This is a genomic window from Oleiagrimonas soli (genome assembly GCF_000761445.1).
GTDB lineage: Bacteria > Pseudomonadota > Gammaproteobacteria > Xanthomonadales > Rhodanobacteraceae > Oleiagrimonas > Oleiagrimonas soli.
The window spans coordinates 226,449-284,119 of sequence record NZ_KN196470.1 but is presented as its reverse complement, the minus strand read 5'-3'; the positions used below and the strand labels follow the sequence as shown (position 1 = coordinate 284,119).

Sequence of the window (57,671 nt, the reverse complement as noted above, 5' to 3'; positions counted from 1 at the left end):
TGGCCAGACATACCCATCCTCTGACAACACCTCACTCTTAAGGTTATTCCTCGAATCATGGACATATGACCACATCGTCAAACCATTAGTCTCCGTTGCTACGTTACTGCGCGCATCATATGTATAAGCTTGCGCATTCGTCGCATCCGGATAGCTCACAGCCATAAGACGGTTCAACGCATCGTACGATCGTGTAATCTTGCTGCTGCTATCAACTTGATCTCTACCACAACCCGTACCCGTTATATTCTGACCAGAAGCACTCCAAACAATATTATCTGCCGCATCATAATCAGTGACTGTGCTACCGCTTTCTGGCTCGAGCAGTCGGCATAGTCGCTGATAATCATCATAGAACCAGTATTTTGTAACTGAACTGCCGCCTCCAGACTGCGTTATTGATACCGGATTTCCGTAAATATTCCGGACAATTGTCTGCAGTACATTTTCAGGAGCATTTATTGCTACCGGCCAATCCGTACTTGGTTCCCCATATGTCATGTATGACACTGTTGTAACATTTTGATTCGGATCTGTAATTTGAGTTTGAAAACCTGGTAAATATTTTGTAGTAGTTTTAACAAGGACGCCTTGCTCTGAATCCTGTGTCACTGATGTCGTACGCCCCAAGGCATCATATTCCGAATGCGTACCAAGTGCATCTGGAACTTTTGTCGTATCTGCCCATGTATCGGTAACCGTCGAGTCCAGTGATCTTTGTGGATATGATGAAAACGCAACCCTGCCCAAATTGTCATACCGTATAACCCTCTGACTTATCGATGCAGCTTTATTGTTAGAATCATACGTTTGCTTTATGACCGGTCTCCATAATCCGTCGAAAATCGACTCAGAGACTTCGTCACCCGTAACTATGCGCTGGCGCCACATGCCTGCCGGCAGCCCATATCCGGCAGGTGCATCCGGCGAAAAGGTTATACTAGTGTCATTCCACGACCCTCCGCATACGCCTGCCGTTGTTTTTGATGGGTATTTTATTAAATTTATGCGCCCAAGAGCATCATAGCTATAGCATGTCTTATTTCCCGCAGCATCGGTAACCGAGGTTACATCACCCAAAACACTAACCTCGGCATTAACCACAGTGCCCGATGGTTGATCTTGCGTAGGAGGGAATTCAATTCTCGTAGCAACACCGTGTTCATAGTTTTTGTAATAGGTCACATGCCCTAAACCGTCTACTGCCGACGCCAACGTCCCATCAGCGCTATATGTATAACTCTCCTTGAGTTCACCGTATTGATATTTTGCGATCGGGAGAGCCGTACTGGCATCATAATCTACTCGCGACACCTCAATACCGTTCAACGTTACGCGCTTGGTCTGACCAAGCACCCATGAAGACAGGTTATCTTCATAATCAATGGTTTTAGTACGGCTATATGTCTGCGCATGCACAGGACAAGACAGGCATGTGCACACAACTATAATTGTGAAAGCAATTTTTATGCACACAAAACTCTCCCCCGATATCACACCCAAAAGTCTTTCGCCCGCAACGCTTGAATGAATTACTGACTACTTTCAGTCACTTTTGTCGGCCGCACAAAACTATCGAAGCAATAAACTTCCGCCGTTGGGCAGCCCGTATCTACATCCACCTCAAATGATCTGCTCTGCTGAGTGATAATCTTTTGTATCAGCGGCGTATTCTTCAAGACAAACCCACCCCCCCACCCATAATTTCTACTCATTCCACCACCGCCCCATTGATTAAAATTTTGCCCTGAGGCCGACTCCAGATATTGATATGTTGTCGCACGCACTATATTTGACCCATCAATAATACTTTCGCTAAGCAGCTGCCCGAAATTGCTTGCGTGATCAGAACCATAGACATAGTCAGTCTCGATCCCTGATGGGCCGATCTCGACCGTTTTGGATTGATACGGGGCAGTCCACCCGGGATAGTATTTAAAAGTCCAATCTAAAGACGCAGCACCGGGTATAGATAATGTTTTTTCAACCAGCGATGCCGTCTGGTAGTCGCTCGGATCTGTTATAATCGGAGTGCTCGTTGCAGGCCAACCTCCACCAGCAACCCACATGTAGCACCCAGCCTCTGCTTGCCGTGTACCATGTAAAATCCGCCTGAACTTGAATGTGCCAATAGTGCCCGATGGATGCTTTATGGTAACTATGTTTGTGTCGTAAGCGCCCGGGGAAACATCTGTGGTCAAAGTGCCTATGTTTATGTGGCACCCGGCCCAGACATCATGCGAATTGTATTTCGTCACTTGATACAAGTTGGAACCATAGCTGTAGCTCCAACGACTCCCGTCCGGCAAAATGACATCCCACTGATATGTTCCAGTATCACTTACATACTGCCATTGACGGGATCCTGCTGTAATTTTCGATACATTATTGGCCCCATATGTTAGATCAATCTCTCCACCATCACTTGATTGTATCTTCTGCAAATGCTCTGCGATATTCGGATCGAAAGTATATGTTAGTGTATTGCCAAACCTATCCGTAACTTTGGTGGCAAAAATAAAAACCTGCACCCTAGGCACCGCGTAATTCGTATGACAGTACTGCTGCTGCTGCCCATCGTTCAGCGCATCAAGCGTCGGCAAAACATCCGCCGCCTGCCCGCAACTATCATCAACAATTGATGTGGTCGGCCGAGTCGCCATCCAGTCAAACGTATATACCGTTCCATTCGGTAATGTTACCGTAAAACCTTCCCCCGCCCCTTTTTTAAGCGTTGCGACGCAGCCAACCATCCAATTGTTTTTGGTTTTGTAATAATACGTATGCCCACCAATGGTCTGCGGAGTCCCTGCCACGAGCCGGAGCATCTCCTGCATACCCGAACCCGGAATATTTATATATATGCCACTAAAGTAGCTCTCTGGCTGGTAATATACCCGATAAAAATCCCCCACTCCTACAGCAGCGGGAGGGCCGGCCCCACCTTCCGTACAACGCGCCTGCGTTCCCGCATATGCCCCATCTGATGCGGGTCCTATCCAACCACGCTGCGCATCAAATGTCCCGACCATGTAAGGAATATCTGCATCCCAAGGTCCTGGAAAAATAGAGTTGCTATAAGAGGTTACGCCACCCATTTGATCTTGAAATGTAGAGTCAACACGAAACGTCCTGCCTATCGAAAGCGGCAAACCACTGTTCGTCGGTATGGAAACATCTGTGACCGTAAAGGTTGTCGACCCATCCTGCATATTGGTCGAGTCGCCCATGAGACTTGGACCAAGTGGCTTTATGCTTCGCGCATTTCTGATTCGATGCGTATACCCATCTTTCGCAGATTGCGCGCAAACGGGGGTAGCTATCATTGCCACCATAGCGAACGGCAACATAGAGCACACGAAGTGTTTAATTGCCGCGATCAAATATTTGCGCCACATGAATACATACTTTTCTTGCCACCTGGGGTCGACATCGCGAGCTTCACTCAGGACAGCCACATTCACATAGTCACTCATCCCCCCCCCTCCCCTTGAGACCTTTCAAAGGTTTCCACCACGATAAGTACACAAGCTGAGGTTGCTGTCAAGGCATTTCGAGCATCTTTATTTGAATATTGCGAAATGCCCGCACAAACAATGATCCTAGAAGCCCCCGCCCTATCGCTTGATCACAAATGCATGCTTTTAACAAGGCATCGAAGGATGTCCCGCACAGGTTCATTACCTATGCCAACACTTGCTGCACTCATGTCGCGTATTGAGAAGTTAGTTCTCTATACGCAATCTACGTCGGTGCACTACGGGACAACCTCGGATCGAACTAGCGCGCCATGTGGCTCTTTGCCACTTAGAGCATGTCCGCACAACTTATAGAGCGAGCAAGAATCGGTTTGGCGACAGCTTCTGCACACGGAAGTTGCGGCAAAAGTGGGGTCTCAACTGCTTTCCTACGACGCAGTTATGCGGTTGTCTGCACCGCTGACGAGCCTGCCGATGCGTTGCCGGCTGGTTGGCATTGCGAGTTTGTCGGGCCCCGGACGCGAACATTGTGCATAGCCACCGGGAAATGCGAACTCGAATCACGCGCGGTTTCGCGATGTCAGTCGCGACGAAACAATGGGTGCGATCAGTTTAACCGAGCAAGATCGCTCCGCCTGCGAGCAGCGAATGCGCCACGCGCCGCGCGACGAATTTGCTACCGTAGCGGCGTTGCGGATGGATGCCCCCTTCGCCCTGCCGGAATCCGTTGCATGACCGAACCCGTCACCACCCACCAGGCCGAAGACGATCCGCGCAACGCGGACATCCTGATCTACGTCAACGGTCGCATCGTGCCCAAGGCCGAGGCCGTGGTCAGCGTCTACGACAGCGGTTTCCTGATGGGCGACGGCGTGTGGGAAGGCCTGCGTCTGTATCACGGGCGCTGGGCGTTTCTCGACGATCATCTGGACCGCCTGTTCGAGAGCGCGAAGGCGCTCGATCTGGACATCGGCATGGATCGCGAGGGCGTGGTCGCCGCGCTGGAATCCCTGCGCGAAGCCAACGGCATGCACGACGACGTGCACGCGCGGCTGATGGTCACGCGCGGGGTGAAGACGCATCCGTTCCAGCATCCGTCGCTGTCGCGCTCGGGGCCGACGATGGTGATCCTGATGGAGCATTCGCGGCCGTCGATTCCACGGCCGGTGCGGCTGGCGACGGTGCCGCATGTGCGCGGCCTGCCGATGACGCAGGACCCCAAGCTCAACACGCACTCCAAGCTCAACTGCATCCTCGCCTGCATCGCCGCCGAGAAGGCCGGCGCGGACGAGGCGCTGATGCTGGACGTGCACGGCTTCGTCAACACCACCAACGCCTGCAACTTCTTCATCGTGCGCAAGGGCGAGGTGTGGACCTCGACCGGCGACTACTGCATGAACGGCGTGACCCGCGCCAAGGTCATCGAGCTGTGCCGCGAGCACGGCATCCCCGTGCACCAGCGCAACTACTCGCTGGTGGACGCCTACGGCGCCGACGAGGCCTTCCTCACCGGCACCTTCGGCGCGCAGACGCCGGTCGGCGCCATCGACGGCCGCCCCATCGGCAACGGCGGCATGGGTCCGGTGACCGAACGCATCCGCGCGCTGTACAAGGAACGCATCGCCCGGGAGTGCGGCGCATGAGAATCGCCATGTGGTCGGGCCCGCGCAATCTGTCCACCGCGCTGATGTACAGCTTCGGCGCGCGCGAGGACTGCGCGGTCTGGGACGAGCCGTTCTACGCCGCCTATCTGAAGGCGACCGGCCTCGATCATCCGATGCGCGATGCGGTCATCGCCGCGGGCGAAACCGACCCGTCGAAGGTGGCGGCGGCCTGCGAAGGGCCGATTCCGGACGGTCGACCGCTGCACTACCAGAAGCACATGACGCTGCACATGATCGACGGCTTTCCGCGCTACTTCATGCGCGCCTGCGAGAACGTGTTCCTGATCCGTCATCCGGCGCGCGTGATCGCCAGTTACGTGCGCAAGCGCGAGGCGCCGACCCTGGACGATCTCGGCTTCGTGCAGCAAGTCCGACTGTTCGACGAGGAAGCCGACCGCCTCGGCCGCGCGCCGCGGGTCGTCGACAGCGCCGACATCCGCGCCCGCCCGCGCGAAACGCTGACCGCCCTGTGCGAAGCGCTCGGCATCCGCTTCAGCGAACGCATGCTGCACTGGCCCGCCGGCGGCCATCCCGCCGACGGCGTGTGGGCGTCGCACTGGTACGGCGCGGTGCACCGCTCCACCGGCTTCGACGAACCGGAAGGACCGCTGCCCGAACACGACGGCGACAGCGCGCGCCTGACCGAAGCCGCCCTGCCGCATTACGAGAAACTGCGCGCCTACGCGCTCTGAGTTTCGCGGCCGTACGCGTGCCGTAGGAAGCAAAGGTGGCGCGCGCCCTGCGGATCGGCGGTGTCCAACAGCATGCAACGCGCCCCGGACGGCGGGGGCAACGCGACGACCCGATCGCCGCATCCGCCCTCTTTCTGCCACGGTGGCCGGCCCCCGCTGGGACGAGTCCGGCCATGTCTCCCCACCGCGCTCCGCGGCGATGAAGCCATGGCCGTGCCGGCGGCAGCGTGCGCAGACGCAGACTTCGGAATCAGGTGCCCCGGCCTTTCTTGCCCGCTTCGCGCATGTGCATCGGCCGCATGGCTGCGCGTATCATGCTTGCGATCACGTGCGTCGATGCCCGCGCATACCGAACGCGCATGAAAACGACCCGTCCACGCACGGCTGAACCCATGCGTGCCGCGTCTCGCACCCCGCTACAGACCTGACCGCATCGACCGCCGCCCAGATTCGCCATGTCCCCGACCGATCCCGCACTTGCCCCGTCCGAAGTCGTTGTCCGCCTCGCCGACGTCATCTCGCAGGCCGATTCGCTGGAGAATCTGGTCCGGCCCCTGCTGGAACTGCTGGAATCGGTCACCGGACTGGAATCGACCTACCTGACCACCGTCGATCTGCAGGCCGGCATGCAGCGCATTCTCTACGCGCGCAACACCTCGAGCCTGCAGATTCCCGAAGGCACCGCGGTGGCATGGGAAGACACCCTGTGCAAGCGCGCGCTGGACGAGGGGCTTCGGCACACCGACGACGTGCCGGCCATCTGGGCCGATTCGGCGGCCGCGAAAGCGCTCGGCATCATGACCTACGCCAGCACGCCGGTGCACACGCCGGACGGCACTCTTGTCGGCACGCTGTGCGCGGCCAGCGACGAACGCAAACCGCTGCCGACAGGCGCGGACAGGGTGCTGGACATGTTCTCGCACCTGATCGCGCAGCAGGTCGAACGCGAACGTCTGATCCGCGAGTTGCGCGAAGCCAACCGCCTGCTGTCCGCCACCGCGCTCACCGACGAGGGCACCCGCCTGCCCAACCGCCGTGCGCTGCTCGCCGAGATGCGGCGGCGGCGTCAGGACGCTTCCTCGGCGTCGATGGAACTGCTGGTGGGTTACATCGACCTGGACCGCTTCAAGCACATCAACGACACCCACGGCCACGACACCGGCGACCACTTCCTGCGCGCCATGAGCGCACGCCTGCGACGCGCGTTGCGCGGCGACGATTTCGTGGCGCGCATCGGCGGCGACGAGTTCGTGGTGCTGTCGAGCGTACCGCCCAGGCAGGTCGACAAGGCGCTGAGCAGTCTGCGCGAACGTCTGCGCCGAACCACGCGCGGCCGCTTCCATCTGGACGCCGTCGTGCTCGAATACGCCGGTCCCAGCATCGAGGTCGTGGTCGCACCGCGCGAGGTCGAGGATCCGGAATCCGTACTCGCCCGCGCCGACGCCGCGATGTACGAGGTCAAGCGCGCGCGGCACGCGCAGCGCTGACGCGCAACGACTCGCGCGCGACCGAAAGGCTGCGCGCGCACGGCAAAGCTCTCCTTGCCACGGCTTTCGACGACGACGCGACACTGCGCGCGTCACGTGCACGGCACACCGGCAACCAGCGCATCGTGCGAAACTTTTACGCGCCTTTTACGCCGCCTCCTGTCGCCGCAATCCGCGCTTTACGTCCGCACGCCTACCGTACGCAGCGGTTCATTGCGGATATTCCCACCATGTCTTCGCCCACCGATTGCACGCCCGCCCCGGACGCGCATGCCCTGCACGCCGATTCCCACAAGCGCTTGGCGGCGCTGGCGCTCGGCGCCGTGGGCGTGGTCTACGGCGACATCGGCACCAGTCCGCTGTACACGATCAAGGAAATCTTCGGCGAACCGGGCATCGCGACCGCGCCGCAGAATGTGCTGGGCGCGCTGAGTCTGATCTTCTGGTCGCTGATCGTGGTGGTGTCGGTGAAGTACTTGTTGTTCATCATGCGCGCCGACAACAAGGGCGAGGGCGGCATCGTCGCCCTGATGGCCCTGGCGCAGCGCAGCGCGCGCAGCCGCCCGCGCACGGTGGCGACGATCGCAATTCTGGGCTTGTTCGGCGCAGCGCTGTTCTACGGCGACGGCGTCATCACGCCGGCCATGTCCGTGCTGTCGGCGGTCGAGGGACTGGAAGTCGCCGCGCCCAGCCTGGCGCATTGGGTGGTGCCGATCACACTGCTGGTCATCGTCACGCTGTTCGCCCTGCAGAAGCACGGCACCGAACGCATCGGCGCGGTGTTCGGGCCGGTCTGCGCGATCTGGTTCCTGAGCCTGGCCGCGCTGGGCGTGTACGGCATCGTGCAGGAACCGAGCGTGCTGCGCGCGGTGTCGCCGGTCTACGCCGTCGACTTCTTCGTGCACAACCGCATGCAGGCGTTCTTCGCGCTGGGCGCGGTGGTGCTGGCCGTCACCGGCACCGAGGCGCTGTATGCGGACATGGGCCACTTCGGCAAGCGCCCGATCCAGGGCGCATGGTTCACGCTGGTACTGCCAGCGCTGGTGCTGAACTACTTCGGCCAGGGCGCGCTGGTCATGCTGCACCCGGAGACCGTCGCCAACCCGTTCTACCATCTGGTGCCGCGCGCGCTGCTGTACCCGATGATCGCGCTGGCCACCATCGCCACGGTGATCGCTTCGCAGGCGGTGATCTCCGGCGCGTTCTCGATGACGCGCGAAGCCATGCAGTTGGGCTACATGCCGCGCATGCGCGTGGTGCATACGTCGCGCAACATGTCCGGCCAGATCTACGTGCCGTGGATCAATCGCATGCTGATGATGCTGGTGGTCGGCGCGGTGATCGGCTTCCGTTCCTCGGACAACCTCGGCGCGGCCTACGGCATCGCCGTGACCGGCACCATGGTCATCACTACCCTGCTGGCGCTGGTGGTCGCGCGATTCCGCTGGGGCTGGCGCTGGCCGACGATCGTGCTGGTCGGCGCCGGACTGCTGGTCGTCGATCTGGGTTTCTTCAGCGCCAACGCGACGAAGATCGCCAGCGGCGGCTGGTTCCCGCTGGCGCTGGGTCTGTGCGTGTTCGTGCTGATGACGACCTGGCGGCGCGGCCGCGCCCTGGTCGCACGCACGATCCGTCAGGGCGGCGTGGCGCTGGCACCGTTCCTGCAGAGCCTGGCCGAACATCCGCCGCGCACGGTGCCGGGCACGGCGATCTTCATGACCGCCGACCCCGAGCAGGTGCCCAATTCGATGCTGCACAACCTCAAGCACAACAAGGTGCTGCACGAACGCAACGTGCTGCTGACCGTGGAGATGCTGGACACGCCCAGCGCCGACGCCGACGAGCGCATCGACCTGCACGACCTCGGTCACGGCATGTACCGGCTGCAGCTGCGCTACGGTTTCGACGAAGACCCGGACGTTCCCGCCACGCTGCTGCAATGCGGCGCCGTGGGTGCGACGTTCGATCTGATGGACACCACGTTCTTCCTGTCGCGCGAGACCGTCGTCTCCGGTGACCACGACGGCGGCATGGCGACCTGGCGCGACCGCCTGTTCGCATTCCTGTCGCGCAATACGATGACCGCCACGGCGTTCTTCCGCATCCCCGGCAATCGCCTGATCGAGCTGGGCGCGCACGTGGAAATCTGAGCCGTGCGCCACGCCCGGTTCACGCGTGCAGCAGACCGATATCCGTCGCCTCGCGGATGCACTAGGCTTACGCTCCAAGCATGAGCGCCCACGCTTCCGACGCCGTCACCGAACCGCTGCCGTCCCGCCGACGCAGCGGTCTCGGCGCGTACGCCTATGCGACGCTGGCGACGGCGCTCGCCTTCGTGCTCGCCTTCGTCGCCGACCGCTACCTCAGCGTCGCCAACCTGGCGCTGATCTTCCTGACCGCGGTCCTTGCCGTCGCCGTGCGCACGCGCATGCGCGTGGCGGTCTACACCGCGGTGCTGTGCTTCCTCGGCTACAACTTCTTCTTCACGCCGCCGCGCTACACCTTCACCATCGACTCCGCCGACGATGTGCTGACCGTCGGCCTGTTCCTGGTCGTGGCGCTGGTGTGCAGCCGGCTGGCAACGCAGCTGGCCGACAAGGTCGCTTCGCTGCGCGCCGCACAGGTGCGCGCCAGCGCGCTGCTGGAACTGGGCCAGCGCCTGACGGCCGACCGTGACGAAGCCGCGCTGCACGCCGTCACGGTCGAAATCGCCGCGCGCGCCCTGCAGACCACGACGGCGGTGCTGGTGCGCGAGGGCGAACCGTCCGCCTGGCGCGTCGCCGCATCCGCTCCGCACACGCCGACGCTGAACCCGTACGATCTCGCCGCCGCCGACTTCTGCGACCGCCTGGCCGCCCCGGCCGGACGCGGCACCCAGCGCGCCGGACGCGCCCATGCCTGGATGATTCCCCTGCACGCCGATGCCCGGCGACACGGCGTGCTGGCGCTGTTCGACGCCGAGAGCCGCGACCTGCCGGACAGCGACCAGCGCCATCTGGCCGAAGCCTTCGCGCGCACGATCACGCAAGCACTGGAACGCACGCGGCTGGCCGAGGCGTTGGAAAAAGCGCGCGTGGAGGGCGAGACCGAGCGCCTGCGCAACGCCCTGCTGTCGTCGGTCTCGCACGACCTGCGCTCGCCGCTGGTGTCGATGATCGGCGCCGCCGGCACGCTGTCGAGCTACGAAACGCAGCTGCCACCCGAGGAACGTCGCCAGCTGCTCGACGCCATCGTCGAGGAAGGTGAGCGACTGGACCGCTACATCCAGAACCTGCTCGACATGACGCGCCTCGGTCACGGCGAACTCACCCTGCGCCGCGACTGGATCGATGCTGCCGAGATCGCCGCCGCGGCCATCGAGCGCCTGCGTCGCCTGCATCCGCAGCAGCGCATCGACGCGCAGCTGCCGCGCGAGCCGGTGCTGCTGTACGTGCATCCGGCGCTGGTCGAGCAGGCGCTGTTCAACATCCTCGAAAACGCCGCGCACGTGTCGCCGCCGGAGGCTCCGATCCACGTGCATGTCGCGGCCGACGAAGACGAGCTGCGCATCGACGTGACCGATCACGGACCCGGTATTCCCGAGGCCGAACGCGAGCGCATTTTCGACACGTTCTACTCCGTGGCCCGCGGCGACCGCGGACCGCGCGGCACCGGCCTGGGCCTGTCGATCTGTCGCGGACTGATCGGCGCGCACGGCGGCCGCGTCGAAGCCCTGCCCACGGCACACGGAGGCTGCCTGCTGCGCATGACCCTGCCGCGGCCCGAACCGCCGGAGGTGGATGCATGAACGCCGCCTCGCCGCGTATCCTGGTGATCGACGACGAACCGCAGATCCGCCGCTTTCTCGACATCGGCCTGCGCGCCGAGGGTTACCAGGTGCTGCAGGCCGCCAACGCCGAGGAAGGGCTCGCCCTGGCCGCGACTCAGGCGCCGGACCTGGTGATCCTCGACCTCGGCCTGCCCGACCGCGAAGGCCACGAGGTCCTGCGCGAACTGCGGCAATGGAGCCGCGTGCCGGTGCTGATGCTGTCCGTGCGCGACGCCGAAAGCGAGAAAGTGCGCGCGCTGGACCTGGGCGCCAATGACTACGTCACCAAACCGTTCGGCATCCAGGAACTGATGGCGCGGCTTCGCGCCCTGCTGCGCGACCGCCTGGTCGCCGAAGACCCGGAAACGGCGCCGCTGTACGACGACGGTCGGTTGCGCATCGACCGGCTGCGCCGCGAAGTCCACCTGGACGGCGTGGAAGTGGCGCTCACGCGCAAGGAATACGCCGTGCTGTCGATGCTGCTCGCGCACGCCGGACGCGTGGTCCCGCAGCCGCTGCTGCTGCGCAAGATCTGGGGCCCCACGCACGCGCAGGACACACACTATCTGCGCATCGTGATCGCCCGCCTGCGGCAGAAGCTGGGCGACGACGCCGCCGCGCCGCGCTGGCTGAAGACGGAACCCGGCGTCGGTTACCGCTTCATCGACGCGCCTCAGACATGACTTCGAGGCATACGTCGCGCACAACATGTGTCACGAAACCCTTCTGCATCGTGAGCACGCCCATACTCACCGATCGCATATCACCTCCGCTCGGCACCCAAACGGGGCATGCTTTTGCTGCATCTCGCAGGCACTGCAAGATTTTTGGATGGCTATACGCCTATCCGCTACCAAATCCACATAGGAAAATCGCGCGGAAATCATATACGCAAAACATTAAATACATTTAAATTCATGCGCTTGCCACCTTCCGGCAGCACGACAGCGGATCATTCGCCAGAGCATTTGCACCGACAACGCCCCTAGGAGTATGTTGTTGTCGACGCAGGATTTTCACACCGCCTGCGCCATCCGTCCGCGCAGGCCCGCAGTCCTGCCCTATCAAGGACGATGTGAACATATGGCAACGCGCGCCACGCGGCTCCGTACATTCGGAGGTTATTGCCATGAAAAACATCAAACCCCTGACATGGACCGCAGCAATCGCGTTCTGTCTTGCCTGCGCGCCATCGCTTGCAGCACAGCCGGAAAGCACATTGAAGACCACCCTTCGGTCTTCCACGCCAACGATGATAGGCGACGCCTCTCAGGACATGGTCGTGACCGTGCGAAAGGTGTATTTCTTTGCATCGCTGGACCGTAACAACAACGGCCTCCTGAGCCGCGCCGAGCTTCCCAAAGACATGGTCGATCTGCGTCGCAACTTCCTGCGTGCCGACTACGACCACAATGGGCAGCTTTCGCCCATGGAATACATCCTGTACTCGCGGGGTCTCGCTCCTCGGTACGCCGGCGTGTCTCATGCCTATATCTACGTGTTCGACCCGCCGACACGGCACTCGCAGATCATTCGCACACGAATGTGATTTCACGATCCGGCATGCGTGCACCGCTTACGCGCGCATGCCGGACACTGTGAGCGACTCAACTGGGTGCTGTTGCCAAACGCATTCAGAACATGTATGAAACTCGCCGCACATTTATTTGCGGACGTCTTGAGATTCTCGGCAACCCGACCGACGCATATGTGCGTTCACCATGCAATCGACCCCTGCTCTGCAATCGGTCGCTCACCTGATACCGAGCCACGCGCAAATCGCTGCGGCAAGAGAACAGAGCACAAGCATCCAGATGCCACTGTAGCTGCCGTATCCACAAGTGGATGCAGGCACTGCTAAAAGCACATCCCGTACGCCAGTACGCGCATGTCCAATCATCGGCTTACCGCGTCGCGCCGTGCTTGTGCGCGTACATGTTGCGATCGGCGAAGGCGTAGAGGGCAGTCACGTCATCGCCGTCGTCGGGATAGACCGACACGCCGATGCTTGCGCTCACCTGCAGGTCATGCGATTCGATCGTGATCGGCTGCTGCAACGTCTCGTGCAGTTTCTCCGCCACCCGATCGGCGGCCTGACGATCCGGAATATCGGCCAAGATCACCGCGAATTCGTCGCCGCCCAGACGCGCCAGCAGATCGCGCTGGCGCATGCAGGCCACCAGACGCTGCGCGATGCTCTGCAGCAGCAGATCGCCGACGGCATGTCCGTGCATGTCGTTGACCTGCTTGAACCCGTTGAGATCGATCACCAGCACCGCAAGTCGAGCCTTGCGCTCACGGCACGTGCGCACGGTCTGCAGCAGATGGCGCAGGAACAGGCGGCGGTTGGGCAGATCGGTCAGCGCATCGTGCAACGCCGCGTGCTCGGCTTTGTTCATCTGCTCTTCGAGCAGCGTGAAGATCAGGCCGGTGGCGACCAGGAACTTGGGCAGGTTCCAGACTTCCTGCTCGACATGGGCCTGCGGCCACAACACACCCACCATCACGCTGACCGGGAACACCATCGCCCAGGCCAGGAAACTCAGCGTCGTGAAACGCACGCCCACGGTGGCCTGCTCGCTGGCCATGCGAAAGAACACCGCCGCCGCCAGGTAGTGCCAGAACAGCGACCAGTTGAGCGCCATGCCGCCCTGATCCAGGTACAGCAGCACGGCCTGCACGGCGTAGGCCAGCAGCAGGATCGCGCCGCGAATGTAGCGCTCAGTGCGATCGCCCAGACGCCGCCCGCTGCAGAACACCCACAGCGAGGACACCAGACCCGCCGCGGTCAGCACGTAGTAGACCGCGTCCTGCGTGACGCCGTAGATCAGCGCGACGTAGAACAGGGCGTCGGGAATCGACGAAAGCAGCGTGACCGGCAGATCGTGCGAACCGACATTGCGCCGCATGTCGTTGCCGGCCCAGATGAAGGCCATGCTGGTCAGCAGCAGCATCACCACTGAAATCGCGGTGGCCGGCTCGGCCACGGCGGACACGTTCTGGCTGACGAACTGCGCGGCGATGTGGATCAGGATCAGGACCCACCCCACCAGCCAGTAGCGGAGCCGGGTCTGCCGAGTGCGCTTGAGCAGGGACCAGAACGCCGCGACCAGACCGCCGATCGCCAGGAAATCCGGTAGCACCGTGAAATTCATTTCACTCCACGCACTTCAGCCCGAAGATGCAGAACCCTTGAAAGGCCGCGTCCATGCCCTAGCGGCACGGGTGTGGCGCTCCTGGACGAGTATAGGGCAGCAGCGCGACTGCGCGCGCCGCGCCCGTGGCGCAATCATGGATTGCGTATCTTCAGACCATCCAGCAACAGCTTGAGTTTCGCCGCCATCACCGGTTGCGGCTGAGCGCCTTCGCGATGGTAGTAAACCGGGTACAGCACCTGCGGATTCGACTCGGCGAGCGGGCCGGCGACGGCGGTGATCTTCATGATGTCGTCGTCGTTGCGCGCCACGCCGTCGTAGGGGTGTCGGCGATGCTCGACCTTGTGCCAGGTGCTCTTGAAGTTGTCTTCCATGTCGCTGGTCGGCTGGGCCAGACGCGCCACGTTGATGGCGTCGCTGTCGTACGGATTGGGCGCCGCCCAGACGTCGGCCACACCCCACACCACCTTGCCGTGCTCGCGGAAGAAGCTGAAGCCGAGCGTGAGCATGCTGTCGGGCTGGATCTTCTGCAGCGCCGGCGTCCAGGAAAGATGCAGCGCATCGGAGGCGTAGCTGAAGCGCTTGCCGTAGTCGAAATCGATGCGGATGTCCTTGAACGCGTCGGGCAGCAGATCGCGCTGGGCCAGGAACGTCTTCCACTGCTGCAGCATGCCGTCGTAAGTGACGTACATGAAGTCGGTCAGCGCCTCGGCGTTGAGGCGGTAATCGTAGGTCTGCGACGCCTTCGCGAACTGCATGATGCCGACATAGCCGTCCGGCACCGGCAGCGTCGCCAGGATCACGTTGGTGTTGCCGTATGGCATCGGCCAGACGCGGATCTGCCAGCGACGATGCCACTTGTCCTCGTGCACGTAATTGCGCACCGGCTCGCCCATCGAGACGATCTTCACGCGGTCGTTGCCGACGCGACGCTTCATGTACCCGGTGCGCAGGATCAGGTCCATCAGCGTCTTGGGGTCGTGGTACAGCTTCGCCGCCGAAAGGCTGTCCGGGCGGCGCAGATGCATCAGCAGGTTGTCGCGGTAGGAACCGACCTCGATGTAGCCGTTGTCGGACAGGGTGACCTTGCGGCTGCGCTTGCCGGCCAAGCCCCACTGGCCGTTGTTGTCGCGCGCCACCACGCTGGGGAAGTTGCTCATGCTGGACACTTCGTGCAGCAGTTCGCTCGATCCTTCGCCGTTCGGGAACATCGTGTCCGGATCGATCGCCAGCAGTTTCTTCAGCTGCTCCTTCGAGTAGTCGCGCTGCAGCCGGTCGTAGGCCTTGAAGAACGCCTGCTGACTCAGCGGCAGCGCGAACGCGCCCTTGAAGATGTTGTGCAGCGTGGTGTCGAACACGTCGAACTGGTACGACACGCGCTCGTCGATATCGGCCTTGTCGTCCGGCGCATTCAGCACCTCGCCGATGGGCAGGGCGTAGTTGAGGTTCTCGTTGGCCGACTTCATCAGCACCACGCCGATGACCTTGCCGTGCGCGTCCAGCAGCGGGCCGCCGCTGTTGCCGGGCGAGGCCGCCGCGGAGAAGCGCATCCACTTCCAGCTGCCGGCCTGCTGTTCGGGCGTGTCGGAGGTGTACAGACCGTCGCGGATCACGATGCCGGTGCCCAGCGCGTTGCCGACGGCGTAGACCACCGTGTTCATCTGCGGATGGATGTCCACCGGCAGCATCGACTCGCTCGGCGGCTGCTTCAGCGAGAACATCACGAAGTCCTTGCGCAGCGAGAACTTCAGGATCTTGTCGATGGCGTAGACCTTGCCGCTGGCATCGCGCAGCGCCAGCGGACCCCACAGGCTGTCCAGGCCGATCATCAGCACGTGACCGGCGGTGACGTAGCGGTTGTGGCCGATGGCGAAGGCCGTGCCGACCGAATAGTACTTGTCGTTGCGCTCCTGATAGGGCAGCAACTCCATCGGCAGCTTGCGCGCGTAGGTCAGCGGATCGTCGGTCGGCTTGGCCGCGACCACCTCGAACGTGGACGCCTGCACGTTGGGCAGCAGTTTCGGATTCATGCTCGCCGCGTGCGTCACCCCCTGCGCGCCCAGTCCTACCAGCACCAGCATCGCCAGCGCGACGCTTCGCATCCATCGTTTCATCGTGTCCGCCTTGTCATGTCCCTGTTGCGATCGACGCGCCGCCGCTCGCGGCGCGCTCCCGGCAACATGCCACAAGCGGCGACCAGAAGCACTGCATGCGCGAATGCCCCGTATGCCGTGGGTATTGCTACCCTGTAGCCTGTTCCGCCACGTCTCGATCGATCGCTTCATGGGCTGCTTTCCGTTGATCTTCACCTTCGCGCTGGGCACCGGCATCGGCTACGCCGTGAACGGTCCTTCGGGCGCGCTGTGGGGCGCGGGCATCGGCCTGCTGCTGGGCATCGTGTCGGGCGTGGCGTTGGTCAAGGCGATGCGCCGCGGAGGCTGAACGCCGTTCCGGCACGCATGCCTCTGCCGGCGAGCGACCGGCGACGTCATTCATGGAACGATCGGAGGTCTTCCCCATGCAACGCATCGAACAACACGCCAGCTTCGACGGCTCGCAGGAAGTCTGGACGCACGACTCGGCAACGCTCGGCTGCGCCATGAAGCTCGGCGTCTACCTGCCGCCGCAGGCGCAGCAAGGCCCCTGCCCGGTGCTGTACTGGCTGTCCGGCCTCACCTGCACGGAACAGAACTTCATCACCAAGGCCGGCGCGCAGCAGTTCGCCGCCGAACACGGCATCGTGGTGATCGCGCCGGACACCAGCCCGCGCGGCGAGGACGTGGCCGACGACGAAGCCTACGACCTCGGCCAGGGTGCGGGCTTCTACCTGAACGCCACGCGCGAACCGTGGGCGAAGCACTACCGCATGTACGACTACGTTACCCGCGAACTGCCGGCGCTGGTCGCCGAGCATTTCCCGGTGACGGACGCACGCTCGATCTTCGGTCACTCGATGGGCGGTCACGGCGCGCTGGTGATCGCGCTGAAGAATCCGGGCACATTCCGCAGCGTGTCGGCGTTTTCGCCGATCGTCGCGCCCACGCGCGTGCCGTGGGGCGAGAAGGCTTTTTCGGTCTATCTCGGCGACGACCGCGAAGCATGGAAAGCGTGGGATACCTGCGAGCTGGTGGCGCAGGCGAGCGAGAAGCTGCCGCTCCTGATCGACCAGGGCGAGGCCGATCCGTTCCTGGCCGAACAGCTGCGCCCGCAGTGGCTCGAGGAAGCCTGCGCCCGTGCCGATCACCCCTGCGACGTACGCATGCGCCCCGGCCACGACCACAGCTACTACTTCATCGCCAGCTACATGAGCGAGCACTTCGCCCACCACGCCGCCGCGCTGAAACGCTGACACGCGCACGCACGCACGACGGAAAACGCGCGGCCCGTTCGGGTCGCGCGTTTTTTCTGGGGATGCCGTGTCGAGGGGAGGCGACGTGGGCGTCGCTAGATCATGCCGAACAGCCACAGCAGCAGCACGATCACGACGATCAGTCCCACGCTGCCGCTCGGGTAATAGCCCCAGCGTCGGCTGTACGGCCAGGACGGCAGCAGCGCGAGCAGAACAATGATCAGCACCAGTAGCCAGATCAGGGACATGGCGGACTCCTTTCGTCATCGCATCGTGGGGAAGCGGTTCCCACCGCGCGCCCGGCTGTCGGACACGGACGCGCAGCGAGAACCGATCAGGCTCAGTCGTCCGCGCCGACCTTCAGATGGCTGGCCTCGACCGCCTTCACGCCCTTGACGGCGCGCGCGTCGCGGATCGCCAGCTGCTTCTCGGCCTCGCTCTTCACGGTACCGGTCAGCATCACCACGCCGTCGGTGGTGTCGACCGAGATGTCGGTCATGTGCACGGCCTTGGCCGTGGCGAAGGCGGTCTTCACCTTGGTGGTGATCCAGGTGTCGGTCACCTTCTGGCCCATGCTGGTGCCACTGCCGTCGGTGTCGACGGTCTTGTCATCGTCTTCCTTGCCGACCTTCAGCTTGTCGGCCTGCACCGCCTTCACGCCCTTGACGGAGTGCGCGGTGCGGATGGCCATTTCGCGCTCGGCCTGCGACGGCACGGTGCCGACCAGCATGACCACGCCGTTTTTCGTGTCCACCGAAATGTCGGGGAAGCTGACGCCCTTGGTGGTGGCGAACTCGGTCTTCACCTTGGTGGTGATCCAGGTGTCGGAGACCGCCTGGCCCATGCCGTCGTTATCGGCATGCGCTGCCGCCATGGCGCCCTCGTCGGGCGTCGGATGCGCCAAGGCCTGACCGGCGCTGAAACCGAAAGCAGCCACGAAACCGGCCGCGATCATCGTCGTGCGAAGCATCTTGGTCATCATGTGCTGTCTTCTCCTTGTTGGTTGAGCCGGCGTGCCTGCCGGATAAGCGAACGTCGTGGGGGGAGAGCACGTCGTTCGGCACGGGATACAGACAAGCACCGCGAAAATGAACGACACATGCACGCATCCCGACGCGGCACCGCGCATCGCACCGATGCCCGGCGATCGCGTGTCACGCAAACGCCTGCTCATACAGGGAAAATTTTTTCGCGTTCAGCGAAGACTCGGTTAGATGAACGTGTTTGGGCATCGCGGCTTTGGCCGTCTCGCCGACTGAGACAGGCCCGCCGCACGCTCGTCGTTCCGTTGTATTTCCACGCAGCGGGTACCATAACTACGTGGCGCAAGCCCGATGAACGGTCATGCCTCTTCAGCACTTCCATCCCGCGGTCGCTGCCTGGTTCGAGCGCAGCTTTGAAGCACCCACCCCGGCGCAGGCCGCCGCATGGCCGTCGATCCGAGCCGGCCGACCGACGCTGGTCGCCGCGCCGACCGGCTCCGGCAAGACGCTGACCGCCTTTCTCGCCGCCATCGACGCGCTCGTGCGCGAGGGGCTGGCGCACGGCGGCGCGCTGCCGGACGCGACGCAGATCGTCTACGTGTCGCCCCTGAAGGCGCTGTCCAACGACATCCACCTGAACCTGGAGCAGCCGCTGGAAGGCATCCGCGCCGAACTCGAACGGCGCGGCCTGCCCGACGTGGTCATCCGCACCGCCGTGCGCACCGGCGACACGCCGCAGCGCGAGCGCACGGCGATGCGCAAGCAGCCGCCGCACATCCTGGTGACCACGCCCGAGTCGCTGTATGTGCTGATGGGGTCCGAATCGGGCCGCGCCACGTTGTCGACCGCGACCACAGTGATCGTCGACGAAATCCACGCCATCGCCGGCAGCAAGCGCGGCGCGCACCTGGCGCTGACGCTGGAACGGCTGGAGGCGCTGTGCCAGCGGCCGCTGACGCGCATCGGCCTGTCGGCGACGCAGAAACCGATCGAGCGGGTGGCGCGCTTCCTGGTCGGCGCGGGACGGCACGCCGCCCTGCCCGTCGATGCGCCGAAGCAGGACACGAACGAGGCACCACCGGACTGCGCCATCGTCGACGTCGGCTACACCCGCGAGCGCGACCTGGCGCTGGAACTGTCGCCGCTGCCGCTGGACGCGGTGATGTCCGGCGACGCCTGGACGCTGGTGTACAACCGCATCGCCAATCTGGTCGAAAGCCATCGCACCACGCTGGTCTTCGTCAACACGCGACGCATGGCCGAACGCACCGCGCGCGCGCTGGCCGAACGACTGGGCGAGGACGCCGTCGCCGCGCACCACGGCAGCCTGTCGAAAGAACACCGTCTGGCCGCCGAGCGCCGCCTCAAGCACGGCGACCTGCGCGTGCTGGTCGCCACCGCCTCGCTGGAACTGGGCATCGACATCGGCGACGTCGAACTGGTCTGCCAGCTCGGCTCGCCGCGTTCCATCGCTGCCTTCCTGCAACGCGTGGGCCGCTCCGGCCACAGCGTCGGCGGCACGCCGAAAGGCCGCCTGTTCCCGAGCACGCGCGACGATCTGATCGAATGCGCGGCGCTGCTGGACTGCGTGCGCCGCGACGAGCTGGACGCTCTGCTCGTTCCACCCGCGCCGCTGGACGTGCTGGCGCAGCAGATCGTCGCCGAGGTCGCCTGCCGCGACTGGGACCAGGACGCGCTGTTCGACACCCTGCGCCGCGCGCAACCCTACGCGGACCTGAAGCGCGACACCTACGACGCCGTGGTACGCATGCTGGCCGACGGTTTCACCACCCGCAACGGCCCCCGCGGCGCCTATCTGCACCGCGACGCCGTGCACGGGCGCCTGCACGGCCGCCGCAACGCGCGTCTCACCGCGCTGACTTCGGGCGGCACCATTCCCGACACCGGCGACTACTTCGTCGAGTTGGAACCGCAGGCGCAGATCATCGGCACGGTGCACGAGGACTTCGCCGTCGAGAGCATGGTCGGCGACGTGTTCCAGCTCGGCAACCAGAGCTACCGCATCCTGCGCGTCGAGCGCGACCGCCTGCGCGTGGAGGACGCGCACGGCCAGCCGCCCAGCATCCCGTTCTGGATCGGCGAGGCGCCCGGCCGCACTGACGAACTGTCGGCCGGCGTGGCGCGGCTGCGCGAGACCGTCGGCGAACACCTCAAGGCCGGCGGCAGCGACGCGGCGCGCGCCTGGCTGCAGGGCGAACTCGGCCTGCCCGAAGCCGCCGCCGTGCAGATCGTCGACTACCTCGGCGGCGCGCAGGCCGTACTCGGCGCGCTGCCGACGCTCGACACGCTGGTCATGGAGCGCTTCTTCGACGAATCCGGCGGCATGCAGCTGGTCATCCACTCGCCCTACGGCAGCCGCATCAACCGCGCCTGGGGCCTGGCGCTGCGCAAGCGCTTCTGCCGCAGCTTCAACTTCGAGCTGCAGGCCGCCGCCACCGAGGACGCCATCGTGTTGTCGCTGTCGACCAGCCACAGCTTCCCGCTGGACGAAGTCGCGCAGTACCTGCACACCAACACCGCCGAGCACGTGCTGGTGCAGGCGCTGCTGGACGCGCCGCTGTTCCCGATCCGCTGGCGCTGGAACGCCACCAACGCGCTGGCGCTGCCGCGCATGCAGGGCGGCCGCAAGGTGCCGCCGCAGCTGCAACGGATGAAGAGCGAGGACCTGCTGGCCAGCGTGTTCCCCGATCAGGTCGCGTGCCTGGAGAACATCGTCGGCGAGCGCGAGATTCCCGATCACCCGCTAGTCGCGCAGACGCTGCACGACTGCCTGCACGAAGCCATGGACCTCGACGGCCTGCTCGGCGTGCTGAAGGGCCTGGAGTCCGGCGCCATCCGCATGCTCGCGCGCGACCTGCCCGCGCCCTCACCGCTGGCTGCCGGCGTGCTCAACGCCGCGCCGTACGCCTTCCTCGACGACGCACCGCTGGAGGAACGCCGCACCCAGGCCGTGCAAACCCGCCGCTGGCAGGACCCGGACAGCGCCGACGATCTGGCCGCGCTCGATCCCGAGGCCATCGCCGCGGTGCGTGCCGAAGCCTGGCCCGACGTGCGCGACGCCGACGAGATGCACGAGGCGCTGACCGGCCTCGGCGCGATCACGGCCGAGGAAGCCGAGGCGCACGAAGGCTGGAATGACTGGCTGCACGCGCTGGCGAAAGCTTCACGCGCCACGGCGACGCGCGACAACGGCGGCATCGTGCGCTGGGTCGCCGCCGAACGCCTGCCGGTGTGGCAAGCGCTGCATCCCGACACGAAGCTGCAGCCGGCCATCGCCGCGCCGGCCGAATACGCCGCGCAGGCATGGACGCCCGAGACCGCGCTGGTCGAACTGCTGCGCGGTCGTCTCGGCGGCCTCGGCCCGACACCGATCGCCACGCTGGCTGTCGATCTCGGCGTCGGCGAAGGCGACGTCGCCATCGCCCTGGCCGCGCTGGAGCGCGAAGGCACGGTGATGCGCGGCCGCTTCACGCCGGGCGGCGAGGCCGAGGAATGGTGCGAACGCCACCTGCTGGCGCGCATCCACCGCTACACGCTGGGTCGCCTGCGCCGCGAAATCCGCCCGGTACCGCGGCGCGACTTCATGCGCTTCCTGTTCGCCTGGCAACACGTGGCGCCGGACGCTCGCGTGCGCGGTCCGGACGCGCTGGCCGGCGTGCTGACCCAGCTGGAAGGCTACGAAGCGGCCGCCGGCGCGTGGGAAAGCGAAATCCTGCCGATGCGCGTGGCCGACTACGAAGCCGGCTGGCTGGACGCGCAGTGCCGCGCCGGACGGCTGGTGTGGATGCGCCTGCGCGCACGCAACGGCGAGCACGCCGCCGGTGGTCCGGTGCAGGCCACGCCGCTGGTACTGCTGCCGCGCCGCGAACGTGCGCTATGGACGTCCATCGCCGCCGCCGACACCGGCGAGGCGCCGAAGCTGTCCTCGCGTGCGCAGGCCGTGGCCGATGCGCTGATCGAGCACGGCGCGCTGTTCTTCGACGAACTCAGCGAGCACGCGCGTCTGCTGCAGGTCGAACTGGAAGATGCGCTGGGCGAGCTGGTCGCCGCCGGCGTGGTCACCGCCGACAGCTTCGCCGGTCTGCGCGCGCTGCTGATTCCCGGCAGCAAACGCCGCCAGCACAAGCGTCGTCGCGTGCGCCATCACGCACTGGGCGAGATTGCCGATGCCGGCCGCTGGTCGCTGGTACGTCATGCGACGTCGACGGAACCCGACGCCGAAGCCATCGAGCACGTCGCGCGCACACTGCTGCGCCGCTACGGCGTGGTCAGCTGGCGCATCCTGCAGCGCGAAGCGCCGTGGCTGCCGCCATGGCGCGCGCTGCTGCGCGTCTATCACCGACTAGAAGCGCGCGGCGAGATCCGCGGCGGCCGTTTCGTCGACGGCCTGGTCGGCGAGCAGTTCGCCCTGCCCGAGGCCATCGAACTGCTGCGCCAGACGCGCCGGCGCGAGGCCGACGGTCAGCTGGTGTGCGTATGCGGCGCGGACCCGCTGAACCTGGTCGGCACGCTGCTCAGCGGACAGCGCATTCCGGCCGTGACCGGCTCGCGCATCCTCTACCGCGACGGCATCGCGGTCGCCGCGCAGGTGGCCGGAACATTCCAGCTGCTGACCGAACTCGCATCCGACGAGCAGCACGTCATGCGCCAAATCCTGCTGCGCCACGACGCACGCGCCGAACCACCGGCGCCGCTGCCGGCGGCCGACCAGGCTCAGACGAACGACGGCGGCCGGTCGGCCGGGGCGGCGCCGTAGGCCAGATTCGGCTTGGCGCCCATCTCGAACACCAGCGTGCCGCCGGCGGCCAGATCGGCGTGCCGCAGCCAGGTGCGCGTGTACGGTTTGCCGTTGAAGGTCACCGACTGGATGTACGGACGCTCCGGGCCGTTGCCCTTCGCCTCGACTGTCAGCGTGCGCCCCTTGCCGACCTGCATCGTCACGCGGTCGAACAGCGGGCTGCCGATGACGTAGTTGCCGCTGACCGGATCGACCGGATAGAAACCCATCGCGCTGAGCACGTACCACGCGCTCATCTGTCCGCAATCCTCGTTGCCGGCCAGGCCGTCGGGCTGGGCGTGATACAGCGTGCGCAGGATCTGGCGTACGCGCGCCTGGGTCTTGTGATGCTGCCCGGCGTAGGCGTACAGATAGGCGATGTGGTGGCTGGGCTCGTTGCCGTGCGCGTATTGGCCGATCAGACCGGCGATGTCCGGCGGCGCGTCGGCGGGCAGCTCGGAGCTGGCATTGAACAGCGCGTCGAGCTTGCGCGCGAACGCTTCCGTGCCGCCGAACAGCGTCATGTAGTGATGCACGTCGTGCTGGTTGAGGAAGGTCGCCTGCCAGGCGTTGGACTCGGTGTAGTCGCGCCACTTCTTCGAGTGACCGACGCTGCGCGGATCGAACGGCGTCGCCCACGCGCCGTCGGCCAGGCGCGGCTGCATGAAGTTGCTGTCGTGGTTGAACACGTTCGCGTAGTTGCGCGAGCGCTTCAGCAGCGCGCGGTAGCCGTTCTCGTCGCCCGCGGCGCGCGCCAGGTGTGCGCTGGACCAGTCGCAGTACGCATATTCGAGCGTCTTGCTGACGCCTTCCCAGTCCTTGTCGCAGGGCACGTAGCCGAGCTTGCGGTAGTACGGCAGGCCACGGTAGTCGTCCTCCATCGCGCGCTGGCGATACAGCTTCCAGGCCTTGGCGTAGTCGACGCCGGTGAAGCCCTTGGCATACGCCTCGGCGATCACCGCGGCGGAATGCCAGCCGATCATGCAGCCGGTCTCCACGCCCTGCAGCGGCCACACCGGCACACCGTCCGGGCTTTCCTCGGCCAGACGGATCAGGCCGTCGACCAGGCTCGGCACGCGCTCGGGCTGCACCAGCGTCATCAGCGGATGCAGCGCGCGGTAGGTGTCCCACAGCGAGTAGGTGCTGTAGTTGTGCGCGCCCTCGGGCAGCGTGTGCACCTTCAGGTCCATGCCGCGGTAGCGGCGGTCGACGTCGTCGAACAGCGTCGGCGCGAGCATCGTGTGGTAGAGCGCGGTGTAGAACGTGCGACGGTCGGCCGCCGACGGCGTGTCGACGTCCACGCGCGACAGTTCGCGTTCCCAGGCGTCGGCGGCGTCGCGACGCACGCCGTCGAAGTCCCACGCGGGAATCTCCGCGTCGAGGTTGCGCATCGCGTTCTCGGCGCTGACGGCGGAGATGCCGACCTTGACCAGCAACGGCGCATCGTGCGCATCGGGATAGCGCAACACGGCCTTCAAGCACTTGCCCTTGGCCTCGCGCGCGAGGCCCGCCAGCGGCTGGTCCTCGGCATACAGCTGCGCACCGGCGAACGGCCGCGACAGACGCATGGCGAAATGGATGTAGCGGCCGTTGGCCCACTGGTGCACGCGGCGGCCGCCGGTCACGGTGCGGTCGTCGACCAGCTTCAGGTCGGCGTCGGTGACGCGCGTGGGCTTGTCGTCGGCATCCTGGATGCCGTGCGCCCAGTCGATCACCAGATGGCCGCTGTGCCCGGCCGGGAAATGGTAGCGATGGATGCCGGCGCGCTCGGTCGCGGTCAGTTCGGCGCGAATGCCGTAGTCCTTCAGCAGCACGGCGTAGTAACCGGGCCGCGCGACTTCGTCGGCGTGGTCGTAGCGCGAACGGTAGCCGCTCTCCGGATGCTTGCGCGTGCCCGGCGCGATGTGCGTCGGACCGGTCGCCGGCATCACCAGCACATCGAGCATGTCGCTGGCGCCGGTGCCGGACAGATGCGTGTGCGAGAAGCCCATGATCGAGCCGTCGCCGAGGTGGTAGCCCGAGCAGGCGTCCCAGTCGGCGTTGTAGGTGTCCGGACTGAGCTGCACCATGCCGAACGGCCGCGTCGCCCCGGGATAGGTGTGTCCGTGACCGCCGGTGCCGATGAACAGGTCGACGCGATCGCAGAACGGATGCGTGGAAGCCATGTCGCCGTCGCCTTTCGTGGCGACGCCCGGCAACGCACGTGCCAGGCCGCTGGCGTCGGCGCCGGCGAACAGCGCGAAGGCGATGGCGCCCTGCAGGAATCCTCGACGGGTGGGCATGATGCGGTTCCTCGCTCGTGTGCGTTCAGGTCCGCAGCAGCTGCGGGCGATGTCGGTGCAGCTCGACGATCAGTTCGCCGAACAAGGTGTTGGCCCAGGCGAACCAGGCGCGGGTGAAATGCTTGGGGTCGTCCTGATCGAACGCCTCGTGCATGAAGCCGGTGCCGGCGTCGGTGTCGCGCAGCCAGCGCAGGCACTGACGAATCTCGGCGTCGTCCTCGCTGGTCAGCGCACGCATGACGATGGCCATCGGCCAGATCATGCGCGGCCCCTCGTGCGGACCGCCGATGCCTTCGGCGGCGCGACCGTGGAAGAAGTACGGATTGGCGGCGCTCCACACCTTCGCCCGCGTGCGCCGGTACAGCGGATCGTCGCGACGGCACACGCCCAGGTACGACAGGCCGAGCAGGCTGGGCACGTTGGCGTCGTCCATGAACAGCTGGTGGCCGCGACCGTCGATCTCGTAGGCCCAGGTGCCGTGGCCGTGCGCATCGCCGATGCGGCCGTCGCGGTGGGTCGCGGTCTCGACCTGCTTCGCCATCGCCTCGCAGTCGTCGGCGAACGCCGTGTCGCGGTGCAGGCTGCGGCTCATCATCGCCAGCTGGCGCAGCGCGACCGCCGCGAACAGGTTGCCGGGCACGTTCAGCGGATACACGCAGGCGTCGTCCGACGGACGAAACGCGGCGTGGATCATGCCGTTGGGCCGCGTCGGCGCGCCCAGGCCGTCGCGCGGCACGCTTTCCGAGGCGCGGTCGGACGGGCGGTGATAGCGATACGGACCCGGTCCGTGCAGGCGCTGCTGCTGGCGGAAAGTGTCGAGCACCTGATGCATCGCCGCGCGCCAGTCGTCGTCGAACGGCGTGGCGTCGCCGGTGGCGCGCCAGTAGCCGTGCGCCAGACGGATCGGGTAGCACAGCGAGTCGATTTCCCACTTGCGCTCGCCCACGCCATGCTTCAGCGCCGGGGTGTCGTGCACGGCCCAGGACAGCGGCTTGGCGTCGGCATCGCGCAGGAAGGCGTTGGCGTACGGGTCCAGACGGATGCAGCGCGCCTGCCGATGGATCAGGCCGCGGAACAGGCGGCGCAGATCGGCGTCCTCGCGCGCCAGCGACAGGTACGGGTGCACCTGCGCGGAGGAGTCGCGCAGCCACATCGCATCGATGTCGCCGGTGATGACGAAGGTGTCGGGCTTGCCGTCCAGCGTGCCGGTGAACACAGTGGTGTCGAGCGTGTTCGGGTAGCAGTTCTCGAACAGGGCCGCGAGCTTCGGGTCGCCGATGCCGGCCTTGACCCGCTTCAGCGTGCGCTCGACCGCGGCGCTGCGGAAACGACGCGCAGACGGCGGCGGACGCCGGTTCGGATAACTCGCGGCCGCGGCGCGGGCCACACGCGGCAGCGAACCGGCGAACAAACCGGACGCGGTCGCCGTGCCCAGCAGGCGCAGGAAGTCGCGGCGGTCGGTCATGCGGCCCTCCTCGGGTTCGACGGGGAACGGTTCATGGCGTGGCATCCCGCTTCATCACGTCGGCCAGGTCGCGCAGCGTCAGCGCCCGTTCGAGCGTAGCGAGGTCGTGCGCGCTGCGCACGTGCACGATGCGCGTTTCGCCGGGCAGCAGGTTGAAAGCGTTGTCCGAGAGCACCGCGTCGGGGTCACCGACGTCGATCCACACCGCCCGCGCCAAAGTGTCGGTGTGCAGGCGCAGCACCGCGCCGTCGGCATCGCGACTCCACTGCACGGTCAGCTTCGGCAGCGGGAGCTGCAGCGTGCGCGGCTTGCCGAAGAACACCAGATTACGCGCGACCGTGCGCTGGCCCTCCAGCAGCTCGAACACCACCATATGCGTGCGCGGATCGGCGCCGTGCAGCAGTGCAGCGTCGGTGTAACGGGCCAGCGGCGTGGCCGACGTCGGCGCGGCCATCACCGCCCCGCCGCCGGAACGCAGCACATGACCGCGGAAATCCATGACCCGCCATCGCCAACGCAGCGGCGTCGGCTGCAGGCGATCCGACACCAACGTCACGCGAGTGACGTCGTGATGTCGCAACGCGGCCAGCAGCAATGGCGCATAGAAACGCCGCGCGGCGAACTGCAGCGCCTTCCAGCGCCCGTACACGTCGACGCTCGACCACGACGCACCGGGCCAGACGTCGTTGAGTTGCCAGTACAGCGAACCCATGGTGCGCGGTCGCGAGGCACGCAGATGCTCGGCGGCCAGACGGATGCCCTCGGCCTGCATCGCCTGGCTCAGGTAGACCAAATCGGCGAAGTCGCCGGGCGCGCCGTAGTTGCGCTTCACGTAGGCCAGCAGACGCCGGTTGCCGTTGCCGCCGTCGTATTTCTGATGCGCGCGCAGCACCGGCGATTCGGCATCCAGCGGCCCGTCGCCGGCGAAGGCGCGCACGGTCACCATCACCGGCAGCGACTGCAGGCCGTATTCGGACAGGAAGCGCGGCGTGACGTCGAGGTAATCCTCGATCGGCGCGGCGTCGCCCGACCACACGTTCCAGAAATGCGTGTCGCCGCTGTCGTCCGCGTTGGCCGGTTCGCCGGCGGCGCTGAACGGCGAACCGGGCCAGTACGGCACGTCGACGTCCTCGCGCGCGACCACGTCGCGCAGCACGCGGCCGAACAGCGTGCGCATGCCCTGGTCGATGCGCGTGCGCTCGGCGGCGGAAATCGCGCGCTGGAAAGTCAGCCGGTCGCCCCAGGTTTCCCAACTGGTGCGCACCTCGTTGTTGCCCGACCACAGCGCGATGGACGGATGATCGCGCAGCCGCCGCACCTGCTGTTCGGCCTCGACGCGCACGTTGGCACGGAACGCGGCGTCATAGGGCGGAATCGCGCCGCCGAACATGAAGTCCTGCCAGATCAGCAGGCCGCGACGGTCGGCCATCGCGTAGAACGCATCGGGCAGGTAATAGCCGCCGCCCCATACGCGCAGCATGTTCATGTGCGCGGCGCGGGCGTCGTCGAGCAGACGCCGCATGCGCGCCGTCGTCACACGCGGCGGAAAGCTGTCGAACGGCACCAGATTGGCGCCCTTGGCGAACACCGGGATGCCGTTGACGACGAAGGCGAACGAACGGCCCCAGCGATCCTTGCGCTGCCGCAGCTCGATGCGACGCAGGCCGGTGGTGCGGCGCGCGACGTGGTCGTCGCCGTCGCCCTCGCGCACGTGGGCGACGAAGCGGTACAGCGGCTGCGCGCCGTAGCCGGCCGGATACCAGCGCTGCGGATGCGCAATCGTCAACGGCAGATCGACGGTGTGCCTGCCCGTCGTCAACGTCAGCGTGCGCGCTGCCCGCGCCACGCGCCGACCGTCCGGCGCCAGCGCGTCGACGCGCACCTGCACCGTGCCGGCAGCGGCCGTCTGCACGGTCACCTGCGCGCGCAACTGCGCGGCGTCCGCGTCGACCGACGGCTGCGCGATGTGCAGATCGGCCACGCGCAGACGATCCCAACCCTCCAGGCGCACCGGCTGCCAGATGCCCTCGGTGACGATGCGCGGCCCCCAGTCCCAGCCGTACTGATAGGCCGCCTTGCGCACGTAGTTGGCGCTCTGCCGGCCCTTCGGTTCGTCGCCGAAGGCCGAATCGAATTCGCCGGGCAAGGCGTACGGCTGCTTCTTCAGCCAACGCTGCACGCGGCGGATCGGCGAGTGCACATTGACCACCAGCGTGTTCTCGCCGTCGCGCAGCCAGGCCTTCGCCGGCACGCGCCAGCGGCGGAACATGTTGTCCGCGCGCAGCAAGCGGTGACCGTTGAGCGACACCTCGGCGAAGGTGTCGAGTCCGTCCAGCACCAGATCGACGTGGCGCCGCTGCTGCACGGACGGATCGACGCGGAAGCGCAGACGGTACTGCCAGTCGGCAAGTCCCACCCACTGGATCGCCGCTTCGTTGCGACCGAGATACGGATCGGGCGTGAGACCGGCGGCGATCAGGTCGGTCTGCACGGTGCCGGGCACCGTCGCCGACAGCCAGCGCGCGGCGGCGGGATGGCGCGCGGCATGGGCGTCGTTCGGCGCCAACCGCAGCTGCCAGCCGCGGTCGAGCGTCTGCGCGTGCGTCGCGGCCCACGACGGCGATCCCGACAACAGGGCCGCCAGCGCGACCAGCAAGGCGAGGCCCCTGCGCATGCTGGCCGACGGGCGGCGCGTGCCATGCCGCCCGTCGGAACGTGGTGCGTCGGGACGCCGGAGCCTCAACCCGCAGTCATCCCGCTCAGCCGTGGTCGGTGGCGCGGATGAACGCCGCCACGTTGTCGTGCAGCTTCTTCAGCGACGGCAGATGCGCGTAGACCATGTGGCCCGACTCGTACAGATGCACCGAGATGTTCTTCTGCAGCCGCTGCGGCATCGGCAGATGGTTCAGCTCGTACTCGGCGGCGAAGAACGGCGTGGCCATGTCGTAGTAACCGCCGTTCATCATCACCTTCATGTCCGGGTTGGCCTTCATCGCCTCGGCCAGATCGGTCATGACGTTGAGCGACTGCTGGTTGTGATTGTGCGTGAAGTCCCAGTGGTCGAAGCCGGCGAACAGACGGTAGTGCCGGCCCTTGCCGAACTTCAGGGTCTGTCGCACGTAGTCGTTGAAGGTCGCCACGTAGGCCGAGCTGATGGCCGAGGACTGCGGGTCGTACTCGATGGTCTTGCTCATCGGGTCCATGCTCGGACCGGCGAAGCGCGTGTCCAGACGACCGGTCGAGTCGTCGTCGGCGCTCAGCAGCTCATGCTCGAACATCGGGCCGCTGACGCGCAGATCGGCCTTCACCAGGTACGCCGTCGGCAGACCGGTGAACTGATGCAGCTTCTCGGCCACGGCCTGCTTGCGCGCCGCATCCAGCGTCGCACCGGCGGCCAGCGCCTGGCTGTATTCGCCGGTCGCGAACGCCTCGACCTGCTTCATCAGCGTCGGCAGATCGGCCGGCGGCTGCGGCAGCTTGTGGTGGTACCACGCCGTCGCGGCGTAGGTCGGCAGCGCCAGCACGTAGGGCTGGTCGACGCCGGGGTTGTCCGACGGGCTGTCCGGGCTGTTGTCGAAGCTGAGGATTTGCGACAGCAGCACCACGCCGTTGAGGTCGACCGAGTCGTTGTTGGTGAGAATGTCCGACAGCACCGCCGAACGCGTGGTGCCGTAGCTTTCGCCGAACAGGTACTTGGGCGAGTTCCAGCGGTCGTAGGTGGAAAGGAAACGGGTGACGAACTGCGCGAACGCCTGGCCGTCGCCGTCGACGCTGTAGAACTGCTTGGCGCGCTTCTTCATCAGCTCGTCGCGCTTGTCCTTGTCGGTCTGCGCGATCAGGCGCGAGAAGCCGGTGCCCGGCGCGTCGATGAACACCAGGTCGCTGGCATCGAGCAGGCTGTAGTCGTTGTTGACCAGCTTGTACGGCGCGGCCGGCGTGTGGGTGTGATCGCTGGTTTCCACGCGGCGCGGTCCGAACGCGCCCATGTGCAGCCAGACCGAGGCCGAGCCCGGGCCGCCGTTGTACAGGAAGGTGATCGGACGCTTGCTCGGATCGACGCCCTTCTTGAAGTAGGCCACGTAGAAGAGGCTGGCAGTCGGCGTGTTTTCGTCGTCGCCCTTGCCGTGCAGGACGATGGTGCCGGCCACGGCGGTGTAGTCGATGCGCTTGCCTTCGACGGTGACGCTGCCGCTGGTGGTCGAACGCTGCGGCGTGGCGAGCGCGGCGTCGGGCGCGGACGCGTCCGTGTTCGCCTTGGTGTCCTTGGCGCTGGCGACGAGCGGCGTTGCGCACAGGCACAGCGCGGTCAACGCGGCCCAGGATGCGAGTGTACGCATGAAGTTCTCCTACGATGGACGGGGGACGGCCGCGAACGCGGTCATCGCGTCAGCATACGCCTCGAATGCGCGCGCCCCATGGGCATGAAGTCACGCTTCGCTTGCGTATCGGCGACGCAGGCCGCATAACCCGTGCATGCCCGAATTGCCCGAAGTCGAAACCACCCGCCGCGGGATCGCGCCGCACCTGACCGGTCGCCGCATCGAGCGCGTGACGCTGCGCCGCCCCGATCTGCGCTGGCCGATTCCGGCCGCGATCGGCGAGCGCCTGCCCGGCCGCACCATCGACGCCGTCACGCGCCGCGCCAAGTACCTGCTGCTGCAGACCGAAGCCGGCAGTGCGCTGCTGCACCTGGGCATGTCCGGCATGCTGCGCGTGCTGCCGCCGGACACGCCGCTGGGCCGCCACGATCACTACGACCTGCTGCTGGATTCGGGCCAGGCGCTGCGCTTCACCGATCCGCGCCGCTTCGGCTGCCTGCTGTGGCAGCCGCCCGGCGAGGTGCATCCGCTGCTGGCCGAACTCGGTCCGGAGCCACTCTCGGACGCCTTCGACGGCGACCTGCTGTGGCACCTGTCGCGCGGACGACGCAGCGCGGTGAAGACCTTCATCATGGACCAGGCCGTGGTCGTCGGCGTGGGCAACATCTACGCCAGCGAAGCGCTGTTCGCAGCCGGCATCCACCCGGCGCGCGCGGCGGGACGCGTGTCGCGCGAACGCTACGCGGCGCTGGTCGACGCCATCCAGCGCATCCTCGCGCACGCCATCGAACGCGGCGGCACCACCTTGCGCGACTTCCTCGCGCCAGACGGCGCGCCGGGTTATTTCGAGCAGGAACTGATGGTCTACGGCCGCGACGGCGAACCCTGCCGCAGCTGCGGCGCGCCGATCCGCAGCCGCATGCTGGGCCAGCGCAACACCTTCTGGTGCGCCGCCTGCCAGCGCTGAGGGGCGTCAGCTGTCAGCCGTCTCGCATGCATTCGGTCTTGCGAGCGACCAACACCCTGCGCGCATGTCCCAGCATCGATATGGACGGCGTCACGATGCGGACTCGCTCGAATCCGGCGGCGCATAGGCGATCGACGATATCGAGTCCGTAATTGCGAAAGCACAGCACGCGGTCCGTCCCGGCAAAGGAGTCGTCGTGATACTCGGGCGTGTCCACGTGTTCGATCCGGCCCTCGTGCAGACGCGCACGCTCGTGCGTGTCAGGCCGATCCATCAACGGCACCGTGAACACGAACGCTCCTCCCGGGCGCAACACGCGATGGACCTCGGAAAAACCGCGCGCATCGTCGGCCACATGCTCGAAGACCTCGGTCGAGGTAACCAGGTCGAATGAGGCATTGGCGAAGGTCAGTCGTTGAACGTCCTCATTACGCACGCCATCGATGATGGCACCCAAGGGGTGGTCCGGCATCCATTCGCTGAGCTGCAGCGAGGCGACACGATTGCGCAGCCAGCCCGCAAGCACCCCACGTGAGGAAAGCTCAAGTGCTGCGTATCGATCAAGAGCGGGTAGCTGCTCGACGAGTACTCCAATGATGGATTCACTGACGGCCGAAGCGCGGCAGCGCACGCAGCGCACCGCCAATTCATTCTCGCTCAGCTTCACATGCAAGCGGTTACCGCAAACCGGGCAGTCCCACCAGCCCACGCGGCATTCCGTCGGTTTCAACAGTCGCAACGCCATGCGCAACCTGTGTAACGTTTGCATAATTCAGCCTAGACCGGCCAGTCGAAACGCACGTGGGTGTTGTTGAAGTGCGGGTCTTCGAGACTGCCTGCACGCCGCGCCTTGAGCGCGGTGGGCAGGCCGTCGATCTCCAGCTCCTGACCGTCGCTGAACTGCGCGCCCATCGCCTGCATCTCGACCAGGCGCAGGCACAGTTCGCCGGCCGCGTCGGTCTGTTTGCCCGGCACGCCGCGGATGCTGACGTCGGGCCGGCCGAACTTGCGCATGCCGCGCGTGCGCACCCAGGCCGTGTCGCCGCCGGCGTCCGTATCCGGGTTGCACAGGATCAGCACGTGGCTGCGCGGCGGCGCGCCGCCTTCGACGATGAAGCGCTCGCGCCAACCTTCGCCGTCGAACAGGCTCAGAATCTGCGGATCGGCCACGGCCACCCCGCCGATGTCCATCAGCCCGGCGATCACGCCGAGCGTGTCGCGCAGGTAGTCCAGGCTCGACGCATCGGCCAGCCGCCCACGCACGCTGAGCACTTCCGGTGCGGCCTGCGCGGCCTCGAACGCGGTCGGATGATCCTGCCGCAGCATCTCGCCCAGCGCGCCGTGCAACGGATAACCTTCCCACTGTTCCAGCGTTTCTCGCGGGTAGCGGAACAGCTCGATGCCCTCGGGCAGGCCCTTGCTGCCGTGGCGCGCCGCGGGGATGCGCAGATCCTTGTCGAACGCACCGAAGATGAAGAACAGCAGCACCGCGTGCTCGTCGTTGGCCGACCAGTAGGGGCGCGGCCAGTCGCCGGCGGTGGTTTGCGTATCGCTCATCTTCGGCTCCGTTGAATGGCAGGTCAGTCGTCGGACCGCTCGCCCAGCGGCAGCACGCTCTGCTGCAGCTCGACGCGGCCCTCGCCGGCCATGATCTTCTTGAATTCGGCGCGGCTCACGGAGACATAACGGTCGTTGCCGCCGATCTCAACCTGCGGACCGTCGCTGACGGCACGGCCCTGTTCATCCACGCGCACCACCATGGTCGCCTTGCGACCGCTGTGGCAGATGGTCTTGATCTCTTCCAGGTTGTCGGCCCAGGCCAGCAGATGCCGGCTGCCCTCGAACAGGTCGCCGCGGAAGTCGGTGCGCAGACCGTAGGCCAGCACCGGGATGCCGAGTTCGTCGACCACGTCGGTCAGCTGCCAGGCCTGTTCGCGGCTGAGGAACTGTGCCTCGTCGACCAGCACGCAGTGCAGGTCGCCGCGCTCGGCGATGTCCTTGCGCACGATGTCGAGCAGATCGGCAGTGCCGGCGAAGCGCCGCGCATTGGCCTTCAGGCCGATGCGCGAGGCCACCACGCCCTCGCCGTAGCGGTTGTCCAGCGCCGGCGTCAGGATCAGCGTGCGCATGCCACGCTCGTGGTAGTTGTACGCGCTCTGCAGCAGCGTGGTGGTCTTGCCGGCGTTCATCGCCGAGTAATAGAAATAGAGTTTCGCCATGACTGCCGTCGTCGTGGAAATGCGTGCCTCCGGCACTGCCGGCCGCACAGTGTAGCGCGGCGCCGTCTCAGGCCGCCGGCGCGGAATCGTCGGTCTCGCGAAACCGTCGTTTCACCTGCGCTCTGCGGTCCCGCTGCGCGGCGCGCCACTCGCGCAGGCCGGTCAACACGAAGCCCGCGTGAATCCACCGGAACACGCGCAGCCGCCAGTGCACGCGGCGGTTGTCGAAGATGTCGCCGGCCAGCATCGAGATCACCGCGCGCTCCACGTTCAGCACATTGCGCGGCGCGCGGAACATGCGCCGGATCGACGGCGAGGTGAAGCGATGGATGAACCACGCCACGCGCTTCATGCCTGCGCGCAGGCGGCGTTCCATGCGCCGTTGCAGACGCGCTTCGCGGACCGGATCGCGCAAGGCGCGGTCCACCACCTCGGCGGCCAGTTCACCGCCATGCATGGCCAGGAACACGCCGGTCGAGAACACCGGATCGAGGAAGGCGAAGGCATCGCCGATCAGCAACCAGCCGGGACCGCCCATGCGCGCCGCGTCGTAGGCGTAGTTGCCGGCCGCGTGCACGCTGCCGTCGATCAGGGCCGCGTCGCGCATGCGCTCGCGCACCACCGGGTGACGATCGAGCGTGTCGCGCAGAAAGGCCGCACGATCGCCGCGACGCTGCTTGAGGTAGTCCGGACGGCACACCGCGCCCACGCTCATGGTGTCGTCGGGCAGCGGGATCAGCCACATCCAGCCGTGCTCGAAACGGTAGATGCCGATGTTGCCGGCCTCCTCGCCCGAGCGCCGCGCCACGCCGCGGTAATGTGCGTACAGCGCCGCGCTCTGATGCGTGCGACTGCGGCGCAGCAGCTTGCGCGTGCGCGCCAGCAGGGTGTCGCGGCCGCTGGCGTCGACGACGTACTCGGCGCGCACCGTCACCTCGCCCTCCGGCGTGCGCACGCGCGCCAGCAACTCGCGCGGGCCGCGTTGATCGACGTGCATCACGTCATGCGCCTCGCGCGCGTCGACGCCGGCCTCGCGGGCATGCGCGAACAGCATCGCGTCGAAATCCTGGCGCAGCACCTGGTAGGCGTGCGTCGGCGTGTCGCCGAGGCTGCGCACGAAATCGAAGGTGTTGTAACCGCGCGCGTTGGACGCCTCGAACTCGGCGCCGTTCTTGTGCACCCCGATGGCGCGCACCTTGTCCAGCACGCCCAGGCGCTCGAAGATCGGCAGGTTCATCGGCAGCAGCGACTCGCCGATGTGGAAGCGCGGATGGCGCGCCTTCTCCAGCAGCAGCACGCGCCGCCCGCGGCGCGCCAGCAGCGCGGCGACGGTGCTGCCGGCCGGCCCGCCGCCGATCACCAGCACCTCGCACGATAGGTTCGCGTTCGCGGTTTCCGCCTGCACGGCGCCGATCCTCCCCAAGCCGGACCTCAAGCCTAGCCGTTCGCCGCGGAAAAACCACCGCCTGGCGCGATCTTGCGCGAACGCGCTTGCATCGAGCGGCACGCGCCGCGATCCTTTGCGCCTGCAGTCCCGCCCGGTTTCCCATGCTCAATCCGCAACAACACGCCGCCGTCGAATACGTGGACGGCCCGCTGCTGGTGCTCGCCGGCGCGGGTTCCGGCAAGACCCGCGTCATCACCGAGAAGATCGCCCACCTGATCGCGCGCCGGAACCTGGCGCCGGGCAAGATCGCGGCCATCACCTTCACCAACAAGGCCGCACGCGAGATGCGCGAGCGCGTGGCGAAGATGATCAGCGCCGAGGCGGCGCAGGCGCTGACCGTGTGCACCTTCCACGCGCTGGGCCTGAAGTTTCTGCACATCGAGCACGAACGCGCCGGCCTGCGGCGCAACTTCTCGGTGCTGGACGCCGACGACAGCGGCGCGCTGATCAAGGAGCTGGCGCCGGCCGGCATCAAGCCCGACGCGCTGTGGCGGCTGCGCAACCTGGTCTCGCAGGCCAAGAACGCCGGCCTGACGCCGGAACAGGCCGCCGACGCCGCGCGCGGCGCGCCGGAACTGGAAGCGGCCAGCATCTACGAGCGCTACCAGGCGCGACTGGCCGCCTACAACGCGGTCGATTTCGACGACCTGATCCGCCTGCCGCTGCAAGTGCTGGAAAGCGACGCCGAGGCGCGCGCCGGCTGGCAGGAACGTCTGCGCTATCTGCTGGTGGACGAATACCAGGACACCAACGACGCCCAGTACCGCCTGCTGAAGTGCCTGATCGGCCCGCGCGGCGGCATCACCTGCGTGGGCGACGACGACCAGTCGATCTACGCCTGGCGCGGCGCCAACCCGGAGAACATCGACCAGCTGGGCCGCGACTGGCCCAACCTCAAGGTCATCAAGCTGGAGCAGAACTACCGCTGCGCCAAGCGCATCCTGCGCGCCGCCAACACGCTCATCGCGAACAATCCGCATCTGCACCAGAAGAGCCTGTGGAGCGACCTGCCGGACGGCCCGCCGATCCGCGTGCTCGAATGCAACGACAACGACCACGAGGCCGAGCGCATCGCGTCCATCGCCTCGCATCTGGCCGAGAAGCACAAGGCGCGCTGGAACGAGTTCGCCATCCTCTATCGCGGCAACCATCAGGCGCGGGCGCTGGAGAAGGCGCTGCGCCTGGCGCGCGTGCCGTATCACCTGTCCGGCGCGCTGTCGTTCCTCGACCGCGCCGAGGTCAAGGACGTGCTGTGCTACCTGCGCCTGATCGCCAATCCGTCCGACGACGCGGCGTTCCTACGCGTGGTCAACTGCCCCAAACGCGAGATCGGCGCGACCACGCTGGAGAAGCTCGGCAAGCTGGCGCAGACGCGGCACATGGCCATGCTCGACGCCGCCCGCAACGACAGCGCGCTCAAGGCGATGGCGTCGCGCCCGGCCGCCGCGCTGGCCGGCTTCGTGCGCCTGATCGACGGCCTGCGTCAGACCGCCAAGCAGTCCAGCGCCGCCGACCTGGTCGAAGCCGTGCTCGAACGCACCCACTACGGCGCCTACCTCGCCGCGCAGGCGCCGGACCCGGCGCAGCGCGAGCGCCGCATGGGCAACCTGCGCGAACTGGTCGAATGGTTCCGCGCCATGGGCAAGGACGGCGGCCGCGCCGGCGACCTGACCTCGCAGCTGGCCCTGCTCACCCATGCCGACCGCGACGACCCCGGCAACGCGCTGCGCATGATGACGCTGCACGCGGCCAAGGGCCTGGAATTCCGCTTCGTGTTCATCGTCGGCTGCGAAGACGGCACTCTGCCGCACGAAGGCGCGATGGACGAGGGCCGCGTCGACGAGGAGCGTCGCCTCATGTACGTCGGCATCACCCGCGCCAAGGAACTGCTGACGCTGTCGTTCAGCGCGCGCACGCGCCGCTTCGGCGAACTGCTGACCAACCAGCCCAGCCGTTTCCTGAAGGAACTGCCTGAGGCCGAACTGCACTGGCAGGGCCGCAACCCCGAGGCCGACGCCGAAGTCGCGCGCGAGACCGCCGAATCGCACATCGCGCGGCTGGCGGCGCTGCTGGGCGACTGAGGCCATCCGCGCAGCGGAAAGCGCGATCCGCGCGCCGCGCCGACGGCGGTGACGGGAAACCGCTCGCACCGCCGAAGCTCATTCGTCGCTGGGACAACCGCGCGCGATACCGCGACGTCGCATCGGTCAGACGAATCGCGTCGTTGCGCGGCGGAGGCCACGCGCGCGACAACAGTGTTCGCACCAGGCATCGCGCTCAAATCGGAGTAGTGCCGTATCCGCTCAGGACGTGGCACCCGCGCCTTGGAGAAGCGGTGTCACCCCCCGCGCGGGATGCGTGGCAGATGCCGCAGGCCACTGGCGGCACCGCGCGGCCGACTCACACCAACCGCGCCTTTTCCAGCTCGCTCTTCAGATAGGCATAGAAGATCGGCGCAGCGATCACGCCCGGCAGCCCGAACGCGGCCTCCATCACCAGCATCGCGACCAGCAGCTCCCAGGCGCGGGCGCGGATGCGCGTGCCGACGATGCTGGCGTTGAGGAAATATTCGAGCTTGTGGATGCCGATCAGAAACGCCAGCGCGGCGATGCCCGTGCCCAGCGACACCGACAGCGCGACCACGGTGATCAGCGTGTTGGAAATCAGGTTGCCGATCACCGGCAGCAATCCGGCGATGAAGGTCACCAGCACCAGCGTCTTGGCCAGCGGCAGGTGCACGCCGAACAGCGGCAGCACGCCGAGCAGGAACACGCCGGTGAACACCGTGTTGACCAGCGAGATCTTCACCTGCGCGAAGACGATGTCGTGGAACGCGCCGGCCAGACGCTCGGCGCGCTCGGCCAGCACTTCGGCCAGCGGCCCGCCCTCGCCGTGCGGACGCACGTGGCTGAGCGCGACCACCGCGCCCAGCACCAGCCCGATGAGGATGTGCACCAGCACACGCGCCGCTTCCTTGCCGGCCAGCTGCAGCGTGCCGGCGTGGGTCTGCAGCCAGTCGAGCGTGGAGTTGCGCAGGTCGTCGACGCTGTCCGGCAGATGATCGACCACCCACGGCGGCAGCTGCTGGCGCGCCTTGTCGACCAGCGGCATCAGCTGCTGACTCCAGAAGTCCTGCGGGTTGCCCAGCTCGGCATGCAGCACCGACACTACGCCCAGCACGGCCAGGATCAGCAGCCCCACCATCACCACCGCCAGCACGCTGACCACCAGCCAGCGCGCGCGGTTGCGGCTGCCGATCCAGCGCCGCTGCACCAGGTTGGTGGAGATCACGATCAGCTCGTAGACCAGCAGCCCGGCCAGCAGCGCCGGCAGCAGATGCAGGTACAGCGTCAGCAGCAGACCGGCGGCGGCCAGCACGTAGCTGGCGATCTTGAGGTTCCGGGTCGACGAAGCGATGGCGTTCATGAGGCGGCGCATGGACAGGGAGCCGGCAGTCTGTCAGCGACCGCCCCCGCCTGACCAGCCCCGTCGGTCACGCCGGCTGTCATGGCCCTGTCGTACACTTCGCCGAGACTTCCGCCTTTGGCGTGCACCTTCCGACGGAGAGATTGATGAGGATCGCCCTGCCCCTGTTCGCCGGCCTGCTGCTGGCCGGCTGCGCCGCCACGGCGCCGCAACCCAAGCCCGCTCCCGCGCCCGCGCCGACGCCCGCTGCGGTCGCCGCACCGGCACCCGCCCCGGTGGGTCCGGCGCCCGACGATCTGCTCAACGCCACCGCGTGGACGCAGAACGCCGTCGAACACGACCTCGTCTTCCAGGAAATCTACCGCAACGCGCAGGAAAAGCTGCTGAAGGCGCTGAAGAACAAGCGCTGGGACGCGCTGCCGCACGACGAGCGCACCGGCCCGGTCGCCAAGCTGAAGCCGGCGGTGATCCTCGACATCGACGAAACCGTGCTCGACAACTCGCCCTACGAGGCGCGCCTGATCCAGAGCGGCAAGGCCTACAACGAAGCCACCTGGGGCGCGTGGGTGAAGGAAGCCAAGGCCAAGCCGCTGCCCGGCGCGCTGGCGTTCACGAAGTTCGCCGACAAGCACGGCATCCGCGTGATCTACATCTCCAACCGCGCCCAGGACCTGGACCAGGCCACGCTGGAGAACCTACGCAAGGCCGGCTTCCCGGTGCACGGCCAGGACGCGTTCCTCGGCCTGGGCACCTTCGTGAAGGGCTGCGAGCAGATCGGCTCGCAGAAGACCTGCCGCCGCCAACTGGTCGCCAAGCACTACCGCGTGCTGATGCAGTTCGGCGACCAGGTCGGCGACTTCATGACCGTGCTCAACAACACCACCCAGGGCCGTCGCGACGCCATGGCGCCGTACGCCGCCTGGATCGGCGAGCGCTGGTTCGTGTTCCCGAATCCGATGTACGGCTCGTGGGAACCGGCCATGTTCGGCAACGACTGGGAGCAACCGGCGAACGTGCGCCGCAAGGCCAAGATCGATTCTCTGCACGGCGATAATTAAACATATCAGCCACTTGCAGAAAAAACCTTGCGTGTTGCATTAGGTTTGGCGCCTCGCTATGCTGAGGTCGCCGATCCGCCGCAGACGCGGCCCCATCGGCCATTTCCCTACCGGCATGTTTCCGGATCGCCCCGCGTCGGGATCGACGCGGGGCTTTTTCATGCCCGCGGCGACGTGACTTCCGGCCGAGTGCCGTTCCTCACTTGCCTGTCACCCGGCCCACCTCTACGCTGCCATTCCACCTTCGTGCCAAGGAGTAACGCTCGCATGCTCAACGTCCGATCCCGATGGCTGGTCGCGGCCCTCGCCTTCGCCCTGTTGCCGGCCTGCGGCAACAGCGACAAGGCGGCGCAGCAGTCGGCCACCGCCAGCACCACGCCCGCCAAGACCGTCCTGACCAGCATCCAGCTGCTGAAGAACGGCCAGTTCGACCCGCTGCTGCAGCACGTGCTGCCGCCAGCCGATTACCAGAAGATGCGCACGCAGTGGCAGCAACAGCACAGCAAGCTGCAGCAGGTCAGCGAGCATGACCGCCAGCAGTTCGCCGACAACATGGCCAAGCTGACCGCGCCCGACGCGGACCAGAAGATCTGGGCCGAGACCCAGCCCAAGCTCGAACAGCTGGACAAGAAGTACAAGACCCAGCTGCCGATGATGATCGGCGTCGGCCAGATCATGCTCGGCACGCAGATCAGCAATTCCAAGAACCTCACGCCGGACCAGAAGAAGCAGGCCTCCGACGTGGTCACCGCGCTGGGCCAGTGGGCGCAAAAAGTGCCCTGGACCGACCCGGACAAGCTCAAGCAGGCCATCGGCGTGCTGACCTCGACCGCGCGCAAGGTCGACATCAAGACCCTCGACCAGGCCAACGCGCTGGGCTACGACGCGGCGATGAAGAAGTATGGCGTGATCTGGGGCGGCGTGAAGCAGGCGCTCGACATCTACGGCCTGTCCATCGACAAGACCCTGGACTCGGCCGAGGCCAAGACCGTGACCAGCGACGCGCACACCGCCACGGTGCAAGTCGACTACACGCTGCTCGGCCAGCCGCAGACGATGACCGTGGACCTGGTGAAGGTCGACGACCGTTGGTACGACAAGGACCTGCTCGACCACTGGCGCAAGGCGCTGGACGAGCACACGCCGGCCGCAGCCGCCAGCACGGCGGCCGCCGACGCGTCTTCGGCCATGTCCGCGACCGCCGCCACGGCCGCCAGCGCCCCGTAAACCGCGCGACTTCGCGATCCGGCGTGCCGTTGTCGCGGCATGCCGGATCGCGACCGTTTCCCCGGTACACTATCCGGCATGAACACCCCCGATTCTCCGGCCCAGCGCGGCATGCCGCGTGCGCCCCAGCGTTGGCGCCGTTCGCTGCTGTCGCGTCTGATGGAACCCTGGGTGCGCATCAAGCGCGACCCCGCCGAACCGGCCGCCCTGCTGCTGCCGGACGTGCCGGTGTGCTACGTCATCGAGCGTCACGGCCTGTCCGATGCGCTGATCCTCGACCGCGCCTGCCATGAGGCGGGCCTGCCCGATCCGGGCCAGGCCATCGCCGGCCTGCCGCTGCGCCGCCAGCGCGCCATGTTCGCGCTCAGTCGCCGCTACGGCTGGGTGTTCGGCCGCCGCCGTGGCGTCGCGCACATGCCGCTGACGCAGTTGCTGCAGGCCTTGCAGCAAGCGCCCGAGCAAGACGTGCAGCTGGTGCCGGTGTCGATCTACGTCGGCCGCGCGCCGACCCGCGACAGCGGCTGGTTCCGCGTGCTGTTCTCGGAGAACTGGGTCGTGGTCGGTCGCTTCCGCCGCCTGCTGGCGCTGCTGCTGAACGGCCGCGACACCGTGGTGCACTTCTCCGCGCCGATCAGCCTGCGCCAGGCGCTGGAAGACGAGACCGAGCACGGCGAGACCGCGCTGCGCACCGATCGCCTGTCGCGCAAGATCGGCCGCGTGCTGCGCACGCATTTCCACCGCATCCGCGCCGCCGTGATCGGTCCCGACCTGTCGCACCGACGCACGGTGCTGGACAGCGTGCTGGCCGCCGAACCGGTGCGCGCCGCCATCGCCGCCACCGCCGCGCGCGAGAAGATCAGCCGCGCCAAGGCCGAACGCCGCGCCTACGGCATGGCGCGCGAGATCGCCGCCGACTACTCGCACCCGGTGGTGCGCTCGGCGTCGTTCCTGCTGTCGTGGTTCTGGAACAAGCTCTACGACGGCATCGCCATGCACCACTTCGACAAGGCCCGCGCCGTCGCGCCCGGCCACGAAGTGGTCTACGTGCCCAGTCACCGCAGCCACGCCGACTACCTGCTGATGAGCTATCAGCTACACGTGTCCGGCGTGGTGGTGCCGCACATCGCCGCCGGCGCCAACCTCAATCTGCCGGTGCTGGGCAGCTTCCTACGCCGCGGCGGCGCGTTCTTCCTGCGCCGCAGCTTCCGCGGCAACGCGCTGTACTCGACCATCTTCAAGGAGTACCTGGCGCAGCTGGTCGACCGTGGCGTGCCCATCGAATACTTCATCGAGGGCGGACGTTCGCGCACCGGCCGCCTGCTGGCGCCGCGCGCCGGCATGCTGTCGATGACCGTGCGCGCGTTCCTGCGCGCGCCGCGCCGTCCGGTGCTGTTCCAGCCGGTCTACATCGGCTACGAGAAGCTGATGGAGGGCAAGTCCTACATCGGCGAGCTGTCGGGCAAGCCGAAGGAGAAGGAGTCCTGGTTCAACCTGCTGCGCGGCGCGCGTCAGGTGCTGCGCCAGCACTTCGGCCATGTCGCGCTGAGCTTCGGCGAACCCATCGAACTGACGCCGATGCTGGACGCCGCCAGCGAGGACTGGAAGCAGATGCCGCTGGACCCGGAGGCCAAGCCGGAATGGCTGGCGCAGGTCACCGACCAGCTGGCCGAGCGCATCCAGGTCAACATCAACGCCAGCGCCGACGTCAATCCGATCAACCTGCTGGCGCTGACCCTGCTGGCCACGCCCAAGCACGCGATGGCCGAGACCGACCTGCTGGCGCAGCTGGAACTGACCATCGCCCTGCTGACCGAGCTGCCCTACTCCGACCGCGTCACCGTGACCCCGTCCAGCCCCGCGCAGATCATCGCCTACGGCGAGGAGATGGGCTGGGTGCAGCGCGTCGAGCATCCGCTGGGCGATGTGCTCTCGGTCGACGACGAGCAGGCCGTGCTGTTGAGCTATTTCCGCAACAACGTGCTGCACCTGATCGCCTGCGCGGCATGGGTGGCGACCTGCTTCATCAACAATAAGCGCATGAGCCGACCGTCGGTGCTGCGCCTGGGTCAGATCATCTACCCGTTCCTACGCGGCGAGCTGTTCCTGCGCTGGGACGCCGACGGCTTCCGCGAGCAGTTGCAGGCGACCGTCGATTTCTTCGTCCAGCACGGCCTGCTGGAGCCGCAAGGCGACGAGCGCAAGCTCAAGCGCGGCCGCGGCGGCGACGACAGCACCTTCCAGCTGCGCGTGATCGCGCGCAGCCTGATGCAGGCGTTCGAGCGCTACTACATCGCCATCGCCGCGCTGGTGAAGAACGGCCCCGGCACCCTGACCACGGGCGAGCTGGAGAAGACCTGCATCCTCACCGCACAGCGCCTGGGCCTGCTGCAGGAACTGACCGCGCCGGAGTTCTTCGACAAGTCGCTGTTCCGCGGCTTCATCCAGAAGCTGCGCGAGCAGAAGATGCTGTGGACCGACGACGACGGCAAGCTGATGTTCGATCCGATGCTCAACGACCTGGTGCGCGACGCACGCGTGGTGCTGAGCCGCGACGTGCGCCACTCGATCCTGAAGATCACGCCGGGCGCCGACGAGGAAACCAGCACCGAAGTAACGGCCGCCGAACCGCCGACGGACACGGCTTCCGGCGCCTGAGCGCCCCGCATCGTGTAGCATGCGCGGCATGAACGAGCAGCCATCCACCACCCATTTCGGCTTCCGCGACGTGCCCGTCGCGGAGAAGCAGAAGCTGGTCGGCCAGGTCTTCACCTCGGTCGCGCGCAACTACGACCTGATGAACGACCTGATGTCGTTCGGCGTGCACCGTCTGTGGAAGCGCCACTTCGTCGCCATGAGCGGCGTGCGCAAGGGCGACCGCGTGCTCGATCTGGCCGGCGGCACCGGCGACATCGCCGCGCTGCTCAAGCCGGTGGTCGGCGAAACCGGCGAGATCGTCGTCGGCGACATCAACGCGGCCATGCTCTCAGTCGGCCGCGACCGCCTGACCGACCGCGGCCTGGTCAAGGGTCTGCGCTGGGCGCAGATGAACGCCGAAGTGCTGCCGTTCCCGGACAACCATTTCGACGCCGTAACCATCGCCTTCGGCCTGCGCAACGTCACCGACAAGGACAAGGCGCTGGCCGACATGTGCCGCGTGCTCAAGCCCGGCGGTCGCGCCCTGGTGCTGGAATTCTCCAAGGTCCGCAACGAGACCTTCGGCAAGCTGTACGACTTCCACTCGTTCCAGGTGCTGCCGCGCCTGGGCCGCCTGTTCGCGGGCGACGCCGACAGCTACCGCTACCTGGCCGAATCGATCCGCAAGCATCCGGACCAGGACACCCTGAAGAGCATGATGGAACGCGCCGGCTTCGGCCGCGTCGACGTGCGCAACCTCACCGGCGGCATCGTCGCAATCCACCGCGGCTACAAGTTCTAGGATCGGGATTCGGGATTCGGGATTCGGGATTCGGGATTCGGGATTCGGGATTCGGGATTCGGGATTCGGGCCAAGCGTAAGCCCTCATGTTCGTCATCCCGGCGAAAGCCGGGACCCAGTGCCTCATTCCGCACCTCGAAGTCCCTAGATCCCGGCTTTCGCCGGGATGACGATCGAAGGGAATGCCCGCGGTACGGCCGCATAGCGTATCGGTGGCGTGCCGATGGCCATTCCCTCGGACGGTCGCTGAACGTGCCCGAGCGTGATCTGCAGAAACGTTCTTCGGCGCACGACAGAAATACGCTGGGCGCAGGCGCACGGCAGCCTCCGGCTGCCAGCTTTCGTCACACGAAGCCCGCAGCCTTCGGTGGCATACTGGACAGTCTCCACCTGTTCGGGACTTCTCCATGCGACTGCTCGCCACCCTGGCGCTGACCGCCCTGCTGCTGCCGCTGGCCGCGCACGCCGGCGATCCGCACTCCTACGCCCAGCCCGACAAGGTCGTGGTCACGCACCTCGACCTCGACCTGCACATGGACTTCGCGCACAGGCAGCTGCACGGCGACGCCACGCTGACGCTGCACTGGAAGGACCCGAAGGCGAAGGATCTGGTGCTCGATACCAGCGACCTGAAGATCGCCAGCGTGAAGGCCGTCGCCGACGACGGCCGCACGCGCCCCCTGGCCTTCACGCTGGCCAAGCCGCAGAAGGACATGGGCCGCAAGCTGACCATCGTCGCGCCCGGGCATCCGGGCATGGTGCGCATCGCCTACGCCACCTCGCCGGACGCCGGCGGCCTGCAGTGGCTGCCGCCGGCGCAGACCGCGGACAAGAAGCATCCGTTCATGTTCTCGCAGTCCGAATCGGTGTACGCGCGCTCGTGGATTCCGCTGCAGGATTCGCCGGCGATCCGCTTCACCTACGACGCCCACATCACCGCGCCGGAGAACATCCGCGTGCTGATGAGCGCGCCCAACGACCCGAACCACCCGCTCGACGGCGACTTCCGCTTCGAGCAGACGCATCCGATTCCGTCCTACCTGATGGCGATCGCCGCCGGCGACATCGCCGTGCACACGACCGGACCGCGCAGCGCGGTGTACGCCGAGCCGTCCGTGGTCGCCAAGGCCGCGCACGAGTTCGAGGACACCGAGAAGATGATCGACACCGCGGAGTCGCTGTACGGCCCGTACCGCTGGGGCCGCTACGACATCCTGGTGCTGCCGCCGAGCTTCCCCTACGGCGGCATGGAAAATCCCAACATGACCTTCGCCACGCCGACCGTGCTGGTCGGCGACAAGAGTCTGGTCTCGCTGGTCGCGCACGAGCTGGCGCACTCGTGGTCGGGCAACCTGGTCACCGCCGCCGCCTGGCGCGACATCTGGCTCAACGAGGGCTTCACCACCTACGTGCAGGGCCGCATCACCGAGGCGCTGTACGGCAAGCGCCAGGCCGACGAGGAAGTGCTGCTGTCGGCGCGCGCGCTGGAGAAGAGCATCGGCCACATGCCGCCGAACAGCCAGAAACTGGCGCCCGATCCGCGCGGCGTCGGCGCCGACGATTCGCTGTCCGACGTCGCCTACGACAAGGGCTCGTGGTTTCTGCGTACGCTGGAGCGCCGTTTCGGCCGCGAGCATTTCGACGCCTACCTGAAAGGCTACTTCGATCACTTCGCCTGGCACTCGATCACCACCGAGCAGATGCTGGCGTACCTCAAGCCCCATCTGATCGACAAGTACCCGGGCAAGATGAGCTGGGCCGAAGTGAAGCAGTGGGTCTACGGCACCGGCATTCCCAAGGACGCCCAACTGCCGGATTCGCCACGCTTCGACGCCATCGACAAGGAACGCGCCGCGTTCCTCGCCGGCACCCTGCCCGCCGCCAACCTGGACGCGAAGGACTGGAACACGCAGGAGTGGATGTACTTCCTCGACCGCCTGCCCGACGCGCCGCCGCTGGACAAGATCAAGGCGCTGGACGCCGCCTGGCACCTGACCGGCACGCCCAACGCCGAGATCGGCATGCGCTGGTACATCCACGCCATCGCCGCTGGCGACAAGTCCGTGTGGCCGGCCGCCGCCGAGCACATGACGCGCATCGGCCGTCTGTATCTGACCCTGCCGCTGTATCGCGCCTTCGCCAAGACGCCGGCCGGTCTGGCCTTCGCCCGCAAGGTCTACGCCAAGGCCAGGGCCGGCTACCACCCGCTGACCCAGGAAGCGGTGGAGCGACTGTTCGCGCGCGCCGTCCAGCGCACCGCGCACTGAACTTGCACGGCCGTGCGGGGTCTGCCTTCGCGCAGCCCGCGCGCGCCGCGCACCTTGTTCCCACGAGATACCGAACCAGCCATGACCCGTCCGTTGCCGACCGATCGCCCCCTGTGGAAATACCTGCTGCTGCGCCGCCTGAAGATGCTGCTGGCGCTGGCGGTGCTGATCGCGGTGATCGGCGGCGGGCTGTACCTGTTCGCGCCGCAGTGGCTGATGCAGGTCAACACCTGGCGCAAGGCCGAACAGGCGGGCCTGACCACGCACTACGTACAGATCGGCGACACCGACTGGGCCTACTACGAGGGCGGTCAGGGGCCGACCATCGTGCTGCTGCACGGCTACGGCACGGACCGCAACGTATGGCTGAAGGTCGCGCCGACGCTGACGCGCAACTTCCACCTGATCATTCCCGACCTGCCCGGCTGGGGCGAGTCCACCCGCAACGCCGGCGACAACTACGACATCAGCCACCAGGCCGAGCGTCTGCACGCCTTCGTGCACACCCTGCAGCTTAAGCACTTCGTGCTGGTCGGCCATTCGATGGGCGGCGCCATCGCAGGCGTCTACGCCAGCGAACATCTGGACAACGTCAGCGCCCTGGCGCTCGTCAGCAGCTTCGGCCTGGATTTCGTGAAGAACGATTTCGCGCGCCGGGCCCTGAGCGGCCATAACCCGTTCGCCTTCGACGACCGCGCCGGTCTGGAGCGCATGCTGCGCCTGGTCTTCGCCCAGCCGCCCAGCATGCCCTCGCGCTTCGCCGACGTGATGGTGGACCGCGAACGCGCCAGCCACGCGTTCCTGGACAAGGTGTTCAAGGAACTGGTGCAGCCGGACCAGTACACCATTCTCGACAAGCGCCTGGGCAAGCTGACCATGCCGGTGCTCGGCCTGTGGTGCCGCAAGGACAAGATCATCGACGTGTCGGCGCTGAGCACGCTGCGCAACGGCCTGACGCACGCGCCCAGCATCAGCGCCACCGTGCTCAATGGCTGCGGCCACGTGCCGGAACTGGAGAAGCCGGACGAGACCGCGCGCATCCTGGCCGGGTTCGCCGTCGCGCACTGAGCGCGCGGCCCGCCCGTGCGGACGCACGGGCCAGGCAGCAGCCGGCGGTTAGGCCTCGTCCTTCAGCAGCTCCTCGATGACCTGCTGCGCCAGCACGTCCGGCGCGGTATCGGCGGCGTGCAGGTGGAGTTCGGCGTGTTCGGGCGCCTCGTAAGGCGAGTCGATGCCGGTGAAGTTCTTCAGCGCGCCGGCGCGCGCCTTCGCATACAGCCCCTTGGGATCGCGCTGCTCGCAGATCGCCAGCGGCGTGTCCACGAAGACTTCGTGGAAGTCGCCCTCGGCGAACAGCGCGCGCGCCATCTGCCGCTCGCTGCGGAACGGGCTGATGAAGCTGACCAGCACGATCAGGCCGGCATCGGTCATCAGCCGCGCCACCTCGGCGACGCGACGGATGTTCTCGACGCGATCCTCATCCGTGAAACCGAGATCGCGATTGAGACCGTGACGCACGTTGTCGCCATCCAGCATGTAGGTGTGATAGCCCATCGCGTGCAGGCGCTTCTCGACCAGGTTCGCCACGGTCGACTTGCCCGAGCCGGACAGGCCGGTGAACCACAGGCAAGCCGGATGCTGACCCTTGATGCGCGCACGCGCCTCGCGATCGACGTCGACGTGCTGCCAGTGGATGTTGTCGGCGCGACGCAGGGCGAAGTCGAGCGTACCGGCCGCCACCGTGGCGTTGCTCTGACGGTCGATGAGAATGAAGCCGCCCAACTCGTGGCAGTCGGCATACGCCTCGAACGGAATGGCGTGATCGAGACTGACGTTGACGACGCCCACCTCGTTCAGTTCGAGTCGCTTGGCGGCCAGCGCATCCTGCGTATTGACGTCGATCTTGTGCTTGATCTCGGTGACCTGCGCGCTGACCGTGCGCGTGCCGATCTTCAGCCAGTACGGGCGGCCCGGCAGCAACGCGTGGTCGTTCATCCACAGCAGGTGCGCGGCGAACTGGTCGGCCACCTGCGGCGGCGAGGCGGTGCCGGCGATGACGTCGCCGCGGCTGATGTCACGCTCGTCCTCCAGCGTCAGCGTGACCGCGTCGCCGGCCTGGGCGACGTCGAGATCGCCGTCGGCGGTGACGATGCGCGCGATGCGCGAGCGCGCGCCGCCCGGCAGGGCCACGACCTCGTCGCCCGTGCGGATCGCGCCCGCCGCCACCTGACCGGCGTAGCCGCGGAAGTTCTGGTCGGGGCGGCACACCCACTGCACCGGCAGGCGGAAGCCCAGCGTCTGCGCCGCGCGCGACACCGCCACCGTCTCCAGATGTTCGAGCAGCGTCGGACCGTCGTACCAGTCCAGCGCCGTGGAGCGCGTGCTGACGTTGTCGCCCTTCAGCGCCGACACCGGAATCGCCGTGACCTGCGCGATGCCGAGCTGCGCGGCGAGTTCGGCGTAGCCGGCCTCGATCTCGGCGAACACGGCCGGATCGTAGCCGACCAGATCCATCTTGTTCACCGCCAGCAGCACATGGCGGATGCCCAGCAGCGCGCAGATGTAGCTGTGCCGGCGCGTCTGCATCAGCAGGCCCTTGCGCGCATCGACCAGCACCACGGCCAGATCGGCGGTGGAGGCGCCGGTCGCCATGTTGCGCGTGTACTGCTCGTGGCCCGGGCAGTCGGCGACGATGAACTTGCGCTTCTCGGTGCCGAAGAAACGGTAGGCCACGTCGATGGTGATGCCCTGCTCGCGCTCGGCGGCCAGGCCGTCGACCAGCAGCGCGAAGTCGAGTTCGCCGTTCTGCGTGCCATGCCGCCGGCTGTCGCCCTCCAGCGCGGTGAGCTGGTCGTCGAACAGCAGCTTGGTGTCGTACAGCAGGCGGCCCAGCAGCGTGCTCTTGCCGTCGTCGACGCTGCCGCAGGTGATCAGGCGCAGCAGGCCCTTGGTCTCGTGCTGTCGCAGGTAGGCGTCGATGGCGGCCTTGGCGGTATCGGTGGTCATCAGAAGTAGCCCTCCTGCTTCTTCTGTTCCATCGACGCGCCGGCGTCCTTGTCGATGACGCGGCCCTGGCGCTCGGACGTGGTCGCGACCAGCATCTCCTGAATCACCTTGGGCAGGGTGTCGGCCTCGGATTCGATGGCGCCGGTCAGCGGGTAGCAGCCCAGGGTGCGGAAGCGCACGCTGCGCATCCGCGGCGTCTCGCCCGGCTCCAGCGGCATGCGGTCGTCGTCGACCATGATCAGCGTGCCGTCGCGCTCGACCACCGGCCGCTCGGCGGCCAGGTACAGCGACGGCACCTCGATATTCTCGCGATAGATGTAGAGCCAGATGTCCAGCTCGGTCCAGTTCGACAACGGAAACACGCGCACGCTCTCGCCCTTCTTGATGCGCGCGTTGTACAGGCTCCACAGCTCCGGCCGCTGGTTCTTCGGATCCCAGCGATGCTGCGCGTTGCGGAACGAGAACACGCGCTCCTTGGCGCGCGACTTTTCCTCGTCGCGGCGCGCGCCGCCGATGGCGGCATCGAACTTGTGCTTGTCCAGCGCCTGCTTCAGCGACTGGGTCTTCATGACGTCCGTGTGCACCGCCGAGCCGTGCGTGAACGGACCCACGCCCTGCGCGACGCCTTCCTGGTTGATGTGCACGATCAGCCGACAGCCGGTTTCCTTCGCGCGGCGGTCGCGGAAGGCGATCATCTCGCGGAACTTCCAGGTGGTGTCCACATGCATCAGCGGAATCGGCGGCGGCGCCGGATGGAATGCCTTCTGCAGCAAGTGCAGCAGCACCGAGGAGTCCTTGCCCACCGAATACAGCATCACCGGGTTGGCGAACTCGGCCGCCACCTCGCGCATGATGTGGATGCTTTCGGCTTCCAGGCGCTTCAGATGCGAATCGTGCGCCAGTGTGTCGATGTCCTTCATGGATTTCCCGCTCGATCGATCCCCGGCAGTGTATCGCGCATGAGGCGCGCTGCACCGCTACGCACCGGCATATCGTTCAGGCGAACGGCCATACCTGCGGAATCACCCACAGCACCACCGCGCCGACCAGGATCGACAGCGGCGTGCCGACCTTCACGTAGTCGAGGAAACGGTAGCCGCCGGGGCCGTACACCATCAAGTTGGTCTGGTAGCCGATCGGCGTGATGAACGCGGCCGAGGAACCGACCATCACGGTCATCACGAAGGGCATCGGCAGCACGCCCAGCTGTGCCGCCGCCGCCATGCCGATGGGAAACATCAGCACCGCCGCGGCGTTGTTGGTCAGCAGTTCGGTGAAGACCACCGTGCAGACGTACAGCAGGACCAGGGTGCGGAACGGATCGCCGCTCGCGCCCTGCAGCAGCAGATGCGCCACTTCGTTGGCGACACCGGTGGTCTGCAGCGCCCGGCCGATGGCGAAGGCGCACGCGATCACCACGATCAGGGGAAAATCCACCGCCTTGCGCGCGTCGCGCAGCTGCACGCAGCCGGTCACCAGCATCGCCAACCCCGCGGCCAGCGCGGACACGAAGATGTCCACGCGCAGCAGCGTGTTGGCCGCGATCATCGCGCCGAGGATGGTCAGCGACAGCAGCGCCTTGCGCGGCTGCACCGTCGGCGTGTCGTCGAGCAGGTTGACCATCGCGAACTCGTGCGACTGCGCGAAGCGGTCGGTGAAGCCCGGCGTGGTCTCCAGCAGCAGGGTGTCGCCGGTCTGCAGGACCGCGTTGCCGGGCTTGTCGCGCAGTTGCCGGCCGTGCCGATTTACCGCCACCACCACGGCGTCGTAGCGATGACGGAAATTGCCCTCGCGCAGCGAGCGGCCGACCATCGGCGACAGGCGCGACAACACGACCTCGACGAAATGCCGCCCTTCTACGCCGCCGATCTTGAACACCTGGTCGTCGGCATGGGCCAGCCCCGGCCACTGACGCACTTCGCGCAGAGCTTCGGCGGAACCGACGATCACCAGACGGTCGTCGCCCTGCAGGCGGGTATGCGCGGTCAACGCCGGCAACAGGCGGCCCTCGCGCTGGATTTCGGCCAGGAACAGGCCCGACACGCCGCGCAAACCGGCCTCGTCCAGGGTCTTGCCGTCCAGCGGGCCGGCCGGATCGACCCGCATTTCGAGCACGTATTCCTTGGTGTCGCGCGCCTGCTCCATCGCGCCGCGCCGGTCCGGCAGCAGCCAGCGCCCCACCGTCAGCAGATAGAGCATGCCGACCAGCGCCGCCGGCACGCCGACCCAGGCCGGATCGAACATGCGCAGCTGCGGCAGGCCGGGATAGGCCTGCGCCAGACCGTCGACGATCAGGTTGGTGCTGGTGCCGATCAGGCTGCACAGGCCGCCGAGGATGGTCGCGTAGCTCAACGGCAGCAGCAGCTTGGACACCGAGATGCCGCTCTTGCGCGACCAGTCCTCGACCGCCGAGGTCAGCATCGCCACCACCGGCGTGTTGTTGATGAAGGCGCTGAGCGACGAGGACACGCCGATCAGCCGCGCCTGCGCCAGGAACGCGCCGCGCGGCTTGCCCAGCACCCACGCGCCGACCCAGCGGATCGCGCCCGTGCCGCGCAGGCCGGCGGCGACGATGAACAACACCGCCACCGTCAGCACCGCGGTATTGGAGAAACCGGCCAGCGCCTGCACCGGCGTCAGCACGCCGAACAGCAGCAGCACGGCCACCGCGCCCATCAGCACGAACTCGGGCGCGAAGCGCTCCCATACCAGCATCGCCATGGTCGCGACGATCACCGCGATCGTCAGCCAGGCATCGGGGCCGAGCGTCATCATCGCGGCACCCGACGGGCGGCGACGGACGGCGTGGATCGCAACGGCGACATCATCGTCTTCGGCACGGCGAACCCGGATGGACAGGGCCTTTCAACATGCCACAGATGCCGCCAGGCGGGGAATGTCCCGAACGGCCCAGCCCGAAAGCCCCACCCGGCCGTCAATCGGCGATATCGGCCACCAGGCGCTCGATCTGCAGCTTCAGCTCGGCGCCGTGATCGCGCAGCCAGGCGCGCTGCGCCTCCCAGCCGGGATCGAGTTCGCCGACCTGCCGCCAGAAGCGCGGCGAGTGGTCGCGCACCTTCAGATGGCACAGCTCGTGCACCAGCACATAGCGCAGCGCCGCCGACGGCGCCAGGGCCAGCGAGAGGTCCAGGTTGATGCGGTCGCGCGTGTCCAGGCTGCCCCACTGGCTCTGCATCGCACGAATGCGCAACGCGGTCGGCGCCATGCCCAGCTGCGGCACGTAGCGCGGCATCCAGCGCCCGGCATCGCGGCGGATGCGGTCTTCCAGAAAACCGGCCAGCAGGCCGCGCGCCACCGGCAGGAACTTGGGCTGCAACTTCGGCAGCGCCAGCACCACCGCGTCGTCAGCGTCGCGCTGCACGCGCGGATACGGCCCCTCGGCCCAGCGCAGCGGCACCGTGCGTCCACGCAGGGGCATCTCGGTCTCGCGTCCCACGCACAGGCGCGGCAACGGCTTGAGCAGCAGGCGCTGCTGGCCCATCTGGTGTTCCAGCCAGTCCGCGTGCTGGCGCAGGAACGCGGACACCTGCGCCGGGTGCGTGCCGAGCGGGTAGGTCACGCGCGCACCGCCCGGCGTGATCGTCAGGCGCAGGCGTTTGGAGCGCGGATGCGCGTTGCCCAGCACCTTGATGCGGGTGCCGCTGGTCGTGGACAGCTCCAGCCAGTTGTCGGTTACCCGTTCGCGAACCATCGTGTCGGCATGTCCGTCGTCAGGCCCCGTCGGGACGGGGCAGTCCGAACCATTCGTCCAGTTTCTGCAGCAGGCGCTCCAGTTCCAGCGTCATCAACGCGAACCGCGCGTCCATTTCCTCGGCGGCCGAATCGGCCTGCGCGTGATCGAGTTCGTCGGTGATCACGTCGAAGAATTTCAGCTTGCGGATGACCATGTCCTCGCCGAGCACGAAGCCGATGCGCTCGTCGAATTCCAGGCCCAGCTGGAACACCTGCTTGCCACCGCGAAGATGCTCCCGAATCTCGTCCGATTCAAGCTCCTGATGACGACAGCGCACCACCGCGCCGCCGGCATTGGCCGGGTCGCGCAGCTCGCACTCGTCGGACAGCGTCAGACCGGCCGGCAGATCGCCGCTGGTCAGCCAGTCGGTCATGATCTGGCGCGGCGACTTCTCCGGCGCCAGCGGCAGCGCGGGGAAGCTGCCCAAGGCCTCGCGCAGGTTGGTCAGACCCTGCTCGGCGGCCTTGCGGCTGGAGGTGTCGAACACCGCCCAGCCGAGCTTGCGCTGCAGCCACACCTGCATGCGCGACGGGCGCGAGAAGGCGCGCGGCATGAGCTGGTCCAGCACCTCCTGCTTGAGCCGCTTGCGCTCGCGGCCGCCGACGCGACGGCCCTCGTCCTCGGCCAGCTTGCGCACCTTGCGCGAGAGTTCCTCGTTGACCACCGAGGCCGGCAGCAGCTTGTCCTCGCTGCCGACGGTGACCAGCAGGCTGTCGCCGACACCGTGGGTCAGCGCCTCGGCGTCCGGACCGAGCGGCGGCACGAAGCCGTGCGTGGCCATCTCCATCGCGCCGCAGGGGCGCAGGCGGTGCTCGTCGAGCGCGGCGTCGAGTTCGCCGAGGCTCTCGGCGACGGAAGGCGGAAAGCGGAACAGCGTGAGATTGCGAAAGAACATGGGCGGTCCGTGATCGGGACGGCCCGGCGCGATGCCGGGCCGTGGAAGCAAAGGATCACGATCATACCGACCCGGCGTCTCCGCAGGCGAGACCGCTGCCGCAACGCGCCCTCAGCGCGGCAGGGCGAAGGCCACCAGCGCGTCGCCACGCGCCGTGTCGAGCTTGCCGTGACCGCCCGCCGCGACCACCACGTACTGCCGGTCGCCGACGACGTAGCTCATCGGCGTGGCCATCGCCGGCGCATCCAGGTGATAGCGCCACAACACGCGGCCGTCGCGCTGATCGAATGCGCGCAGGTAGCCGTCGGTCGCCGCACCGATGAACAGCACGCCGCCGGCCGTGACCATCGAACCGCCCAGGTTGGGCGCGCCGTGCAGGTACCAGAACGGCCAGGGCGCCTTGCCGCGGCTGGTGCCCAGCGGACGCGACCAGGCGATGCGGCCGTGCGCCAGATCCACCGCCACCAGCCGGCCCCACGGCGGCTTGATGCAGGGCGCGCCAAGCGGCGACAGCAGCGCGCGCCGGCGCATGGCGTAAGGCGTGCCGTCCTGCACGTTGTAGTCCCAGCCATCCAGACCGCCGTTCTTGCGCAGCCGCTCGAAGGTCGCGCGCGGCAACAACTGCACCACCATCGGCAGATCGTCGACGTTGGCGAACAGCATCTGCGTGTGAGGATTCCACGATCCGCTGCCCCAGTTGGTGCCGCCGACCCAGCTGGGCATCTCGATGCTGCCGCGCAGGCTCTGCGGCGTGAACATGCCGTCGCTGCGCAGCTCGGCGATACGCTTGCGGCAGGCGTTGCGGTCCCAGAACGTCAGGCCCCAGGCGTCGTCCGGCGTCACCGGCCCCTGCCGCACCAGCGCCGGCAGCGCCGAATACGGCTGGGTCGGGCTGAGCTGCTCGCCGGGCACGCCGTCGGTCGGCACCGCGCGCTCGGTCACCGGGTACACCGGCGTACCGTCGTCGCGGCGGAACACGAAGACCTGACCGTTCTTGGTCAGCTGCACCACCGCCGCAATCGCCTGGCCGTCGCGGCGCACGGTGACCAGCATCGGCTGCGCGGCCAGATCGTAGTCCCAGGTATCGTGATGGATCAGCTGCCGCGCCCACACCCGCTGGCCGGTGCGCGTGTCCAGTGCCACCAGCGAGTTGGCCCAGGCGTCGTCGCCCGGGCGATCGCCGCCATAGAGATCGGGACTGGCCGAACCGGTGGGAATGAACACCCGATGCCGCGCCGCATCCACCGAGAACACGCCCCAGGCGTTGGCGGCGCCGTTCCACTTGGGGTACGGCGGCGCATCGTGACCGGGATCGGCGTCCGCGCCCGTGCGGGTGATCGGGTTCCAATGCCAGCGCGGCGCGCCGGTGCGGGCGTCGAACGCGCGCACCGTGCCGCGCGCCTCGGCGGCGAAGGCGTTGTCGCCGATCGACGATCCCAGGATCACCGTGCCATCGGCGACCACCGGCGGCGAGGTGAATTCGTAGTCGGCGTGGCGGGTGCGGCGCAGATGCGCGGACAGATGCAGCTGGCCGTGATCGCCGAACGCCTCGCAGGGCTTGCCGGTGGCGGCGTCGAGCGCGATCAGGCGGGTGTCGACGGTCGGCACGAACAGCCGCGCGGCGCAGGGCGCGTCCGCTTTGGCCTGCGGATCGCGCCAGTAGGTCACGCCGCGCGAGGTCAGCTCGGAGTAGTCGGCGTGCGCCTCGACATGCGCGTCGTAGCGCCAGCGCGCCTTGCCCGTGGCCGCGTCCAGCGCGAACACCTGTCCGGTGGCGGTGCTGAAATACAGCGTACCGTGGACGAACAGCGGCGTGGCCTCGAACGTGAGCTTGCCCCCGACGTCCCAGCCCTTGGCCCGCGCGCCGGTGTGAAAGGTCCAGACCGGTTGCAGCCGGTCCACGTTGGCAGGCGTGATCTGCGCGATGGGCGCGAAACGGCGTCCACCGGCGTCGCCGCCCCAGGCCGACCACTGGAACGCGCGGGCCACGGCGCTGGGCGCGGACGGCGGCGGCGCGGCGCTGCACGCGGCCAGCACGGCGGCAGCCAGCACGGCCATCAGGATCGGACGACACATGGAACGCTCTCCTCGTGGTGGGCTGTCGCCGACACTGCCCGCCGCATCGCGCGGGTCACAAGCGAAAGATGACGAACGGGTCCGATCGCGACGCCGACGGTCTCAGCCGCCGCGCAACGCCGGCGGCAGCGCGCCGCGATAGCGCCGACTGACCTGCACCGTGCTGCCGTCGCGCAGGGTCAGTTCGGCGTCGCCGTGCGCGCGCGGCGTCAAGGCGGCGATCTGGTCCACGCGCACCAGATGCTGGCGATGCACACGCAGGAAGCGCGCCGGGTCCATGCGCTGCGCCAGTCGCGTCAGCGTGGTGCGCAGCAGGTAGCGGCGTTCGGCGGTGTGCAGCTCCACGTAGTTGCCGCAGCTGGCGACGCGCAGCACCTCCGTCATCGGCACCACCACGCGACTTCCGCGGTCG

Annotated in this window: 40 protein-coding genes (2 of these 40 cut by a window edge); 18 read left to right on the top strand and 22 right to left on the bottom strand. The window is 66.8% G+C overall.

Features of this window, described 5'->3' with window-relative positions; all coding sequences use genetic code 11:
* Together LF63_RS15665 and LF63_RS15660 are read right to left on the bottom strand one after the other, a co-directional pair.
* Window positions 1-1,419: the beginning of a hypothetical protein gene (locus LF63_RS15665; protein ID WP_161782309.1), read on the bottom strand. The gene continues 2,142 nt to the left of window position 1, outside the view; the window shows 1,419 of its 3,561 coding nt (coding positions 1-1,419); it begins with the start codon at window positions 1,417-1,419; its stop codon lies beyond the left edge, outside the window.
* Between the two features lie 113 nt (window positions 1,420-1,532).
* The gene (locus LF63_RS15660) at window positions 1,533-3,476 is read right to left on the bottom strand and encodes a hypothetical protein (RefSeq protein ID WP_152569201.1); all 1,944 of its coding nucleotides are present in this window, start codon (window positions 3,474-3,476) and stop codon (window positions 1,533-1,535) included.
* 734 nt (window positions 3,477-4,210) lie between these two features.
* Here LF63_RS15660 and LF63_RS01230 point away from each other — a divergent pair.
* The 7 genes from LF63_RS01230 to LF63_RS01200 all read left to right on the top strand — a co-directional run bounded on the left by LF63_RS01230 (window position 4,211) and on the right by LF63_RS01200 (window position 12,679).
* Window positions 4,211-5,122 carry a D-amino acid aminotransferase gene (locus LF63_RS01230; protein ID WP_043099083.1) on the top strand — a complete coding sequence of 304 codons (912 nt, stop codon included), beginning with the start codon at window positions 4,211-4,213 and terminating at the stop codon, window positions 5,120-5,122.
* Window positions 5,119-5,835 (top strand): sulfotransferase-like domain-containing protein, encoded by a 717-nt coding sequence (locus LF63_RS01225; protein ID WP_043099082.1) that lies wholly within the window; start codon window positions 5,119-5,121, stop codon window positions 5,833-5,835. The genes LF63_RS01230 and LF63_RS01225 overlap by 4 nt, the downstream gene beginning before the upstream one ends.
* Window positions 5,836-6,290: 455 nt before the next feature.
* Window positions 6,291-7,322, top strand: coding sequence for a GGDEF domain-containing protein (locus tag LF63_RS01220; RefSeq protein WP_052394509.1), 1,032 nt, complete (start codon window positions 6,291-6,293; stop codon window positions 7,320-7,322).
* 230 nt (window positions 7,323-7,552) lie between these two features.
* Entirely contained in the window at window positions 7,553-9,472 is a 1,920-nt protein-coding gene (locus LF63_RS01215) for a potassium transporter Kup (protein WP_052394507.1), read from the top strand.
* A gap of 80 nt (window positions 9,473-9,552) precedes the next feature.
* Entirely contained in the window at window positions 9,553-11,109 is a 1,557-nt protein-coding gene (locus LF63_RS01210; RefSeq protein ID WP_043099081.1) for a sensor histidine kinase, read from the top strand.
* On the top strand, window positions 11,106-11,813 hold the full coding sequence (locus LF63_RS01205) for a response regulator (protein ID WP_043099079.1): 708 nt from the start codon (window positions 11,106-11,108) through the stop codon (window positions 11,811-11,813). The genes LF63_RS01210 and LF63_RS01205 overlap by 4 nt, the downstream gene beginning before the upstream one ends.
* Window positions 11,814-12,259: 446 nt before the next feature.
* Window positions 12,260-12,679: an EF-hand domain-containing protein gene (locus LF63_RS01200; RefSeq protein WP_152569200.1), complete on the top strand. Its 420-nt coding sequence runs from the start codon at window positions 12,260-12,262 to the stop codon at window positions 12,677-12,679.
* A gap of 355 nt (window positions 12,680-13,034) precedes the next feature.
* Here LF63_RS01200 and LF63_RS15095 read toward each other — a convergent pair whose 3' ends face one another.
* Window positions 13,035-14,285 (bottom strand): GGDEF domain-containing protein, encoded by a 1,251-nt coding sequence (locus LF63_RS15095; protein ID WP_052394505.1) that lies wholly within the window; start codon window positions 14,283-14,285, stop codon window positions 13,035-13,037.
* A 134-nt stretch (window positions 14,286-14,419) separates the two neighbouring features.
* Window positions 14,420-16,399, bottom strand: coding sequence for a S1 family peptidase (locus LF63_RS01190; RefSeq protein ID WP_043099076.1), 1,980 nt, complete (start codon window positions 16,397-16,399; stop codon window positions 14,420-14,422).
* A gap of 169 nt (window positions 16,400-16,568) precedes the next feature.
* Between LF63_RS01190 and LF63_RS16065 the strand changes: the two genes are divergently transcribed.
* Both LF63_RS16065 and fghA read left to right on the top strand, forming a co-directional pair.
* Entirely contained in the window at window positions 16,569-16,727 is a 159-nt protein-coding gene (locus LF63_RS16065; protein WP_184655062.1) for a hypothetical protein, read from the top strand.
* 76 nt (window positions 16,728-16,803) lie between these two features.
* The gene (fghA, locus tag LF63_RS01185) at window positions 16,804-17,634 is read left to right on the top strand and encodes an S-formylglutathione hydrolase (protein ID WP_043099074.1); all 831 of its coding nucleotides are present in this window, start codon (window positions 16,804-16,806) and stop codon (window positions 17,632-17,634) included.
* A 95-nt stretch (window positions 17,635-17,729) separates the two neighbouring features.
* Here fghA and LF63_RS15420 read toward each other — a convergent pair whose 3' ends face one another.
* Window positions 17,730-17,882 (bottom strand): DUF3309 domain-containing protein, encoded by a 153-nt coding sequence (locus LF63_RS15420; RefSeq protein ID WP_081945028.1) that lies wholly within the window; start codon window positions 17,880-17,882, stop codon window positions 17,730-17,732.
* 92 nt (window positions 17,883-17,974) lie between these two features.
* Complete coding sequence (locus tag LF63_RS16180; protein ID WP_052394502.1) at window positions 17,975-18,616, bottom strand: BON domain-containing protein; 642 nt, start codon at window positions 18,614-18,616, stop codon at window positions 17,975-17,977.
* 362 nt (window positions 18,617-18,978) lie between these two features.
* Between LF63_RS16180 and LF63_RS01175 the strand changes: the two genes are divergently transcribed.
* Window positions 18,979-23,394: a DEAD/DEAH box helicase gene (locus LF63_RS01175; RefSeq protein WP_052394500.1), complete on the top strand. Its 4,416-nt coding sequence runs from the start codon at window positions 18,979-18,981 to the stop codon at window positions 23,392-23,394.
* On the opposite strand, the gene LF63_RS01170 is transcribed toward LF63_RS01175, so the two are convergent.
* From LF63_RS01170 to LF63_RS01155, 4 genes are all read right to left on the bottom strand, one after another.
* The gene (locus tag LF63_RS01170; RefSeq protein ID WP_043099073.1) at window positions 23,352-25,697 is read right to left on the bottom strand and encodes a GH92 family glycosyl hydrolase; all 2,346 of its coding nucleotides are present in this window, start codon (window positions 25,695-25,697) and stop codon (window positions 23,352-23,354) included. The genes LF63_RS01175 and LF63_RS01170 overlap by 43 nt on opposite strands.
* A 25-nt stretch (window positions 25,698-25,722) precedes the next feature.
* A complete protein-coding gene (locus LF63_RS01165; RefSeq protein ID WP_043102814.1) occupies window positions 25,723-27,162 on the bottom strand; it encodes a glycoside hydrolase family 125 protein in 1,440 nt (479 codons plus the stop codon).
* 31 nt (window positions 27,163-27,193) lie between these two features.
* Window positions 27,194-29,836, bottom strand: coding sequence for a beta-mannosidase (locus LF63_RS01160; RefSeq protein ID WP_052394499.1), 2,643 nt, complete (start codon window positions 29,834-29,836; stop codon window positions 27,194-27,196).
* Between the two features lie 85 nt (window positions 29,837-29,921).
* The gene (locus LF63_RS01155; protein ID WP_043099071.1) at window positions 29,922-31,499 is read right to left on the bottom strand and encodes a S10 family peptidase; all 1,578 of its coding nucleotides are present in this window, start codon (window positions 31,497-31,499) and stop codon (window positions 29,922-29,924) included.
* Window positions 31,500-31,635: 136 nt separating this feature from the next.
* Between LF63_RS01155 and mutM the strand changes: the two genes are divergently transcribed.
* Entirely contained in the window at window positions 31,636-32,448 is an 813-nt protein-coding gene (mutM, locus tag LF63_RS01150) for a bifunctional DNA-formamidopyrimidine glycosylase/DNA-(apurinic or apyrimidinic site) lyase (RefSeq protein WP_043099069.1), read from the top strand.
* Between the two features lie 13 nt (window positions 32,449-32,461).
* Here mutM and LF63_RS01145 read toward each other — a convergent pair whose 3' ends face one another.
* From LF63_RS01145 to LF63_RS01130, 4 genes are all read right to left on the bottom strand, one after another.
* Window positions 32,462-33,193, bottom strand: coding sequence for a methyltransferase domain-containing protein (locus LF63_RS01145; protein ID WP_200877520.1), 732 nt, complete (start codon window positions 33,191-33,193; stop codon window positions 32,462-32,464).
* Window positions 33,194-33,225: 32 nt separating this feature from the next.
* The gene (locus LF63_RS01140; protein ID WP_043099065.1) at window positions 33,226-34,005 is read right to left on the bottom strand and encodes a hypothetical protein; all 780 of its coding nucleotides are present in this window, start codon (window positions 34,003-34,005) and stop codon (window positions 33,226-33,228) included.
* A 23-nt stretch (window positions 34,006-34,028) separates the two neighbouring features.
* Entirely contained in the window at window positions 34,029-34,667 is a 639-nt protein-coding gene (locus LF63_RS01135; protein WP_043099064.1) for a thymidine kinase, read from the bottom strand.
* A 67-nt stretch (window positions 34,668-34,734) separates the two neighbouring features.
* The gene (locus LF63_RS01130; protein WP_235205248.1) at window positions 34,735-36,072 is read right to left on the bottom strand and encodes an NAD(P)/FAD-dependent oxidoreductase; all 1,338 of its coding nucleotides are present in this window, start codon (window positions 36,070-36,072) and stop codon (window positions 34,735-34,737) included.
* A gap of 143 nt (window positions 36,073-36,215) precedes the next feature.
* Here LF63_RS01130 and LF63_RS01125 point away from each other — a divergent pair, with 143 nt between their 5' ends.
* Entirely contained in the window at window positions 36,216-38,195 is a 1,980-nt protein-coding gene (locus LF63_RS01125) for a UvrD-helicase domain-containing protein (protein WP_043099062.1), read from the top strand.
* Window positions 38,196-38,514: 319 nt separating this feature from the next.
* Here the strand turns inward: LF63_RS01125 and LF63_RS01120 are convergent, their stop codons facing one another.
* On the bottom strand, window positions 38,515-39,540 hold the full coding sequence (locus LF63_RS01120; protein ID WP_184655064.1) for an AI-2E family transporter: 1,026 nt from the start codon (window positions 39,538-39,540) through the stop codon (window positions 38,515-38,517).
* A 146-nt stretch (window positions 39,541-39,686) separates the two neighbouring features.
* On the opposite strand from LF63_RS01120, the gene LF63_RS01115 reads away from it, so the two are divergent.
* The 6 genes from LF63_RS01115 to LF63_RS01090 all read left to right on the top strand — a co-directional run bounded on the left by LF63_RS01115 (window position 39,687) and on the right by LF63_RS01090 (window position 48,596).
* Complete coding sequence (locus LF63_RS01115) at window positions 39,687-40,598, top strand: 5'-nucleotidase, lipoprotein e(P4) family (protein ID WP_043099058.1); 912 nt, start codon at window positions 39,687-39,689, stop codon at window positions 40,596-40,598.
* A gap of 267 nt (window positions 40,599-40,865) precedes the next feature.
* Entirely contained in the window at window positions 40,866-41,825 is a 960-nt protein-coding gene (locus LF63_RS15940; RefSeq protein ID WP_052394495.1) for a hypothetical protein, read from the top strand.
* 78 nt (window positions 41,826-41,903) lie between these two features.
* Window positions 41,904-44,480 carry a glycerol-3-phosphate 1-O-acyltransferase PlsB gene (gene plsB, locus LF63_RS01105; protein ID WP_052394493.1) on the top strand — a complete coding sequence of 859 codons (2,577 nt, stop codon included), beginning with the start codon at window positions 41,904-41,906 and terminating at the stop codon, window positions 44,478-44,480.
* Between the two features lie 28 nt (window positions 44,481-44,508).
* Window positions 44,509-45,261, top strand: coding sequence for a bifunctional demethylmenaquinone methyltransferase/2-methoxy-6-polyprenyl-1,4-benzoquinol methylase UbiE (gene ubiE / locus LF63_RS01100; RefSeq protein WP_043102805.1), 753 nt, complete (start codon window positions 44,509-44,511; stop codon window positions 45,259-45,261).
* Window positions 45,262-45,668: 407 nt separating this feature from the next.
* Window positions 45,669-47,528 (top strand): M1 family metallopeptidase, encoded by a 1,860-nt coding sequence (locus LF63_RS01095; RefSeq protein ID WP_043099057.1) that lies wholly within the window; start codon window positions 45,669-45,671, stop codon window positions 47,526-47,528.
* An 81-nt stretch (window positions 47,529-47,609) separates the two neighbouring features.
* Window positions 47,610-48,596 (top strand): alpha/beta fold hydrolase, encoded by a 987-nt coding sequence (locus LF63_RS01090; RefSeq protein ID WP_052394491.1) that lies wholly within the window; start codon window positions 47,610-47,612, stop codon window positions 48,594-48,596.
* 48 nt (window positions 48,597-48,644) lie between these two features.
* Here the strand turns inward: LF63_RS01090 and cysN are convergent, their stop codons facing one another.
* The 7 genes from cysN to LF63_RS01055 form a co-directional block, all read right to left on the bottom strand.
* Window positions 48,645-50,534 (bottom strand): sulfate adenylyltransferase subunit CysN, encoded by a 1,890-nt coding sequence (gene cysN, locus LF63_RS01085; RefSeq protein WP_043099056.1) that lies wholly within the window; start codon window positions 50,532-50,534, stop codon window positions 48,645-48,647.
* The gene (gene cysD, locus LF63_RS01080; RefSeq protein ID WP_043099055.1) at window positions 50,534-51,454 is read right to left on the bottom strand and encodes a sulfate adenylyltransferase subunit CysD; all 921 of its coding nucleotides are present in this window, start codon (window positions 51,452-51,454) and stop codon (window positions 50,534-50,536) included. The genes cysN and cysD overlap by 1 nt, the downstream gene beginning before the upstream one ends.
* Window positions 51,455-51,530: 76 nt before the next feature.
* Entirely contained in the window at window positions 51,531-53,309 is a 1,779-nt protein-coding gene (locus tag LF63_RS01075; protein ID WP_200877519.1) for an SLC13 family permease, read from the bottom strand.
* Window positions 53,310-53,469: 160 nt separating this feature from the next.
* On the bottom strand, window positions 53,470-54,246 hold the full coding sequence (locus LF63_RS01070) for a M48 family metallopeptidase (RefSeq protein ID WP_043099054.1): 777 nt from the start codon (window positions 54,244-54,246) through the stop codon (window positions 53,470-53,472).
* 19 nt (window positions 54,247-54,265) lie between these two features.
* On the bottom strand, window positions 54,266-55,183 hold the full coding sequence (locus LF63_RS01065; RefSeq protein ID WP_043099053.1) for a recombination-associated protein RdgC: 918 nt from the start codon (window positions 55,181-55,183) through the stop codon (window positions 54,266-54,268).
* Window positions 55,184-55,294: 111 nt separating this feature from the next.
* Window positions 55,295-57,259: a pyrroloquinoline quinone-dependent dehydrogenase gene (locus LF63_RS01060; RefSeq protein WP_043099052.1), complete on the bottom strand. Its 1,965-nt coding sequence runs from the start codon at window positions 57,257-57,259 to the stop codon at window positions 55,295-55,297.
* Window positions 57,260-57,361: 102 nt separating this feature from the next.
* On the bottom strand, window positions 57,362-57,671 hold the end of the coding sequence (locus tag LF63_RS01055; protein ID WP_052394489.1) for a LytR/AlgR family response regulator transcription factor. The gene runs 449 nt beyond the window's last position; the window shows 310 of its 759 coding nt (coding positions 450-759); its start codon lies off the right edge, out of view; the stop codon is at window positions 57,362-57,364.

Excerpts from the sequence above, each read along its gene's own strand:
- LF63_RS15940 (WP_052394495.1), top strand. The coding sequence starts at position 40,866 with ATGCTCAACGTCCGATCCCGATGGCTGGTCGCGGCCCTCGCCTTCGCC.
- LF63_RS01075 (WP_200877519.1), bottom strand. The coding sequence starts at position 53,309 with ATGATGACGCTCGGCCCCGATGCCTGGCTGACGATCGCGGTGATCGTC.
- LF63_RS01155 (WP_043099071.1), bottom strand. The coding sequence starts at position 31,499 with ATGCGTACACTCGCATCCTGGGCCGCGTTGACCGCGCTGTGCCTGTGC.
- LF63_RS01145 (WP_200877520.1), bottom strand. The coding sequence starts at position 33,193 with ATGGCGTTGCGACTGTTGAAACCGACGGAATGCCGCGTGGGCTGGTGG.
- LF63_RS01095 (WP_043099057.1), top strand. The coding sequence starts at position 45,669 with ATGCGACTGCTCGCCACCCTGGCGCTGACCGCCCTGCTGCTGCCGCTG.
- LF63_RS01175 (WP_052394500.1), top strand. The coding sequence starts at position 18,979 with ATGCCTCTTCAGCACTTCCATCCCGCGGTCGCTGCCTGGTTCGAGCGC.
- LF63_RS01210 (WP_043099081.1), top strand. The coding sequence starts at position 9,553 with ATGAGCGCCCACGCTTCCGACGCCGTCACCGAACCGCTGCCGTCCCGC.
- mutM (WP_043099069.1), top strand. The coding sequence starts at position 31,636 with ATGCCCGAATTGCCCGAAGTCGAAACCACCCGCCGCGGGATCGCGCCG.
- LF63_RS01190 (WP_043099076.1), bottom strand. The coding sequence starts at position 16,399 with ATGAAACGATGGATGCGAAGCGTCGCGCTGGCGATGCTGGTGCTGGTA.
- LF63_RS01060 (WP_043099052.1), bottom strand. The coding sequence starts at position 57,259 with ATGTGTCGTCCGATCCTGATGGCCGTGCTGGCTGCCGCCGTGCTGGCC.
- LF63_RS01165 (WP_043102814.1), bottom strand. The coding sequence starts at position 27,162 with ATGACCGACCGCCGCGACTTCCTGCGCCTGCTGGGCACGGCGACCGCG.
- LF63_RS01225 (WP_043099082.1), top strand. The coding sequence starts at position 5,119 with ATGAGAATCGCCATGTGGTCGGGCCCGCGCAATCTGTCCACCGCGCTG.
- LF63_RS16180 (WP_052394502.1), bottom strand. The coding sequence starts at position 18,616 with ATGATGACCAAGATGCTTCGCACGACGATGATCGCGGCCGGTTTCGTG.
- LF63_RS15660 (WP_152569201.1), bottom strand. The coding sequence starts at position 3,476 with ATGAGTGACTATGTGAATGTGGCTGTCCTGAGTGAAGCTCGCGATGTC.
- plsB (WP_052394493.1), top strand. The coding sequence starts at position 41,904 with ATGAACACCCCCGATTCTCCGGCCCAGCGCGGCATGCCGCGTGCGCCC.
- LF63_RS01220 (WP_052394509.1), top strand. The coding sequence starts at position 6,291 with ATGTCCCCGACCGATCCCGCACTTGCCCCGTCCGAAGTCGTTGTCCGC.
- LF63_RS01090 (WP_052394491.1), top strand. The coding sequence starts at position 47,610 with ATGACCCGTCCGTTGCCGACCGATCGCCCCCTGTGGAAATACCTGCTG.
- LF63_RS01215 (WP_052394507.1), top strand. The coding sequence starts at position 7,553 with ATGTCTTCGCCCACCGATTGCACGCCCGCCCCGGACGCGCATGCCCTG.
- LF63_RS01135 (WP_043099064.1), bottom strand. The coding sequence starts at position 34,667 with ATGGCGAAACTCTATTTCTATTACTCGGCGATGAACGCCGGCAAGACC.
- LF63_RS01070 (WP_043099054.1), bottom strand. The coding sequence starts at position 54,246 with ATGGTTCGCGAACGGGTAACCGACAACTGGCTGGAGCTGTCCACGACC.
- LF63_RS16065 (WP_184655062.1), top strand. The coding sequence starts at position 16,569 with ATGGGCTGCTTTCCGTTGATCTTCACCTTCGCGCTGGGCACCGGCATC.
- LF63_RS01200 (WP_152569200.1), top strand. The coding sequence starts at position 12,260 with ATGAAAAACATCAAACCCCTGACATGGACCGCAGCAATCGCGTTCTGT.
- LF63_RS01115 (WP_043099058.1), top strand. The coding sequence starts at position 39,687 with ATGAGGATCGCCCTGCCCCTGTTCGCCGGCCTGCTGCTGGCCGGCTGC.
- LF63_RS01140 (WP_043099065.1), bottom strand. The coding sequence starts at position 34,005 with ATGAGCGATACGCAAACCACCGCCGGCGACTGGCCGCGCCCCTACTGG.
- LF63_RS01230 (WP_043099083.1), top strand. The coding sequence starts at position 4,211 with ATGACCGAACCCGTCACCACCCACCAGGCCGAAGACGATCCGCGCAAC.
- LF63_RS01205 (WP_043099079.1), top strand. The coding sequence starts at position 11,106 with ATGAACGCCGCCTCGCCGCGTATCCTGGTGATCGACGACGAACCGCAG.
- ubiE (WP_043102805.1), top strand. The coding sequence starts at position 44,509 with ATGAACGAGCAGCCATCCACCACCCATTTCGGCTTCCGCGACGTGCCC.
- LF63_RS15095 (WP_052394505.1), bottom strand. The coding sequence starts at position 14,285 with ATGAATTTCACGGTGCTACCGGATTTCCTGGCGATCGGCGGTCTGGTC.
- LF63_RS15420 (WP_081945028.1), bottom strand. The coding sequence starts at position 17,882 with ATGTCCCTGATCTGGCTACTGGTGCTGATCATTGTTCTGCTCGCGCTG.
- cysD (WP_043099055.1), bottom strand. The coding sequence starts at position 51,454 with ATGAAGGACATCGACACACTGGCGCACGATTCGCATCTGAAGCGCCTG.
- LF63_RS01125 (WP_043099062.1), top strand. The coding sequence starts at position 36,216 with ATGCTCAATCCGCAACAACACGCCGCCGTCGAATACGTGGACGGCCCG.
- fghA (WP_043099074.1), top strand. The coding sequence starts at position 16,804 with ATGCAACGCATCGAACAACACGCCAGCTTCGACGGCTCGCAGGAAGTC.
- cysN (WP_043099056.1), bottom strand. The coding sequence starts at position 50,534 with ATGACCACCGATACCGCCAAGGCCGCCATCGACGCCTACCTGCGACAG.
- LF63_RS01160 (WP_052394499.1), bottom strand. The coding sequence starts at position 29,836 with ATGCGCAGGGGCCTCGCCTTGCTGGTCGCGCTGGCGGCCCTGTTGTCG.
- LF63_RS01170 (WP_043099073.1), bottom strand. The coding sequence starts at position 25,697 with ATGCCCACCCGTCGAGGATTCCTGCAGGGCGCCATCGCCTTCGCGCTG.
- LF63_RS01065 (WP_043099053.1), bottom strand. The coding sequence starts at position 55,183 with ATGTTCTTTCGCAATCTCACGCTGTTCCGCTTTCCGCCTTCCGTCGCC.
- LF63_RS01120 (WP_184655064.1), bottom strand. The coding sequence starts at position 39,540 with ATGAACGCCATCGCTTCGTCGACCCGGAACCTCAAGATCGCCAGCTAC.